At 70.4% G+C, this 57671-nt stretch carries 46 protein-coding genes and 1 pseudogene (1 of these 47 running past the window's edge); 30 read left to right on the forward strand and 17 right to left on the reverse strand.

What is annotated here, in order from left to right:
* Positions 1-40: 40 nt before the first annotated feature.
* Positions 41-2794, reverse strand: coding sequence for a SpoIIE family protein phosphatase (locus ACFWWR_RS18230; RefSeq protein ID WP_383876602.1), 2754 nt, complete (start codon positions 2792-2794; stop codon positions 41-43).
* Between the two features lie 380 nt (positions 2795-3174).
* Here ACFWWR_RS18230 and ACFWWR_RS18235 point away from each other — a divergent pair, with 380 nt between their 5' ends.
* The 9 genes from ACFWWR_RS18235 (at position 3175) to ACFWWR_RS18275 (ending at position 17671) form a co-directional block, all read left to right on the forward strand.
* Positions 3175-8664: a HAMP domain-containing protein gene (locus tag ACFWWR_RS18235; RefSeq protein WP_383876600.1), complete on the forward strand. Its 5490-nt coding sequence runs from the start codon at positions 3175-3177 to the stop codon at positions 8662-8664.
* 318 nt (positions 8665-8982) lie between these two features.
* Complete coding sequence (locus ACFWWR_RS18240; protein WP_057613322.1) at positions 8983-9666, forward strand: two-component system response regulator; 684 nt, start codon at positions 8983-8985, stop codon at positions 9664-9666.
* 124 nt (positions 9667-9790) lie between these two features.
* Positions 9791-12499, forward strand: coding sequence for a DNA translocase FtsK (locus ACFWWR_RS18245; protein WP_383876598.1), 2709 nt, complete (start codon positions 9791-9793; stop codon positions 12497-12499).
* Between the two features lie 234 nt (positions 12500-12733).
* Positions 12734-13573 carry a helix-turn-helix domain-containing protein gene (locus ACFWWR_RS18250; protein ID WP_384304228.1) on the forward strand — a complete coding sequence of 280 codons (840 nt, stop codon included), beginning with the start codon at positions 12734-12736 and terminating at the stop codon, positions 13571-13573.
* A gap of 85 nt (positions 13574-13658) precedes the next feature.
* Positions 13659-15131, forward strand: a complete 1473-nt coding sequence (gene rimO, locus ACFWWR_RS18255) for a 30S ribosomal protein S12 methylthiotransferase RimO (RefSeq protein WP_383876594.1) — start codon at positions 13659-13661, stop codon at positions 15129-15131.
* Entirely contained in the window at positions 15128-15934 is an 807-nt protein-coding gene (pgsA, locus tag ACFWWR_RS18260) for a CDP-diacylglycerol--glycerol-3-phosphate 3-phosphatidyltransferase (RefSeq protein ID WP_383876592.1), read from the forward strand. The genes rimO and pgsA overlap by 4 nt, the downstream gene beginning before the upstream one ends.
* Entirely contained in the window at positions 15931-16488 is a 558-nt protein-coding gene (locus ACFWWR_RS18265) for a CinA family protein (RefSeq protein WP_384304229.1), read from the forward strand. The genes pgsA and ACFWWR_RS18265 overlap by 4 nt, the downstream gene beginning before the upstream one ends.
* 109 nt (positions 16489-16597) lie before the next feature.
* Positions 16598-16978, forward strand: a complete 381-nt coding sequence (locus ACFWWR_RS18270; protein ID WP_030044087.1) for a helix-turn-helix domain-containing protein — start codon at positions 16598-16600, stop codon at positions 16976-16978.
* 414 nt (positions 16979-17392) lie between these two features.
* Positions 17393-17671 carry a hypothetical protein gene (locus ACFWWR_RS18275; protein ID WP_383876586.1) on the forward strand — a complete coding sequence of 93 codons (279 nt, stop codon included), beginning with the start codon at positions 17393-17395 and terminating at the stop codon, positions 17669-17671.
* On the opposite strand, the gene ACFWWR_RS18280 is transcribed toward ACFWWR_RS18275, so the two are convergent.
* From ACFWWR_RS18280 to ACFWWR_RS18290, 3 genes are all read right to left on the reverse strand, one after another.
* A complete protein-coding gene (locus tag ACFWWR_RS18280) occupies positions 17619-18383 on the reverse strand; it encodes an SDR family NAD(P)-dependent oxidoreductase (RefSeq protein ID WP_383876584.1) in 765 nt (254 codons plus the stop codon). The genes ACFWWR_RS18275 and ACFWWR_RS18280 overlap by 53 nt on opposite strands.
* Before the next feature lie 33 nt (positions 18384-18416).
* Positions 18417-19253: an Fpg/Nei family DNA glycosylase gene (locus ACFWWR_RS18285; protein ID WP_383876583.1), complete on the reverse strand. Its 837-nt coding sequence runs from the start codon at positions 19251-19253 to the stop codon at positions 18417-18419.
* Positions 19254-19452: 199 nt separating this feature from the next.
* A complete protein-coding gene (locus tag ACFWWR_RS18290) occupies positions 19453-24417 on the reverse strand; it encodes an ATP-dependent helicase (RefSeq protein WP_384304232.1) in 4965 nt (1654 codons plus the stop codon).
* 360 nt (positions 24418-24777) lie between these two features.
* On the opposite strand from ACFWWR_RS18290, the pseudogene ACFWWR_RS18295 reads away from it, so the two are divergent.
* From ACFWWR_RS18295 to ACFWWR_RS18305, 3 genes and pseudogenes are all read left to right on the forward strand, one after another.
* Positions 24778-25653, forward strand: a pseudogene (locus ACFWWR_RS18295) (AraC family transcriptional regulator); the annotation flags it as partial.
* A complete protein-coding gene (locus ACFWWR_RS18300; RefSeq protein WP_383866376.1) occupies positions 25641-26399 on the forward strand; it encodes an AzlC family ABC transporter permease in 759 nt (252 codons plus the stop codon). The pseudogene ACFWWR_RS18295 and the gene ACFWWR_RS18300, both read left to right, overlap by 13 nt.
* On the forward strand, positions 26396-26704 hold the full coding sequence (locus ACFWWR_RS18305) for an AzlD domain-containing protein (RefSeq protein WP_383866378.1): 309 nt from the start codon (positions 26396-26398) through the stop codon (positions 26702-26704). The genes ACFWWR_RS18300 and ACFWWR_RS18305 overlap by 4 nt, the downstream gene beginning before the upstream one ends.
* A 122-nt stretch (positions 26705-26826) precedes the next feature.
* Here the strand turns inward: ACFWWR_RS18305 and ACFWWR_RS18310 are convergent, their stop codons facing one another.
* Positions 26827-27771 carry a hypothetical protein gene (locus ACFWWR_RS18310; protein WP_383866380.1) on the reverse strand — a complete coding sequence of 315 codons (945 nt, stop codon included), beginning with the start codon at positions 27769-27771 and terminating at the stop codon, positions 26827-26829.
* A gap of 80 nt (positions 27772-27851) precedes the next feature.
* Here ACFWWR_RS18310 and ACFWWR_RS18315 point away from each other — a divergent pair, with 80 nt between their 5' ends.
* The 5 genes from ACFWWR_RS18315 (at position 27852) to ACFWWR_RS18335 (ending at position 32101) form a co-directional block, all read left to right on the forward strand.
* The gene (locus tag ACFWWR_RS18315) at positions 27852-28046 is read left to right on the forward strand and encodes a DUF3046 domain-containing protein (RefSeq protein ID WP_217237332.1); all 195 of its coding nucleotides are present in this window, start codon (positions 27852-27854) and stop codon (positions 28044-28046) included.
* 60 nt (positions 28047-28106) lie between these two features.
* The gene (locus ACFWWR_RS18320; protein WP_383866382.1) at positions 28107-29360 is read left to right on the forward strand and encodes an AI-2E family transporter; all 1254 of its coding nucleotides are present in this window, start codon (positions 28107-28109) and stop codon (positions 29358-29360) included.
* A 405-nt stretch (positions 29361-29765) separates the two neighbouring features.
* A complete protein-coding gene (gene recA / locus ACFWWR_RS18325) occupies positions 29766-30893 on the forward strand; it encodes a recombinase RecA (protein ID WP_383866384.1) in 1128 nt (375 codons plus the stop codon).
* Positions 30894-30896: 3 nt separating this feature from the next.
* Entirely contained in the window at positions 30897-31793 is an 897-nt protein-coding gene (recX, locus tag ACFWWR_RS18330; protein WP_383866386.1) for a recombination regulator RecX, read from the forward strand.
* Positions 31794-31978: 185 nt separating this feature from the next.
* The gene (locus ACFWWR_RS18335; protein WP_383866388.1) at positions 31979-32101 is read left to right on the forward strand and encodes a hypothetical protein; all 123 of its coding nucleotides are present in this window, start codon (positions 31979-31981) and stop codon (positions 32099-32101) included.
* A gap of 170 nt (positions 32102-32271) precedes the next feature.
* On the opposite strand, the gene ACFWWR_RS18340 is transcribed toward ACFWWR_RS18335, so the two are convergent.
* The 7 genes from ACFWWR_RS18340 to ACFWWR_RS18370 all read right to left on the reverse strand — a co-directional run bounded on the left by ACFWWR_RS18340 (position 32272) and on the right by ACFWWR_RS18370 (position 38265).
* Positions 32272-32823 carry a cysteine dioxygenase gene (locus tag ACFWWR_RS18340; protein WP_383866389.1) on the reverse strand — a complete coding sequence of 184 codons (552 nt, stop codon included), beginning with the start codon at positions 32821-32823 and terminating at the stop codon, positions 32272-32274.
* A gap of 80 nt (positions 32824-32903) precedes the next feature.
* Positions 32904-33065 (reverse strand): putative leader peptide, encoded by a 162-nt coding sequence (locus ACFWWR_RS18345; protein ID WP_383866391.1) that lies wholly within the window; start codon positions 33063-33065, stop codon positions 32904-32906.
* 6 nt (positions 33066-33071) lie between these two features.
* Positions 33072-34700 (reverse strand): FAD-dependent monooxygenase, encoded by a 1629-nt coding sequence (locus ACFWWR_RS18350; RefSeq protein ID WP_384304234.1) that lies wholly within the window; start codon positions 34698-34700, stop codon positions 33072-33074.
* A gap of 176 nt (positions 34701-34876) precedes the next feature.
* A complete protein-coding gene (locus ACFWWR_RS18355; RefSeq protein ID WP_384304237.1) occupies positions 34877-35785 on the reverse strand; it encodes an amino acid ABC transporter permease in 909 nt (302 codons plus the stop codon).
* On the reverse strand, positions 35782-36456 hold the full coding sequence (locus ACFWWR_RS18360; RefSeq protein ID WP_384304239.1) for an amino acid ABC transporter permease: 675 nt from the start codon (positions 36454-36456) through the stop codon (positions 35782-35784). Before ACFWWR_RS18360 ends, ACFWWR_RS18355 begins: the two co-directional genes overlap by 4 nt.
* 97 nt (positions 36457-36553) lie before the next feature.
* Positions 36554-37399, reverse strand: coding sequence for a glutamate ABC transporter substrate-binding protein (locus ACFWWR_RS18365; RefSeq protein ID WP_384304242.1), 846 nt, complete (start codon positions 37397-37399; stop codon positions 36554-36556).
* An 89-nt stretch (positions 37400-37488) separates the two neighbouring features.
* Entirely contained in the window at positions 37489-38265 is a 777-nt protein-coding gene (locus ACFWWR_RS18370) for an amino acid ABC transporter ATP-binding protein (protein ID WP_384304244.1), read from the reverse strand.
* Positions 38266-38551: 286 nt separating this feature from the next.
* On the opposite strand from ACFWWR_RS18370, the gene ACFWWR_RS18375 reads away from it, so the two are divergent.
* Together ACFWWR_RS18375 and ACFWWR_RS18380 are read left to right on the forward strand one after the other, a co-directional pair.
* The gene (locus tag ACFWWR_RS18375) at positions 38552-39238 is read left to right on the forward strand and encodes a response regulator transcription factor (RefSeq protein WP_383866401.1); all 687 of its coding nucleotides are present in this window, start codon (positions 38552-38554) and stop codon (positions 39236-39238) included.
* 9 nt (positions 39239-39247) lie between these two features.
* On the forward strand, positions 39248-40639 hold the full coding sequence (locus ACFWWR_RS18380) for an ATP-binding protein (protein ID WP_383866403.1): 1392 nt from the start codon (positions 39248-39250) through the stop codon (positions 40637-40639).
* 160 nt (positions 40640-40799) lie between these two features.
* On the opposite strand, the gene ACFWWR_RS18385 is transcribed toward ACFWWR_RS18380, so the two are convergent.
* Complete coding sequence (locus tag ACFWWR_RS18385) at positions 40800-41789, reverse strand: TAXI family TRAP transporter solute-binding subunit (protein WP_383866405.1); 990 nt, start codon at positions 41787-41789, stop codon at positions 40800-40802.
* A 176-nt stretch (positions 41790-41965) separates the two neighbouring features.
* Between ACFWWR_RS18385 and ACFWWR_RS18390 the strand changes: the two genes are divergently transcribed.
* The gene (locus ACFWWR_RS18390) at positions 41966-42373 is read left to right on the forward strand and encodes a MazG nucleotide pyrophosphohydrolase domain-containing protein (protein WP_384304246.1); all 408 of its coding nucleotides are present in this window, start codon (positions 41966-41968) and stop codon (positions 42371-42373) included.
* 94 nt (positions 42374-42467) lie between these two features.
* Here the strand turns inward: ACFWWR_RS18390 and ACFWWR_RS18395 are convergent, their stop codons facing one another.
* On the reverse strand, positions 42468-43697 hold the full coding sequence (locus ACFWWR_RS18395; RefSeq protein WP_383866407.1) for a cation:proton antiporter: 1230 nt from the start codon (positions 43695-43697) through the stop codon (positions 42468-42470).
* 4 nt (positions 43698-43701) lie between these two features.
* Positions 43702-44187, reverse strand: a complete 486-nt coding sequence (locus ACFWWR_RS18400; protein ID WP_383866409.1) for a cation:proton antiporter regulatory subunit — start codon at positions 44185-44187, stop codon at positions 43702-43704.
* Positions 44188-44385: 198 nt separating this feature from the next.
* On the opposite strand from ACFWWR_RS18400, the gene ACFWWR_RS18405 reads away from it, so the two are divergent.
* The 4 genes from ACFWWR_RS18405 to ACFWWR_RS18420 all read left to right on the forward strand — a co-directional run bounded on the left by ACFWWR_RS18405 (position 44386) and on the right by ACFWWR_RS18420 (position 48716).
* The gene (locus tag ACFWWR_RS18405; RefSeq protein ID WP_384304248.1) at positions 44386-45336 is read left to right on the forward strand and encodes a sensor histidine kinase; all 951 of its coding nucleotides are present in this window, start codon (positions 44386-44388) and stop codon (positions 45334-45336) included.
* 34 nt (positions 45337-45370) lie between these two features.
* Positions 45371-46042, forward strand: a complete 672-nt coding sequence (locus ACFWWR_RS18410) for a response regulator (RefSeq protein WP_383866413.1) — start codon at positions 45371-45373, stop codon at positions 46040-46042.
* 227 nt (positions 46043-46269) lie between these two features.
* Positions 46270-47787 carry a tRNA (N6-isopentenyl adenosine(37)-C2)-methylthiotransferase MiaB gene (gene miaB, locus ACFWWR_RS18415; RefSeq protein ID WP_383866415.1) on the forward strand — a complete coding sequence of 506 codons (1518 nt, stop codon included), beginning with the start codon at positions 46270-46272 and terminating at the stop codon, positions 47785-47787.
* A gap of 215 nt (positions 47788-48002) precedes the next feature.
* On the forward strand, positions 48003-48716 hold the full coding sequence (locus ACFWWR_RS18420; RefSeq protein ID WP_384304250.1) for a class III extradiol dioxygenase subunit B-like domain-containing protein: 714 nt from the start codon (positions 48003-48005) through the stop codon (positions 48714-48716).
* A 171-nt stretch (positions 48717-48887) separates the two neighbouring features.
* On the opposite strand, the gene ACFWWR_RS18425 is transcribed toward ACFWWR_RS18420, so the two are convergent.
* A complete protein-coding gene (locus ACFWWR_RS18425) occupies positions 48888-49157 on the reverse strand; it encodes an antitoxin (RefSeq protein WP_384304253.1) in 270 nt (89 codons plus the stop codon).
* Positions 49158-49182: 25 nt separating this feature from the next.
* On the reverse strand, positions 49183-49524 hold the full coding sequence (locus ACFWWR_RS18430) for a hypothetical protein (protein ID WP_384304256.1): 342 nt from the start codon (positions 49522-49524) through the stop codon (positions 49183-49185).
* Positions 49525-49707: 183 nt separating this feature from the next.
* Between ACFWWR_RS18430 and miaA the strand changes: the two genes are divergently transcribed.
* The 6 genes from miaA to hflX form a co-directional block, all read left to right on the forward strand.
* Entirely contained in the window at positions 49708-50646 is a 939-nt protein-coding gene (gene miaA / locus ACFWWR_RS18435) for a tRNA (adenosine(37)-N6)-dimethylallyltransferase MiaA (protein WP_383866423.1), read from the forward strand.
* 108 nt (positions 50647-50754) lie between these two features.
* The gene (locus tag ACFWWR_RS18440; protein ID WP_384304310.1) at positions 50755-51258 is read left to right on the forward strand and encodes a hypothetical protein; all 504 of its coding nucleotides are present in this window, start codon (positions 50755-50757) and stop codon (positions 51256-51258) included.
* A 75-nt stretch (positions 51259-51333) separates the two neighbouring features.
* Positions 51334-52203 (forward strand): diaminopimelate epimerase, encoded by an 870-nt coding sequence (gene dapF / locus ACFWWR_RS18445; protein WP_383866425.1) that lies wholly within the window; start codon positions 51334-51336, stop codon positions 52201-52203.
* 208 nt (positions 52204-52411) lie between these two features.
* Positions 52412-54598: a RelA/SpoT family protein gene (locus ACFWWR_RS18450; protein WP_383866427.1), complete on the forward strand. Its 2187-nt coding sequence runs from the start codon at positions 52412-52414 to the stop codon at positions 54596-54598.
* A gap of 123 nt (positions 54599-54721) precedes the next feature.
* Positions 54722-56218, forward strand: a complete 1497-nt coding sequence (locus tag ACFWWR_RS18455; protein ID WP_383866429.1) for a M1 family metallopeptidase — start codon at positions 54722-54724, stop codon at positions 56216-56218.
* Between the two features lie 173 nt (positions 56219-56391).
* Positions 56392-57671: the 5' portion of a GTPase HflX gene (gene hflX / locus ACFWWR_RS18460; RefSeq protein WP_383866431.1), read on the forward strand. It continues 214 nt past the right edge of the window; only the first 1280 of its 1494 coding nucleotides appear in the window; its start codon is at positions 56392-56394; its stop codon lies off the right edge, out of view.

The following is a 57671-nucleotide window of genomic DNA, read 5'->3' on the forward strand; positions in this document are numbered from 1 at the left end:
CTTCCGGGCGGGGGCCTTTTCTTATGCCCTCTTCGGTCTCTCAGTCCTTGTGGAGGCCGGGAACTCGCATTGCGAGGATGGCCATGTCGTCGGACGGGGCGTCCTGTGCGAAGCGTTCGACCGCGCGCATGATGCGGGCGGCGACCGCGCCGGCGGTGAGCCCCGTGCACGTGGTGAGGACGTCGGCGAGGCCGTCGTCGCCCAGCATGCGGGTGCCTTCACGGCGTTCCGTGACGCCGTCGGTGACACAGAGGAGGACGTCGCCCGGGTCGAGCGTGACCGACTGCTCGTAGAGCTCCAGGTCCTCCATGACGCCGAGGAGCGGCTGGGGTTCGGCGGCCGGTTCGACCGTGCCGTCCTGGCGCAGGCGGAGCGGGAGAGGGTGGCCGGCGCAGACCACCTTCAGCTGGGCGCTGCCGTCCTCCTGTGGCCACAACTCGCCGTAGAGGAGGGTGAGGAAGCGGCTGCGGGCGCCCTCGTCGAGGATCGCGGAGTTCAGGCGCTCCAGGACCGCGGGGCCGCTGAGCCCTTCGCGTGCCAGGAGCCGGAGGGCGTGTCGGGCCAGGCCCGTGACCGCCGCCGCGTTCGGGCCCGTGCCGCAGACGTCGCCGATGGCGAAGCCGTACGCGCCGTCCCGGATCGGGAAGACGTCGTAGAAGTCGCCGCCGACCTCGTTGCCCTCGCCGGCCGCGCGATAGATGACCTCGACCTCGACGCCGTCGATCTCGGGGAGTTCGGGCGGCAGGAGGCTGCGCTGGAGGGACTGGCTGATGGCCGTGCGCTCGGAGTAGAGACGGGCGTTGTCGAGGGCGAGGGCGGCTCGGCGGGACAAGTCCTCGGCCAGTTCGAGGATTTCCTGGCGGAAGTGTTCGTCCGTGGGCTTGCCGAGGGTGAGCATGCCGATGACTCGGTTGCGGGCCACCAGGGGGAGGACCACGGTTTCGCCGCCGACGGCCGAGGCCGTGGCGAGGGTGGGGCCGATGCCGGACGTGACCTGCTGCGGCGGGCCGCCGCTCATGCCGAGGCTGCGCATGGAGCTACGCAGGGCCGCCTGGTGGGCCGCCGCGCCCGGGGCCGACCAGACGCGGGCGCCGGGGGTCGGGACCGGGTCGGGCGGGGAGATCTTCGACAACAAGGACTTGATGCCGTCGATCAGTTCCTCGTCCTCGTGCAGAACGTACGACAGATAGGGCTCGGAGGCCTGGTCGGCGATCGTGTAGACAGCGCACCAGGTGGCCAGTGTCGGCACCGTCATCTGGGCCATCAGGGCCAGCGTCTGGTCGCGGTCCAGGGTGCCTGCGAGGAGGTCGGAGGCCTCGACGAGGAAGCTCAGGGAGCCTCGGCGCAGGCGTTCGAGTTCACCGAGGCGGGCGGACTCGACCGCCAACGCGATGCGGTCGGCTGCGAATTGGAGGCGAAGCGCCTCTTCGTTCGAGTATCTGCCGGGGGACTCGGCGGCTACGCCGAGTGAACCGGTGAGGCGACCCTCGACCTTCAGGGGGACCGTGACGACCGAGCGCATGCCGGTGCCGCTCAGCAGCGGTACGGCGCCCGGTACGGCCGTGAGGTCGTCGTGGACGGCCGGCATGCGGGCCGAGCCGTAGCGGCCGGGGCCCGCCTCGACGGGGACGCGGGCGAAGCGCTGGCGGGCGGAGGGCAGGCCGGTGGAGGCGCGTACCTCCAACTCCGTCTCGTCGTCGGTCGCGAGGAGCAGGAAGGCGGAGTCGCCGTCGAGCATGTCGCGGGCGCGTTCGACCGTGCGCTGGAGGAGGCCGTCGAGGTCGTCCGGGGCCGGGGAGCCGATGAACACCTCGAAGGGATCGGTGCTCTGGCCGTCGGAGGCGGATCCGGTGTCGGAGGCGGGGACGCGCAACGGCGTCTGCAGGACGGCCCGTTCGTGGTCACGGACCAACAGGCAGACCGTGGAGGGCTCGCCGCCCGTGTCGCGGACGCGGAGGTGGGAGGCGTACACCGAGCTGACGCGGCCGTTGGCGGCCCTGATGCCGTAACTGCCCTCCCAGCGCGAGAGCTGGAGGGCCTCCGCGATGCCGGTGCCGGTGCCCGGGGTGTGCGGCCAGGCGGCGAGGTCGGTCAGTGGTTTGCCGATGACCTGTTCGGCGGCGTAGCCGAAGAGTTCCTCGGCGTCCTCGTTCCAGGACGTGAGGGCGCCCGTGCGGTCGATCTGGACGACGGCGACGCGGACGCGGCCGTCGGCGAGCGGGAGGAGGTCGACGGGGAGGGCCGGGCCCGCTGCCCGGGCGCCCACCGGGCGTTCGGGGAGGTCGAGTCGGAACCAGACCTGCTTGTGCGTGGGCGTGTACTCCACGCCCCAACGGCCGGACAGTGCCGCGCACAGCTGGAGGCCGCGGCCGCCCTCGCTGTCGGGGCTGCCCATGTTGACGGCCTGGCCCTGGAGGGGGATCTCGCGCTCCGGATAGCGGTCGGCGACCTCGATCCGTACGCCATCGTCGCTTCGCAGACACAGCACGTCCGCGGAGGTGCCCGCGTGCACGACGGCGTTGGTCACCAGTTCGCTGGTGAGGACCACGGCGTCGTCGACGATGTCGGCGAAGCCCCAGCCCTGGAGGGTGTCGCGGACGAAGGCGCGGGCGCTCGCGACCGATCGCCCGACGGGATCGAAGCTGGCGGCCGCGCGCGCGGTGATCACAGAACTCCTCGACCGGTTCTCGACGTGCAGGGCTCCCGGGCCGGCAAGCTCGTGCCGCTGAGGCGGCAGGCCACTGGTCGGCCGGGGGTCCGGGGGCTGTCCCCCAGGGATCAGTCCGGTGGTCATGTGTGCGGCCGCCCCTCCGATGCCCGCTCGTTCTCGTGCCACCGCCCAGGCCGGACGGACCGGCGTGGCTGGACAGCCGCATGCAAGGTTACTTACCTTCCCCGTCCAAGCGGATGCCGGTCTGCAGTGTTTCCGTCCGGAGGGTGTGCGGACGATGTGCGAAGCTGCCGAACTGTTATGGCCTGGTTCGGCCAGGGTGAAACACTGGGCAAGCTTCTGGTGAAGGTACCGGGTGGCCGAGTGTGGTGTGCACATCGTGGGCAGCAGCCCGGGTGCGACCTGACAGAGCGGGCATGGATACGCAGCAGTAGCCGGTAAACCGAGCAGTAGTACCTGAGCACAGCACAGCAGTAACGGTCGACCCCTGCGGGAGGGACACAGTGGAGTCTGGCGCAGCGACGCGGGGCACTAAGACGCGCGCGAAAGGCGGACAGTCCCCGAGCAACCAGCGCAAACCGCGCAACGGGACCACCGCGGTGGACACGGCCGCCCTGAACAGGCTGATGACGGCTCTCGTGTCGATGCGCGACGGGAACTTCCGCAAGCGGCTCACCGTGTCCGGTGACGGCGTGATGTCGGAGATCGCGGCGGTCTTCAACGAGGTGGCCGACCGGAATCTCCATTTGACGGGTGAATTGTCTCGCGTCCGGCGCATGGTGGGACGTGAGGGAAAGCTCACGGAAAGGCTGGAAACAGGCGCCTGTGAGGGGTCCTGGGCGGCCGCCATCGACGCTTCGAACGCGCTGGTCGACGATCTCGTACGGCCGGTCTCCGAGGTCAGCCGAGTGCTGTCCGCGGTGGCGGAGGGTGATCTGTCGCCGCGTATGGAGCTGCGGACGCAGGCGCCGGACGGGGCCGGGCATCCGCTGCGCGGGGAGTTCCTGAAGGTCGGGCGGACCGTCAACAACCTGGTCGACCAGCTGTCGACGTTCACCGACGAGGTCACGCGAGTGGCCAGCGAGGTGGGTACCGAGGGCAAGCTGGGCGGGCAGGCCCGGGTGCGTGGGATGTCGGGTTCGTGGAAGGACCTGACCGAGTCCGTCAACACGATGGCGTACCGGCTCACGGCCCAGGTACGGGACATCGCGCTGGTGACGACGGCGGTCGCCAAGGGCGACTTGTCCCGGAAGGTCACGGTTCATGTCGCCGGCGAGATGCTGGAGCTCAAGAACACCGTCAACACGATGGTGGATCAGCTGTCGTCCTTCTCCTCCGAGGTGACGCGAGTCGCGCGCGAGGTGGGTGTCGAGGGTGAGCTGGGCGGGCAGGCGCAGGTGCCCGGTGTGGCCGGTGTGTGGAAGGACCTCACCGATTCGGTGAACCTGATGGCCGGGAACCTGACGGCCCAGGTGCGAGGCATCTCCCAGGTGACGACCGCCGTCGCCAGTGGTGACCTGTCGCAGAAGGTGACGGTCTCGGCGCGCGGCGAGGTCGCGCAGCTCGCGGACACGATCAACCAGATGACCGAGACGCTGCGGATCTTCGCGGACGAGGTCACACGCGTGGCCAACGAGGTCGGCGCCGAGGGACAGCTCGGCGGTCAGGCGAACGTGCCGGGTGCGGCGGGGACGTGGAAGGACCTCACCGATTCGGTGAACACGGTCTTCAGGAACCTCACCACGCAGGTGCGGGACATCGCCGCCGTGACGACGGCCGTGGCCAACGGTGACCTGTCGCAGAAGGTCACCGTCGACGTGGCCGGCGAGATGCTGGAGCTGAAGAACACCGTCAACGGGATGGTGGACCAGCTGTCCGCGTTCGGTGCCGAAGTCACGCGGGTGGCGCGCGAGGTCGGAGTCGAGGGTGAGCTGGGAGGTCAGGCACAGGTGCCGGGGGCGGCCGGCACGTGGAAGGACCTGACCGACTCCGTCAACACGGCGTTCCGGAATCTCACCGGACAGGTGAGGAACATCGCCCAGGTGACCACGGCCGTGGCCAACGGTGACCTGTCGCAGAAGGTCACCGTGGACGTCTCCGGCGAGATGCTCCAGCTGAAGAACACCGTGAACACGATGGTGGACCAGCTGTCGGCCTTCGCGGACCAGGTGACGCGGATGGCGCGGGACGTGGGCACCGAGGGACGGCTGGGCGGTCAGGCCGTGGTGCCCGGCGTGTCCGGTACGTGGAAGGAGCTCACCGACTCCGTCAACTTCATGGGCGGGAACCTCACCTCGCAGGTGCGGCAGATCGCCCAGGTGACGACCGCGGTGGCCCGGGGTGACCTGTCGCAGAAGATCGACGTGGACGCGCGCGGCGAGATCCTGGAGCTGAAGAACACCATCAACACGATGGTCGACCAGCTGTCCGCCTTCGCCGACCAGGTGACCAGGGTCGCCCGCGAGGTGGGTACGGAGGGCCGCCTCGGCGGCCAGGCGCAGGTGCCCGGCGTCGCCGGTGTGTGGCGTGACCTGACCGACTCCGTGAACGGCATGGCGGGCAACCTCACCGCCCAGGTGCGCAACATCGCGCAGGTCGCGACGGCGGTGGCCCGGGGTGACCTGTCGCAGAAGATCGACGTGGACGCGCGCGGCGAGATCCTGGAGCTGAAGAACACCCTCAACACGATGGTCGACCAGCTGTCGAGCTTCGCCGACCAGGTGACGCGGGTGGCGCGCGAGGTGGGCACGGAGGGCATCCTCGGTGGTCAGGCCGAGGTGCAAGGTGTCTCCGGCACCTGGAAGGACCTCACGCAGTCCGTGAACTTCATGGCGAACAACCTGACCATCCAGGTGCGCAACATCGCCGAGGTCACCACCGCGGTCGCCAAGGGCGACCTGTCGAAGAAGATCACCGTCGACGCGAAGGGCGAGATTCTCGAACTCGTCAGCACCGTCAACACGATGGTGGACCAGCTGTCCTCCTTCGCGGAGCAGGTGACGCGGGTGGCGCGCGAGGTGGGCACGGAGGGCATCCTCGGCGGTCAGGCCCACGCGTCGGGTGTCACGGGCATCTGGAAGGACCTCACCGACAACGTCAACCTGATGGCCAACAACCTGACCATGCAGGTGCGCAACATCTCCCAGGTCGCGTCGGCGGTCGCCAACGGTGACCTGACACGGACGGTGACGATCGAGGCGCGCGGCGAGGTCGCGCAGCTCGCGGACACCTTCAACACGATGGTGAAGACGCTGAGTTCGTTCGCCGACCAGGTCACCAAGGTGGCCCGTGAGGTGGGCACGGACGGCATCCTGGGCGGTCAGGCGCGGGTGCCCGGTGTGGCCGGTACGTGGAAGGACCTCACCGAGTCGGTGAACCAGATGGCGTCCAACCTCACCGGTCAGGTGCGGAACATCGCCATGGTGACCACGGCCATCGCCAAGGGCGACCTGACCAAGAAGATCGACATCGACGCGCGTGGCGAGATCCTCGAGCTCAAGACGACGATCAACACCATGGTCGATCAGCTGTCGTCGTTCGCCGAGGAGGTCACCCGAGTCGCCCGCGAGGTGGGCACGGAAGGACAGCTCGGCGGCCAGGCACGCGTGCGTGACGTCGACGGAACATGGCGCGACCTCACCGAGTCGGTGAACGAGATGGCCGGGAACCTGACCCGGCAGGTGCGTGCCATTGCGCGCGTGGCGACCGCGGTGACCCGTGGTGACCTGAACCTGAAGATCGACGTGGACGCGTCCGGTGAGATCCAGGAACTCCAGGACTACATCAACAAGATGATCGCCAACCTGCGCGACACCACGATCGCCAACAAGGAGCAGGACTGGCTCAAGGGCAACCTCGCCCGCATCTCCGCGCTGATGCAGGGCCGCCGCGACCTGGCCGACGTGGCCTCGCTGATCATGAGCGAGCTGACGCCGGTGGTGACCGCGCAGCACGGCGCGTTCTTCGTCGCCATGCCGCTCCTGGACGGCAAGGACCTGAGCGCCGAGGCGGAGGACCAGTACGAGCTGCGGATGCTGGGGTCGTACGGCTACTCGATGGGCTCCATGCCGACGTCGTTCAGGCCGGGTGAGGCGCTGATCGGGACGGCCGCCGAGGAGAAGCGCACGATCCTCGTGGAGAACGCGCCCAGCGGCTATCTGAAGATCTCCTCCGGCCTCGGAGAGGCGCCGCCCGCGCAAGTGATCGTCCTCCCGGTCCTGTTCGAGGGCAAGGTGCTCGGTGTCATCGAGCTGGCCTCCTTCACTCCCTTTACGCAGATTCAGAAGGACTTCCTCAACCAGATCGCCGAGATGATCGCGACCAGCGTCAACACCATCTCCGTCAACACCAAGACCGAGGTGCTGCTGAAGCAGTCGCAGGAGCTGACCGAGCAACTGCGCGAGCGGTCGGCCGAGTTGGAGAACCGGCAGAAGGCACTTCAGGCGTCGAACGCCGAGCTCGAGGAGAAGGCGGAGCTGCTGGCCCAGCAGAACCGCGACATCGAGGTGAAGAACACCGAGATCGAGGAGGCGCGGCAGGTCCTGGAGGAGCGCGCCGAGCAGCTCGCCGTGTCGATGCGCTACAAGAGCGAGTTCCTCGCCAACATGTCGCACGAGCTGCGGACGCCGCTCAACTCGCTGCTGATCCTGGCCAAGCTGCTCGCCGACAACGCGGAGGGCAACCTCTCGCCGAAGCAGGTCGAGTTCGCCGAGACGATCCACGGGGCCGGTTCCGACCTGCTTCAGCTGATCAACGACATCCTCGACCTGTCGAAGGTCGAGGCGGGCAAGATGGACGTCTCCCCGACGCGCATCGCGCTCGTCCAGCTCGTCGACTACGTGGAGGCCACCTTCCGGCCGCTGACCGCGGAGAAGGGCCTGGACCTGTCCGTACGGGTGTCGCCGGAGCTGCCGGCCACGCTGCACACCGACGAGCAGCGGCTCCTTCAGGTGCTGCGCAACCTGCTGTCCAACGCGGTGAAGTTCACCGACTCCGGGGCTGTCGAGCTGGTCATCCGGCCGGCCGGCCGGGATGTGCCCATGGCGATCCGTGAGCAGCTCTTGGAGGCGGGTTCGCTGCGTGACGCGGAAGCCGATCTGATCGCGTTCTCCGTGACGGACACCGGGATCGGGATCGCGGCCAGCAAGATGCGGGTGATCTTCGAGGCGTTCAAGCAGGCGGACGGTACGACGAGCCGCAAGTACGGCGGTACGGGCCTCGGACTGTCGATCTCGCGGGAGATCGCACAACTGCTGGGCGGTGAGATCCACGCGCAGAGCGAGCCCGGGCGCGGATCGACCTTCACCTTGTATTTGCCGCTGCATCCGAGCGAACTGCCGCCGCAGGGCTATCAGCAGCTCGCGCCGCCCGCCCTGGAGGCCGGCGGCCTGATGGCGTCCTCCTCGGGGCGGCACGAGCCGACCGAGCTGTCCGACGCGGAGGTCGAGACGCCGGCCGAGGTGAGGTCGTACCGGGAGACGCAGAACGGAGCCGCGGCGCTCTTCAGGCGCCGCAGGCGGCCCGTGCCGGAGATCGAGCAGCGTCTCGCGCAGCAGGAGCAGTGGCCGGTGGCGGCGGAGCCGCAGACGGTCCCGAAGTCGCGCCGCGGCATCCGGTTCGGCGGGGAGAAGGTGCTGATCGTCGACGACGACATCCGCAATGTCTTCGCGCTGACCAGCGTCCTCGAACAGCACGGACTGTCCGTGCTGTACGCCGAGAACGGCCGCGAGGGCATCGAGGTCCTGGAGCAGCACGAAGACGTGGCGGTCGTCCTGATGGACATCATGATGCCCGAGATGGACGGTTATGCGACGACGACGGCGATCCGCAGGATGCCGCAGTTCGCCGGGTTGCCGATCATCGCGCTGACCGCGAAGGCGATGAAGGGCGACCGGGAGAAGGCGATCGAGTCGGGCGCCTCCGACTACGTCACCAAGCCGGTCGACCCCGATCACCTGCTGACGGTGATGGACCAGTGGATGCGTGGCGAGTGACGGGAACGGTCGGGCATTGCGTGGGCTTCGTGCGGATGTGGCGGGAAGCTTCCATGTGGACGCGGAGTTGCTGACTCTGGGTGGCCGAAGCCGTGTAGAAGTACGGGATTCGGGGAACCTTCTGGTCTCCCGCTGCGTTTCTGCTACGTGCACAGTGACATCACGGTGACAGGGTGTGGCGACGGGCGGGGTGCGGCTACGATGACCGGCACAAGGACGGGCGGCGCAAGGGAGTCGTCCCCTGGGGCGGCGCCGGTCGGCGTCACCCCAAGTCCTGCGGACAGGGGAGGCCCCACGCCGGGGCGAGGAGGGCGGGCCATGGTGCAGAAGGCCAAGATCCTCCTGGTCGATGACCGGCCGGAGAATCTGCTCGCGCTGGAGGCCATCCTCTCCGCGCTCGATCAGACACTGGTGCGGGCATCGTCCGGGGAGGAAGCGCTCAAGGCGCTGCTGACGGACGACTTCGCGGTCATTCTGCTGGACGTCCAGATGCCGGGCATGGACGGTTTCGAAACGGCCGCGCACATCAAGCGGCGAGAACGGACCCGGGACATCCCGATCATCTTCCTCACCGCGATCAACCACGGACCGCACCACACCTTCCGCGGGTACGCGGCGGGCGCGGTCGACTACATCTCCAAGCCGTTCGACCCCTGGGTGCTGCGCGCCAAGGTCTCCGTCTTCGTCGAGCTGTACATGAAGAACTGCCAACTGAGGGAGCAGGCGGCGCTGCTGCGGCTCCAGTTGGAGGGCGGCGGCGGCAAGGCGGCGGCGGGGGACGCAAAGGAACCTGCCGGGCTGCTCGCCGAGCTGTCGGCGCGACTGGCGGCGGTGGAGGAGCAGGCCGAGGCGCTGTCGAAGCAGTTGGACGACGAGTCCGCGGACGCTGCGGCCGTGGCCACCGCGGCTCATCTCGAACGCAAACTCACGGGTTTGCGGCGGGCGCTGGACGCGCTGGAGCCGGGCACGGGGAGTTCTCCCTCGGTGCCCTCGCAGAACTGACGCGTGCCGCAGGCACCGTTGCGCGTGAGCCTGCGTCAGTTCAGCGCCTTTTCCAGGGCGACACGAACGGGTGAAGCATCGGGCACACGTGTCCACTGCCGTCTCCACCGGTAACCTCACACCCATGGCCTCACGTCCCTCCGCAGCCAAGAAGCCCGCCAAGAAGGCGGCCGCTCCGGCGAAGGCTCCGGTGAAGAAGGCCGCTGCGAAAAGGGCCCCTGCCAAGAAGGCGCCCGCCAAGAAGGCCGCGGCGAAGAAAGCCGCGCCGCCGAAGCCGGCGCCCAGCCCCACGGGGGGCATCTACCGGCTCGTGCGCGCCCTCTGGCTCGGCGTCGCGCACGCCGTCGGTGCGGTGTTCCGCGGAATAGGACAGGGTGCGAAGAACCTCGACCCGGCCCACCGCAAGGACGGCGTCGGGTTGCTGCTGCTCGGCCTCGGGCTGATCGTCGCCGCCGGTACCTGGTCGAACCTGCGCGGTCCGGTCGGCGACCTCGTCGAGATGCTGGTGACCGGCGCCTTCGGCCGGCTCGACCTGCTCGTGCCGATACTGCTCGCGGTCATCGCCGTACGGTTCATCCGGCATCCCGAGCAGCCCGAGGCCAACGGCCGCATCGTGATCGGTCTGTCCGCACTCGTCATCGGCGTGCTCGGCCAGGTCCACATCGCCTGCGGCTCGCCCGCCCGCGGCGACGGCATGCAGGCGATAAGGGACGCCGGCGGCCTCATCGGCTGGGGAGCGGCGACCCCGCTGACGTACACCATGGGCGACGTCCTCGCCGTACCGCTGCTCGTGCTGCTGACGGTCTTCGGACTGCTGGTGGTCACGGCCACCCCCGTCAACGCCATCCCGCAGCGGCTGCGGCTGCTCGGGGTGCGGCTCGGAATCGTGCACGACCCCGCCGCGGACGAGTTCGGCGAGGACGACGAACGCTACGACGACCAGTGGCGCGAGGCGCTGCCCGCGCGGCCCCGTAGGCGCGGCCCGGCCCCCGCGGCGTACGACCCCGACGGGGCGGAGCATGAGGCCCTGTCACGGCGTCGCGGCCGCCCCCGGCGCTCCGCGGTGCCGCAGCCCGATCCGGACCGCCCCTTGGACGCCGTGGACGTCGCGGCGGCGGCCGCTGCCGCGCTCGACGGTGCCGTGATGCACGGCATGCCGCCCTCGCCGATCGTCGCCGACCTCACCCACGGTGTGAGCGTGGGGGAGCGCGAGGAGGCGACACCGACGCCGACTCCCGTACCGGCGCCGGCCGCGCGGCCCAAGCAGGAGAAGCTCGACACGGGGGTCGCGGACCTCACCAAGTCCGCGCCCGAGGTGCCCCGCGAGCTCCCGGCGCGCGCCGAGCAGCTGCAACTGTCGGGGGACATCACCTACGCGCTGCCCTCGCTCGACCTCCTCACGCGCGGAGGGCCCGGCAAAACCCGCAGCGCCGCGAACGACGCGGTCGTCGCCTCGCTCACGACCGTGTTCTCCGAGTTCAAGGTCGACGCCGCGGTCACCGGCTTCACACGCGGGCCGACCGTCACGCGCTACGAGGTGGAGCTCGGCCCCGCCGTGAAGGTCGAGCGGATCACCGCGCTGACCAAGAACATCGCGTACGCCGTCGCCAGTCCGGACGTACGGATCATCAGCCCGATCCCCGGCAAGTCGGCGGTCGGCATCGAGATCCCGAACACCGACCGGGAGATGGTCAACCTCGGTGACGTGCTCCGTCTGGCGGCGGCGGCCGAGGACGACCACCCGATGCTGGTGGCGCTCGGCAAGGACGTCGAGGGCGGCTATGTGATGGCCAACCTCGCGAAGATGCCGCACGTGCTGGTCGCCGGAGCGACCGGTTCCGGTAAGTCGTCGTGCATCAACTGCCTGATCACGTCGGTCATGGTCCGGGCGACCCCCGAGGACGTCCGCATGGTCCTCGTCGACCCCAAGCGTGTCGAGCTGACCGCCTACGAGGGCATCCCGCACCTGATCACGCCCATCATCACCAACCCGAAGCGGGCCGCCGAGGCGCTGCAGTGGGTCGTACGGGAGATGGATCTCCGGTACGACGACCTGGCGGCGTACGGCTACCGGCACATCGACGACTTCAACGAAGCCGTGCGCAACGGCAAGGCGAAGTCGCCGGAGGGCAGTGAGCGCGAGCTCCAGCCGTATCCGTATCTGCTGGTGATCGTGGACGAGCTCGCCGACCTGATGATGGTCGCCCCGCGCGACGTCGAGGACTCGATCGTGCGGATCACGCAGCTCGCGCGCGCGGCCGGCATCCATCTGGTGCTCGCCACACAGCGTCCGTCGGTCGACGTCGTCACCGGTCTGATCAAGGCGAACGTGCCCTCGAGGCTCGCGTTCGCCACCTCCTCGCTGGCCGACTCGCGGGTCATCCTCGACCAGCCCGGCGCCGAGAAGCTCATCGGCAAGGGTGACGGGCTGTTCCTGCCGATGGGGGCGAACAAGCCCACCCGTATGCAGGGCGCCTTCGTGACCGAGGAAGAGGTTTCGGCGGTCGTCCAGCACTGCAAGGACCAGATGGCGCCGGTCTTCCGGGACGACGTCACCGTGGGCACCAAGCAGAAGAAGGAGATCGACGAGGAGATCGGCGACGACCTCGACCTGCTGTGTCAGGCGGCGGAGCTGGTCGTCTCCACGCAGTTCGGGTCGACCTCCATGCTGCAGCGGAAGCTGCGCGTCGGCTTCGCGAAGGCGGGGCGGCTCATGGACCTCATGGAGTCCCGGGGGATCGTCGGGCCGAGCGAAGGCTCGAAGGCACGTGATGTTCTTGTGAAGGCTGACGAGCTGGACGGAGTGCTCGCGGTGATCCGCGGGGAGGCTTAAAGGGAGTCCCAAGGCCGCTGGTCGATCGTGACTCACTCGTAAGGGATCATTGAGCAACCGTTTCCCTTCGACGTACGTCAAGTTGAGGTAAGCGAAAAGCTGCTGCCTCGCCGTCGGCGTGTCGGGCCATTCCGATGGCGTACAAAGTGCCACCGCCCGGTTGCCCCACCCTTTCTTACCCCCCATAGACTGAACCTCCAGCACAGGCGGCTAAAACGCTCGAAAGGCGCCCCCGTGTCCCTCGGCAACTCCCCTGAAGACGAGCGTCCGTTCGAAGACGACCGTGAGGAAGCCCGCCCCTCGATCGGTCGTGCCCTCCAGCAGGCGCGTATCGCGGCCGGGCTGACCGTCGACGACGTCAGTTCCGCCACCCGTGTCCGCCTCCCCATCGTGCACGCCATCGAGGCGGACGACTTCGGTCCCTGTGGCGGCGACGTCTACGCCCGCGGGCACATCCGGACCCTGGCCAAGGCCGTCCACCTCGATCCCGCCCCGCTGCTCGCCCAGTACGACGACGATCACGGCGGGCGTCCGGCGCCGACCCCGGCGGCCCCGCTGTTCGAGGCGGAACGCATCCGTCCCGAGCGACGCGGGCCCAACTGGACCGCGGCCATGGTCGCCGCGATCGTCGCGGTGGTCGGCTTCGTCGGGTTCACCGCGTTCCAGGGCGGCGACGACGGGGGCGCGACCGCGCAGGTCGCCGAGGGCTCCAAGCCGGCGACCAGCAAGACCGCCTCGCCCACGCCGAAGAACGACAAGTCCGAGGACCCGAAGCCGGAACCCTCGGACAGCGCCATCGCCGCCGCGCCCCAGGACAAGGTCACCGTCCAGGTCAGCGCCGCGGACGGAAAGAGCTGGATCCTGGCCAAGGACCACAACGGGCGGACCCTGTTCGACGGACTGCTCAAACAGGGCGAGTCCAAGACCTTCCAGGACAGCGAGAAGGTCAACCTCGTCCTCGGTGACGCCGGGGCGATCCAGCTCTATGTGAACGGCAAGAAGATCGACGACGACTGGCAGCCGGGGGCCGTGGAGCGCCTCACGTATACGAAGGGTGACCCCCAGGTCGGTTAGGACCGGACGGGTACGGACGGGGTTGGCCAAGATCGGCCAACCCCGTCGACGTGGGGTGTCAGTGGGACGAAGTAGTCTTGAGCCCATGCCTGAACGCCGTACCGTCGCACTCGTCACTCTTGGCTGCGCCCGTAACGAGGTGGACTCGGAGGAGCTCGCAGGCCGCTTGGAGGCGGACGGCTGGGCCCTCGTGGAGGACGCCTCGGACGCCGACGTCGCCGTCGTCAACACGTGCGGCTTCGTCGACGCCGCCAAGAAGGACTCCGTCGACGCCCTCCTGGAGGCCAACGACCTCAAGGGTCACGGCAGAACCCAGGCCGTCGTGGCGGTGGGCTGCATGGCCGAGCGGTACGGCAAGGACCTCGCCGAGGCTCTTCCCGAGGCCGACGGCGTGCTCGGCTTCGACGACTATGCCGACATCTCCGACCGGCTGCAGACCATCCTGAACGGCGGAATCCACGCCTCCCACACCCCGCGCGACCGGCGCAAGCTGCTGCCGATCAGCCCTGCCGAGCGGCAGTCGGTCTCCGACGTCGCGCTGCCCGGGCACGGCGCCGCGTCCGACCTGCCGGAGGGCCTCGCTCCGGCCTCCGGCCCCCGGGCGCCCCTGCGCCGCCGCCTCGACGGCTCTCCGGTCGCCTCCGTGAAGCTCGCCTCCGGCTGCGACCGGCGCTGCTCCTTCTGCGCCATCCCGTCCTTCCGCGGCTCCTTCATCTCGCGCCGTCCCAGCGACGTGCTGAACGAGACGCGGTGGCTGGGCGAGCAGGGCGTCAAGGAGATCATGCTGGTCTCCGAGAACAACACGTCGTACGGCAAGGACCTGGGCGACATCCGCCTCCTCGAGTCCCTGCTGCCCGAGCTCGCCGAGGTCGACGGCATCGAGCGGGTGCGCGTCAGCTACCTCCAGCCGGCCGAGATGCGCCCCGGGCTCATCGACGTGCTGACCTCCACGCCCAAGGTCGTGCCCTACTTCGACCTGTCCTTCCAGCACTCCGCGCCCGACGTGCTGCGCGCGATGCGCCGCTTCGGCGACACCGACCGCTTCCTGGAACTGCTCGACACCATCCGGAGCAAGGCACCCCAGGCGGGCGTGCGCTCGAACTTCATCGTGGGCTTCCCGGGCGAGACCGAGGCCGACCTCGCCGAGCTGGAGCGCTTCCTGAACGGCGCGAGGCTGGACGCCATCGGCGTCTTCGGGTACTCCGACGAGGAGGGCACCGAAGCGGCGACGTACGAGAACAAGCTCGACGTGGACGTCGTCGCCGAGCGACTTGCCCGGGTGTCCCGGCTGGCGGAGGAACTCGTCTCGCAGCGAGCCGAGGAGCGGGTGGGCGAGACCGTGCAGGTGCTCGTGGAGTCCGTGGACTCCGTCGAGGGTGTGTACGGCCGTGGGGAGCACCAGGCGCCCGAGACCGACGGCCAAGTGCTGCTCACGAGCGGCGAAGGGCTGAGCGTCGGTCGTATCGTCGAGGCGAAGGTGATCGGCACGGAAGGTGTCGACCTGGTGGCCGAGCCGCTGCAGGGCTCGCTCGCATGTAGTGAGGAGGCGGCCAGATGACCGGAGTCCCGGCGTCCGCTGCGGGTGGCTCCGCCGCCGCGAAGGGCGCGGCCGCGGGCACGGCGGCTTCGGGTGCCGCTTCCGCGCCTGGTGCCGTCTCCGGCGCCTCTGCTGCTTCTGCCGCCGCGTCTGCCGCGTCGGCCCCGTCTGCCTCGGGTGCTGATTCCGGTTCGAAGACCGCGCGTGGCGGGAAGCTGGCGGCCGCCGCCGTCAACCAGGCCAGTGTCTGGAACATCGCCAATCTGCTGACCATGCTCCGGCTGCTCCTCGTCCCCGGTTTCGTGGCGCTGATGCTGGCCGACGGCGGTTACGACCCGGCATGGCGTTCGTTCGCATGGGCGGCCTTCGCCGTCGCCATGATCACCGACCTGTTCGACGGGCATCTGGCCCGCACGTACAACCTCGTCACCGACTTCGGAAAGATCGCCGACCCCATCGCCGACAAGGCGATCATGGGGGCGGCGCTGATCTGTCTGTCGGCCCTCGGCGATCTGCCGTGGTGGGTGACGGCTGTCATCCTCGGCCGGGAACTCGGGATCACACTGCTGCGTTTTCTGGTCATCCGGTACGGCGTCATTCCCGCGAGCCGCGGCGGCAAGCTGAAGACCCTCACGCAGGGCGTGGCGGTGGGGATGTACGTCCTGGCACTGACGGGATGGCTGGCCACTCTGAGGTTCTGGGTGATGGCGGCCGCGGTCGTGCTGACCGTCGTGACCGGGCTCGACTATGTGAGACAGGCCATTGTGCTGCGCCGGCAGGGAATCGCCGAGCGCAAGGCGGCGTTGGAGGAGACGGAAGCGTGAGTTCCCCGGCCGCGGACGTGGCCGTAGAAGTGGTACGACTACTCACGGTGAAGGGTGAGACGCTCGCCGTCGCCGAGTCGCTCACCGGCGGACTGGTAGCGGCGGAAATCACAGCGGTCCCCGGGGCGTCCAAGGTGTTCCGAGGGTCGGTGACCGCCTACGCCACCGAGCTGAAGCATGAACTGCTGGGCGTCGACGCCGCTCTGCTGGCGGCGCACGGAGCGGTGGATCCGCAGGTCGCGGGTCTGATGGCGGTCGGAGTGCGCAAGGCGCTCGGCGCCCACTGGGGTATCGCGACCACCGGTGTCGCCGGTCCGGAACCGCAGGACGGCAAATCCGTCGGGACGGTGTTCGTGGCCGTCGACGGGCCTTTCGCGGCGTCGTCCGGCGCCATTGATGGCGGGAAAGTGACCGCACTGCGGTTGAACGGCGACCGTGCGGAAATTCGTATGGAGAGTGTACGGAGCGTACTCGCACTGCTCCTGGAGGGGCTTGCGAGCCAACAGACCGGGAATGAACGGGCACAGGATACGGAACGGAACGGGGGGTTTTGATGTTTGCAGCCCTGAGTGAACACGACATCGCTCCCCGCACGGCCGCGGCGCAAGGCGGTACGGTGGGGCGAGAAGGATGCGGCTACGCGGTCCGAGGAGGGAGCCACCGATGATTCTGCTCCGTCGCCTGCTGGGTGACGTGCTGCGTCGGCAGCGCCAGCGCCAGGGCCGTACTCTGCGCGAAGTCTCCTCGTCCGCCCGAGTCTCACTCGGCTATCTCTCCGAGGTGGAGCGGGGGCAGAAGGAGGCTTCCTCCGAGCTGCTCTCCGCCATCTGCGACGCGTTGGACGTACGGATGTCCGAGCTCATGCGGGAAGTGAGCGACGAGCTCGCTCTCGCCGAGCTGGCCCAGTCTGCTGCGGCCACCCCCAGCGAACCTGTGCCGACGCCGGTTCGCCCGATGCTGGGTTCCGTCTCGGTGGCCGGTGTGCCACCGGAACGGGTGACGATCAAGGCGCCCGCCGAAGCGGTGGACGTGGTCGCCGCGTGACGCTCACGCGGGTGTGCTTGTGCTGACGTGCGCTGACTGCGTGCGACTGCGCTGAGGAAATGTGTGAGGCCCCGGCCGGGGCTTCTCCGGGGAGACCTGGAGGAGAGCGGTCGGGGTTTTTCGCGTCGTGGTGCGGGTGTTCGGCGTTGGGGGTGGCAGGCGGTCGGGGGCTTCTTGTGATTCGGGTACCGGCCTCCCCGGCGGTCGCCCTCGTCCGGTTCAGCCTCTCGTCCGGTTCGGGATCCGCTGCCGCCGGTCCGTTTGCCGGTGGGGGCCGTGGCGGTCATGGTGGAGCTGGGTTGTGCCTGACCGGGATCGAGCGACGGGCGGTGCTCCTGTGTGCCGCCGGTGCGCCCTCCCCGTGGGTGAGACGCCGGCCTAGCGTCGGGACTGGTCGGGCTGGAGGTGACGTCCATGGCGGGGCCGATAGTGCGCTGGGGGGCGCTTCTCGGGCTCGGGGTGCTGTGGTGGTGGGCCGTGCTGCGGCTCGCGCTGGCGCCGGACGCGGGGGTGCTGGAGGGGGCGGTCGCGGCCGGGGGATGGGGGCTGAGCCTGTTGCCGGTGCACTGTGTGCCCAAGGACCGGGCCGTGGGGGCCGTGGCTTCGGGACGGTGGGCGGCGGCCTGGCGGGTGGCGCGGTCTACCACGGCATTGCCACACCGCCGTTCGGACGCAGGATCTGGCCCGTCGTGAAGGACGAGGCGTCGGAGGCCAGGTAGAGCACCGCCTGGGCGACGTCCTCCGGTTCGCCAACCCGGCCCAGTGGTGACATCCGGGCCATGAGCGACTCGGTGCGTGCCTGGGCTTCGGTGTCGCGCCGGTCGGTCATGGGGGTGCGGATCCAGCCCGGCGCCACCGCGTTGACCCGGATGCCGTGCCGGCCGACCTCGGTCGCGAGCGTCTTCGTCAGCTGGACGACGGCCGCCTTGGCCGCGCCGTAGCAGAGCAGGCCGGGGCCGCCGGTGTCCACGGCGCCCGAGGCCATCGTGACGATGCTGCCCCTGGTGTGCCGGGCGAGCATCAGGCGGGCCGCCTCCTGGCACGCGTACAGGACGCCCTTGAAGTTGACGTTCAGCACCCGGTCGAGGTCCTCGTCGCGGGTCTCCAGGACCGGGCTGCTGTGCATGATGCCGGCGACGGCGGCCATCACGTCCAGACGCTCGCAGGAGGCGACGGCCTCGTGGAGCTGTTCGCGGTCGGTGACGTCGAGGGGGTGGATGTGGGCCGTGCCGCCGGTGCCCTTGACGGCTCTCGCGGTCTCGTCGAGGCCCGGTGCGTCCAGGTCCGCGCAGTGCACGGTGGCGCCGGCCGCGGCGAGCAACAGGGCCGAGGCGCGGCCTATGCCGCTGGCGGCGCCGGTGACGAATGCGGTGCGCCCGGTGAGGTCGTACGCCTTGAGGGGCATGAAAGGGACGGTACGAGGGGATCTGACGGATCGTCAATTGGTCGTACGGCGCTGTGTTCTGCGGCGCGGGGTGGTGGTCGGGGCCGGTCCTGGCTGGCAGGTCGGGCACCAGTACGTGGGGCGCTCGCGGGAGCCGTCGCCCTGGTCCGCCACCCGGACGGGGGTGTGGCAACGCAGACAGGGGCGGGGTGCGCGGCCGTACACGAACAGATCCTGGCCTCTGCGGCCCGTCGTGGTGCGGATCGGGCGGTCGCGGTTGGCTTCCAGGAACCTCTTGGCCAGTGCCGGCAGTTGTGCGGCGCGGGCGGCGGGGAGGGCGCCGACGGGCAGCCAGGGTGTGACGCCGAGGAGGAAGCAGAGCTCGCTCTTGTAGACATTGCCGATGCCGGCGAGGTTGCGCTGGTCGAGCAGGGCCTCACCGAGGGGGCGGGCGGGGTCGGCGAGAAGGTTGGCCAGGGCCTGGTCCGGGTTCCAGTCACGGCCCAGGAGGTCGGGGCCGAGGTGGCCGACGGCGCGGTGTTCGTCGGTGGTGCGCAGGAGCTCGAGGACGGGGAGGCGGTAGCCGACGGCCGTGCGGTCGGCGGTACCCAGGATCGCCCGGATCTGGTGCGTCGGGCCGCCGGTCCAGCGCTGGTCGTTGGCGTACACCTTCCAGGAGCCGTCCATGCGCAGGTGCGAGTGGAGGGTGAGGCCGCCCTCGATACGAGTCAGGAGGTGTTTTCCGCGCGGAGTGACCTCCAGGACGGTGCGGCCCGTGAGATCGGCCGTGGCGAATTTCGGCACGCGGAGGTCGCTACGGGTCAGCACCTCGCCGGCGAGGGCGCCGTGCAGCCGTCTCGCGGCTTGCCAGACCGTGTCTCCTTCGGGCATGGGTCAAGGGTGGCACGGGGTGGGGTCGGGGGTGCGTCGTGCGGAATGGGGTGAGTGGTGCGGGGGTGGGGGAGTGTGATGCGGGGGAGTGGGGGTGCCGGAGTGGGCTGCGTGATGCGGGGGAGTGGGGGTGCCGGAGTGGGCTGCGTGATGCGGGGGAGAGGGGATGCGGGAGTGGGCTGTGATGGCTTTGCCCGGTTCATGCGCGCAGTCGCAGGCCGCGTGGCGTGGCGATGAAGCCCGCTCCTTCCAGGAGGGTGCCGATGGGGGACGTCAGGGCCGAGGCTCCGTTGACGCGCTCGACGGTGACGGTGCCCAGGGAGCCTGCCTTGGCGGCGCCGGCGAGGGCTTGTGCCGCCTCCTGGAGGCGCGGGTCGTCCGTCGCCGCGCCGGCCGGGTCGGAGGGCCAGGCCAGCAGGGTCTTGCCGCCCCGCTCCATGTAGAGCGTCAGCTCACCGTCGACGAGGACCACCAGGGAGCCCGCCTTTCGGCCCGGCTTGTGGCCGGCGTCGGTCGGGGGATCCGGCCAGGGGAGAGCCGCGCCGTATGCGTTCGCGGGGTCGGCGGCGGCGAGAACGACGGCTCGGGAGTCGGGGGTGCGGCGGGGTGCGGAGGGGGAGGCGTACGGGCCGTAGGCGGGGCCGGTCGGTGGGGGGAAGTCGCGGGGGGAGGTCCACTCGCTCCGCGAGGTCGAGGCGGGGAAGGGCTGCCAGTCGTCGGGGAGGCCGGGATCGAAGGCGGGAGGACTTTGGTCTGGGTGGCCGTCGGCCGGGTTCGGGCTGTCGGTGGTGTGGGGGGCGGACGCGAAGGGGTCGGAAGCGAAGTCGGTGGGGGAGTCGAAGGCGGTTGGTGCGAAGGGAGTGTGCGGGCCGAAGCCGTCTTGAGCGCCGTCGGGCCGAGCCGGGGGCGGCAGGGCTTCGCCCCGGTCGCGGGCGTTGGCCACCGCGCGGAGGCGGTCGACCGCGCCGTCCATGGCGAACTGTGCGGCGCCGAGTCCCTCCACCACGTAGCCACGTCGTGCCTGGCCGCTGTCCTCGAAGGCGGACAGGATGCGGTACACCGCGGAGAAGCCGCCCTCGACGCCTTCCGCGGAGACGGCTCCGCGGGTCACCACGCCGTGCCGGTCGAGAAGGACACGGGCCAGGGCGTGGGCGCGCACGGTGAGGTCGGCCTCGCGGTCCGGGAGCAGGGACCAGCGGCCGGCGACGGTCGGCGGGCCGGTGCGGGACGCGGGGCGGGCGGCGGCGGTCAAGGAGCCGTAGCGCCCGCGCGGGACGGTCCGCTTGGCGCGGTGGGCCGTGGAACCGGCGGTGCGGCCCGAGCCCAGGAGGGAGCGCATTGGGGTGAGCGTGTCGTTCGTGAGCCGTCCGGACCAGGCCAGGTCCCAGACGACATCGGCCAGTTGGGGATCGGTGGCCTCTGGGTGGCTGGTGGCGCGGACCTGGTCGGCGATCTGCCGGAAGAACAGGCCGTAGCCTCCGGAGAGGGCGTCCAGGACGGACTGGTGAAGCGCCGTCAGCTCCAGGGGGTGGGGCGGCGGGAGGAGCAGGGGGGCCGCGTCCGCCACGTACAGGGAGACCCAGCCGTCCTTGCCGGGGAGGGCTCCCGCGCCGGCCCAGACGATCTCTCCGGCCGCGGTGAGCTCGTCGAGCATCGCGGGGGTGTAGTTCGCGACGCGGGACGGGAGGACGAGCTTCTCCAGGGCGGACGCGGGCACGGACGCGCCCTGCAACTGCTCGACGGCACGCACCAGTCCGTCGATGCCGCGCAGGCCGTGGCCCTTGCCGATGTGCTGCCACTGGGGGAGGAACTGGGCGAGCGCGGGTGGCGGTACCGGTTCCAGCTCGTGGCGCAGGGCGGCGAGGGAGCGGCGGCGGAGGCGGCGCAGGACGGTGGCGTCACACCATTCCTGGCCGATCCCGGCCGGGTGGAACTCGCCCTGCACGACCCTGCCCGTCGCCGCGAGCCGCTGCAGAGCGCCCTCGGTGACCGCCACGCCCAGGCCGAAGCGGGCCGCCGCGGTGGCCGAGGTGAACGGGCCGTGGGTGCGGGCATAGCGCGCGAGCAGGTCGCCCAGTGGGTCCTTGACGGGCTCCATGAAGGCTTCCGGGACGCCTACCGGCAGTGCCGTGCCGAGCGCGTCGCGCAGGCGGCCCGCGTCCTCGATCGCCGCCCAGTGGTCGGCGCCGGCGACGCGGACCCGGATCGCGCGACGGGCGCCGGCCAGCTCCTGGGCCCACTGCGGCTCGGCGCCCCGCGCGGTCAGCTCGGCCTCCTTGAGCGGGCCGAGCAGCCGCAGCAGGTCGGCGACGCCCTCGGCGTCCTTGACGCGGCGGTCCTCGGTGAGCCACTGGAGTTCTTGTTCCAGCTCGGTCAGCACCTCGGCGTCGAGCAGTTCGCGCAGTTCCGCCTGGCCGAGGAGTTCGGCCAGCAGGCGTGAGTCCAGGGAGAGGGCGGCGGCGCGGCGCTCGGCGAGCGGTGAGTCTCCCTCGTACAGGAACTGGGCGACGTACCCGAAGAGGAGGGAGCGGGCGAAGGGGGAGGGCTCGGGGGTGGTGACCTCGACGAGGCGCACCTTCCGGGACTCCAGGTCGCCCATCAGCTCGACCAGGCCGGGGACGTCGAAGACGTCCTGCAGGCATTCGCGGACCGCTTCCAGGACGATCGGGAACGACCCGAACTCGCTCGCCACCTGGAGCAGTTGGGAGGCACGCTGGCGCTGCTGCCACAGCGGGGTGCGCTTGCCCGGGTTGCGGCGCGGCAGCAGCAGGGCGCGGGCGGCGCACTCGCGGAAGCGGGCCGCGAAGAGAGCCGAGCTGCCCACCTGGTCGGTCACGACCTGGTCGACTTCGCCCTTGTCGAAGACAACGTCCGCCGCCCCGACGGGCGCCTGCTCGGCGTCGTATTCCGTGCCCGCCCTCATGGGCTCCTGGTCGAGCAGGTCCAGGCCCATCAGGTCGGCGTCCGGCAACCGTAGGACGATGCCGTCGTCGGCGTGCATGACCTGGGCGTCCATCCCGTACCGCTCGGAGAGCTTGGCGCCGAGCGCGAGGGCCCACGGGGCGTGTACCTGGGCACCGAAGGGGGAGTGCACGACGACCCGCCAGTCCCCGAGCTCGTCACGGAAGCGCTCCACGACGATCGTGCGGTCGTCCGGGATGTGCCCGCATGCCTCGCGCTGCTCCTTCAGATAGGACAACACGTTCTCCGCGGCCCAGGCGTCCAGGCCCGCGGCGAGGAGACGGAGGCGGGCGTCCTCCGTGGGCAGCGAACCGACCTCGCGCAGGAACGCCCCTACCGCGCGGCCCAGTTCGAGTGGGCGGCCCAGCTGATCGCCCTTCCAGAAGGGAAGCCGACCCGGGACGCCCGGGGCGGGGGAGACCAGGACGCGGTCCCGGGTGATGTCCTCGATGCGCCAGGAACTGGTGCCGAGCGTGAAGACGTCGCCGACCCGGGACTCGTAGACCATCTCCTCGTCGAGCTCGCCGACCCGGCCGCCGCCCTTCTTGGGATCGGAACCGGCGAGGAAGACCCCGAAGAGGCCGCGGTCGGGGATCGTGCCGCCGGAGGTGACGGCCAGGCGCTGGGCGCCGGGGCGGCCGGTGATCGTGCCGGCGACGCGGTCCCAGACCACGCGCGGGCGCAATTCCGCGAAGGCGTCGGACGGGTAGCGGCCGGCGAGCATGTCGAGGACGGCCGTGAACGCCGATTCGGGGAGTGCGGCGAAGGGGGCGGCACGGCGGACGATCGTGAGCAGGTCGTCGAGCTGCCAGGTGTCCATCGCCGTCATGGCGACGAGCTGCTGGGCCAGGACGTCCAGCGGGTTGGCGGGCACCCTCAGGGACTCGATGGAGCCGGTGCGCATGCGTTCGGTGACGACTGCTGCCTGGACCAGGTCACCGCGGTACTTCGGGAAGACGACACCGGTGGAGACCGCGCCCACCTGGTGACCGGCGCGACCGACCCGCTGGAGGCCGGAGGCCACCGAGGGCGGAGACTCCACCTGGATCACGAGGTCCACGGCCCCCATGTCGATGCCCAGTTCGAGGCTGGAGGTCGCCACCACGGCGGGGAGGCGGCCGGCCTTGAGGTCCTCCTCGACGAGGGCGCGCTGTTCCTTGGAGACCGAGCCGTGGTGGGCGCGGGCGATGACGGGCGGGGCGCCCTGGGCCGCTCCGGAACCGCCCATGAGTTCGGCGGGGGCGTGGTGTTCGTCCAGGGGTTCGCCGGTGGCTCGCTCGTAGGCGATCTCGTTGAGCCTGTTGCACAGGCGTTCCGCCAGGCGGCGGGAGTTGGCGAACACGATCGTCGAGCGGTGGGCCTGGACGAGGTCGGCGATGCGCTCCTCGACGTGCGGCCAGATCGACGGGCGTTCCGCGCCCTCGGAGCCGTCGGCGACCGGAGAGCCGCCAAGTTCGCCCAGGTCCTCGACCGGGACGACGACCGAGAGGTCGAACTCCTTGCCGGACTTCGGCTGGACGATCTCCACCTTGCGGCGGGGGGAGAGGTAGCGGGCGACCTCGTCGACCGGGCGGACCGTGGCCGAGAGGCCGATGCGACGGGCCGGCCTGGGCAGGAGTTCGTCCAGGCGCTCCAGGGAGAGGGCGAGGTGGGCGCCGCGCTTGGTGCCGGCGACCGCGTGCACCTCGTCCAGGATCACCGTCTCGATGCCGGTCAGCGCGTCGCGCGTGGCCGACGTCAGCATCAGGAACAAGGACTCCGGGGTGGTGATCAGGATGTCCGGGGGGCGGGTGGACAGGGCGCGGCGCTCGGCGGCGGGCGTGTCGCCGGAGCGGATGCCGACCTTGACCTCCGGTTCGGGCAGACCCAGGCGGACGGACTCCTGGCGGATGCCGGTCAGGGGGCTGCGGAGGTTGCGCTCCACGTCCACAGCGAGAGCCTTGAGCGGGGAGACGTACAGGACCCGGCAGCGCTTCTTGGGGTCGGCGGGTGGAGGTGTGGAGGCGAGCTGGTCCAGTGCGGCGAGAAAGGCGGCCAGGGTCTTGCCTGAACCGGTGGGGGCGACGACCAGCACGTCCGAGCCCTCTGCGATGGCCTGCCACGCGCCTGCCTGTGCGGCGGTGGGCGCGTCGAAGGCGCCCGTGAACCAGCCGCGGGTCGCGGGGGAGAAGGCTTTGAGGGCCTGGTGTGCGGAGCTGACCATGTGTCCATCCTGCACCCGGGGACTGACAATGCGGCTGACCTGGGCGGATGGTGGGTTGGGCTTCGCTGCCGTGCCTGCGGGGGCGTTGCGCCCGGTTTGGGTTGCCAAGCCTGCGCCGGCCTGTGCGGGTGCCTGCGGCGCCGGTGCGGGTGCGTTGTGGGTCGGGGCCGTGTCGGGGGGTGTCCGTCCTCGGAACGGCGCGGAATCGGTTGCCTTTCGAGGTGCTCGTGTTGACGCGCCAACCGCTGCGGGCGGACACCCCCCGACACGGCCCCTTCCGGCCGTACTCGGGTGCGGTGCGGGTACCGGTGCCCGCACCGCTGGGTCGGGGTGGTGGCCGGCGTGTCGGAAGATGGAGTCATGGCGGGTTCGAGTGAGAGGGCGCGGCACTGGCGGTACGCCGAGCTGCCCGGGGTCGATCTGCTGCGGGCTCGGTATGTCCGGAAGACGTTCGTGCGCCATACGCACGAACACTTCGTCATCGCCGCCATCGCTGACGGGGTCGAGATCTTCCATCATCGGGGGGCCGATCAGTACGCGGGGGCGGGGACGCTGGCCCTGGTCAATCCGGATACGGTCCATACGGGGCGAGCCGGGGTTCCCGACGGGTGGCGGTACGGGGCCGTGTATCCGTCGCCGGAGGTGGTGGCGGAGATCGCTGCCGAGACCACCCTGATCCGGGGGACGCCGGGGTTCCTCCGGCCGGTGCTGGACGATCCGTATGCCGTGGGGCTGGTGCATCAGGTGCTGCGAGCCGCGGAGGAGGGGAACGCGCTGGCCGCCGACACGTTGCTGCGGGTTGCCGTGACACGGCTGCTCCGGTTGAACGGCGGGGCGCTGCCGCAGCGGGACGTACGGACAGCAGGTGCCCGGGTCGCGGAACGCGCGCGTGCCGTGCTCGAGGAGCGGATGGCCGAGCCGCCGACCCTGGAAGGGCTGGCCGGTGAGCTGGGGACCAGCCCGTTCGCGTTGTTGCGGGCGTTTCGGGATGCCTACGGGATGCCGCCGCATGCCTGGCTGACCGATGCGCGGGTGCGCCGGGCGCGGCGGCTGCTGGATGTCGGTACGACTCCGGCCGAGGTGGCCGCCGCGGTGGGGTTCACGGATCAGCCCCATCTGAATCGGCATTTCACGCGGATCGTGGGTGTGCCTCCGGGGGCGTACCGGCGTGAGCGCAAGAACGTCCAAGACGAGCGGGGGCGGCTGGTTCTACCGTGCGAGGGGTGGCAGAGCAGATAGGTCTCACGGACGCACGTGGTGGTGGAGCGAAGCCCGATTCCGCCGTGGTGAGGGACGCGCTGGGAGTCGGGGTGGCCGTCGGGCTGTCCGGGTTCGCCTTCGGAGTGACCTCGGCAGGGAGCGGGCTCACGGTGTTGCAGAGCTGCGCGCTCAGCCTGCTGGTCTTCACGGGGGCGTCGCAGTTCGCGTTGGTCGGGGCGCTCGCGGCGGGCGGCAACCCGCTGACGGCGGCCGCGGGGGCGTTCTTCCTGGGGGTGCGCAACGCGTTCTACGGCTTGCGGCTGTCGCAGTTGCTTGCCCTCCCGCGCGCGGTGCGTCCGTTCGCCGCGCAGTGGGTCATCGACGAGACGGCGGCCGTGGCGCTGGCGCAGCCCACGCGGCGCGGCGTGCGGATCGGGTTCGCCGTGACGGGGCTCAGCCTGTACGTGCTGTGGAACCTCACCACACTGCTGGGCGCGCTGGGGGCCGAGGCCATCGGTGACACCGACGCCTGGGGGCTGGACGCGGCAGGGCCCGCGGTCTTCCTGGCGTTGCTGGCGCCCATGCTGAAGACCGCCGTCGAGCGGGCCGTCGCCGGTCTCGCGGTGCTGCTGGGACTCGGGCTGCTGCCGGTGCTGCCCGCCGGCGTGCCCGTTCTGGTGGCCGCGCTCGCGGCGCCGGTCGTGCTGTGGGCGGAGGGCCGTCGTAGAGGCGCCGGCCCTGACGGCGTACAGCGTGATGGCATGGAGGGGGAAGATCGTTGAACACCTGGATCGCGATCGGCGCGACCGCCCTCGGGTGCTACGCCGTCAAGCTCGCGGGGCTTCTCGTGCCCGCCGGTGCCCTTGAGCGGCCTCTCGTCAGGCGTCTTGCCGCCCTGTTGCCCGTGGCCCTCCTGGCTGCGCTCACGGCCCAGCAGACCTTCGGCGACGGGCAGGCTCTGGTGCTGGACGCGCGGGCCGCGGGACTCGCCGCGGCTGCCGGGGCGCTGGTTCTGCGCGCTCCCTTCCTGGTCGTCGTCGCGGCCGCTGTGCTGGTGACCGCCGGGGTGCGGGCGATGAGTGGGTGATCTGCCGGTCGCGTGTCCCGGGGGAGCGGTGCCGATCGAAGTCGGCGGGCTCATCCGACGCGCGCGTGGGTCATGACACCGGGACTGGTTCCGCTGATGGGATGCGAGGGGCAGCCGCTGTCTCAGCCCAGGGGACGGCCGTACGCCCGCAGGGTGCGCAGCGCGTCGAGCGTCACCATGGGGCGGGCTTCCACGGCTGTGCTCGGAGCCCACTGGCGCCAGCGGATCGGCCAGCCGCCGTCCTCCCGCTGCTCGGCCGCGAGGAAGTCCAGGGAGCGGGCCATCTCGTCGTCCGTGAACCACCCGCGCGCCAGGGAGGCGGGCGTCTTCGCGTAGTCGTGCGGGAAGTGGTGCTCCCCGGGGGCGTAGCCCGGCGCGACCGGGTACGCGTCGAGTCGGTCGGGGTCCAATGCCACGAGCCGGTGTTCGCGCACCAGACGGCCGAGGCGATCGGCGACCGCCTCCGCGCGCGGGCGGTCGGGAGCGGAATCCAGGAAGGCGACGGCGGCTTGGATCTCGTACGGGTGGGACTGCTCCAGGGACTGGACCGCCTGCCAGCAGAATTCCGTGGCCCGGAAGAGCCAGGCGTGCCACACCTCATTGCGGTGCAGGAGGCCCACCACCGGTCCGGTGGCGAGGAGTTCGCTCGGCGGATCATCCAGGATCGGGATGAAAGGGGCCGCCGGGTAGCCGCCCTGGCTGGGATGGACCGCCGGCAGTGCGCCGTCCGGCGTGGTCACGGAGGTCAGATAGCGGCACACGCGCTCCACGCGCTGTCCGCCGCAGCGCCCGATGGCGTCCAGGACCCGCAGGGCGTGCCCGGTGTGCAGCGGCTGGCTGACCGGGCCCCGCAGATCGGGTTCCAGCGCGTGGCCGTACCCGCCGTCCTCGTTGCGGTAGGCGTCCAGCGCCGTCTCCACCGGGTCGGCGCTTCCTTTCAGGAAGTGGTACGCGAAGAGGCGCTGCTCCAGCACCCGTGCGGTGAGCCAGACGAAGTGCTCGGCGCGCGTGAGTGGGGAGTGCGCCGGGGGCGTCGGGGGGAGTGGGGAAGCTCCTGTTTCGGCCATGCGTCAGACCGTAGGGCGGAAAGCGGTCTCGGCAAGCGGTCCCGGCTCAGGCCCACCCTCAGGGGCGGGATACTGAAGTCATGCGGTTGACGGTTTTCTGGGAGCGGATGACGGATCACTTCGGGCCGGGCTACGCCGACACCTTCGCGCGCGATCACGTGATGGCGGAGCTCGGCGGGCGCACGGTGAACGAGGCGCTGGACGCCGGCTGGGACGCCAAGGACGTGTGGCGTGTGGTCTGCACCGTCATGAACGTTCCGTGGGAGAAGCACTGATCGGTCACGAAGATCGCAGGACGGTAACCGATTGTCAGTCACGTGGGCGAGACTTGCACCGTGGCACCAACTGACGAGACCGACCAGGTCACCGAGCAGGCATCCCCGTTCGGCACGACGCCGCCCAACCGGCCCCCGGCCGCAGGCGCCGCCGGGCCGAACGCCCGTATGCCGCGTTGGCTTCCCCGCGCCATGGTGCTCGCGCTCGCCCTCATCGCCGTGTTCCAGCTGGGCAGTTGGGCCTTCCACCAGCTCACCAGCCTGCTGATCAACATCCTCATCGCGTTCTTCCTGGCCCTGGCCATCGAGCCCGCGGTGAGCTGGATGGCCTCGCGCGGGCTGCGCCGGGGACTGGCGACTGCCCTCGTCTTCCTCGGCGTGATGATCGTGGCGGCCGGTTTCGTCACGCTGCTCGGCTCCATGCTGGCGGGCCAGATCATCAAGATCGTCGAGGACTTCCCGGCATACCTCGACTCCGTCATCAACTGGATCAACACGCATTTCAACACCGAGCTGAAGCGCGTGGACGTCCAGGAGGGCCTGCTCAGGTCCGACTGGCTGCGCAACTACGTGCAGAACAGCGCCACCGGCGTCCTGGACGTGTCCGCCCAGGTCCTCGGCGGGCTGTTCCAGCTGTTGACGATCACGCTGTTCTCGTTCTACTTCGCCGCCGACGGTCCCCGGCTGCGCCGCGCGCTCTGCTCCGTCCTGCCTCCCGCCAAGCAGGCCGAGGTCCTGCGCGCGTGGGAGATCGCCGTGAACAAGACCGGCGGTTACATCTACTCGCGCGGGCTGATGGCCCTCATCTCCGGCGTCGCGCACTACATCCTGCTCGAGGCGCTGAGCGTGCCGTACGCGCCCGTGCTCGCCGTGTGGGTGGGGGCGGTCTCGCAGTTCATCCCCACGATCGGTACGTATCTCGCGGGCGCCCTTCCCATGCTGATCGCCTTCACGGTCAACCCCTGGTACGCGCTGTGGGTGCTGATCTTCGTCGTGGTCTACCAGCAGTTCGAGAACTACGTGCTGCAGCCCAAGCTGACCTCGAAGACCGTCGACATCCACCCCGCGGTCGCCTTCGGTTCCGTCATCGCCGGCACCGCCCTCCTCGGCGCGGTCGGCGCGCTGATCGCCATCCCGGCGATCGCCACACTGCAGGCCTTCCTCGGGGCGTACGTGAAGCGGTACGCCGTCACGGACGACCCCCGGGTCCACGGGCACCGGAGACGTGGGGCGGGTGACAGCCCGTTCAGGCGCCTGCGTGCGTTGTGGACGCGGCGACCGGGGGCGGAGGACCCCGGCGACGGCTCCTCCTGATCGAGGGGCCAGGAGCGGCGTACAGGTCGGAGGGCCGGCCAGGCTCAGGCCCCCTTCAGGTCACGGACCGCTTCTCCGCCCAGTGCCAGGGGGAGCGGCGCCGGTGTGGTCCCGCCCGGCTGGACAACGACGACACCCCAAACCACCGCCCACCGGCGGTCGGCAGCCCCGCAACAGCCACCGGGACGTAGCCTCGGAGGTGCCGCGTGGTGCGCTTGACACAAAAATCGAACATCCATTCTTATGGGAGCTCCGGCGAGACTCTCGGCGGGGCTTTCGACCCGGTTTTGGTGGAGAAGTGCCCGAGTTATCCACAGGCCGGACGGGCGTCGAGGCGCATTGTCAGTGGCAGGCGTTAGCGTCTTTGACGTGAAGCGATCGACTCAAGCAAACCGGGTGGAACCCATGGCAGGAACCGACCGCGAGAAGGCGCTCGACGCCGCACTCGCACAGATTGAACGGCAATTCGGCAAGGGCGCAGTCATGCGCCTGGGCGAGCGGCCGAACGAGCCCATCGAGGTCATCCCCACAGGGTCGACCGCACTCGACGTCGCCCTCGGCGTCGGTGGCCTGCCGCGCGGCCGTGTCGTGGAGGTGTACGGGCCGGAGTCCTCCGGCAAGACGACCCTGACTCTGCACGCCGTGGCCAACGCTCAGAAGGCCGGCGGCCAGGTCGCGTTCGTGGACGCGGAGCACGCCCTCGACCCCGAGTACGCGAAGAAGCTCGGCGTCGACATCGACAACCTGATCCTGTCCCAGCCCGACAACGGCGAGCAGGCCCTGGAGATCGTGGACATGCTGGTCCGCTCCGGCGCCCTCGACCTGATCGTGATCGACTCCGTCGCCGCACTCGTCCCGCGCGCGGAGATCGAGGGCGAGATGGGTGACAGTCACGTCGGTCTGCAGGCCCGCCTGATGAGCCAGGCCCTGCGGAAGATCACCAGTGCGCTCAACCAGTCCAAGACCACCGCGATCTTCATCAACCAGCTCCGCGAGAAGATCGGCGTGATGTTCGGCTCGCCGGAGACCACGACCGGTGGCCGGGCGCTGAAGTTCTACGCCTCGGTGCGGCTCGACATCCGACGCATCGAGACGCTGAAGGACGGCACCGACGCGGTCGGTAACCGCACCCGCGTCAAGGTCGTCAAGAACAAGTGCGCTCCGCCCTTCAAGCAGGCCGAGTTCGACATCCTCTACGGGCAGGGCATCAGCCGCGAGGGCGGCCTGATCGACATGGGCGTGGAGAACGGCTTCGTCCGCAAGGCGGGCGCCTGGTACACGTACGAGGGCGACCAACTCGGCCAGGGCAAGGAGAACGCGCGCAACTTCCTGAAGGACAACCCCGACCTGGCCAACGAGATCGAGAAGAAGATCAAGGACAAGCTGGGCGTCGGCGTCCGGCCCCAGGAACCGGCCGCCGAGCCGAGCGCGGACGCGGTGGTCTCCACCGCCACGGACGACGCCGGGAAGACGGTGCCCGCTCCGGCGGTGGCCAAGGCAGCAAAGACCAAGGCCGCGGCGGCCAAGAGCTGATCCGTGACACGGCGAACCGACTGGACCGAGTACGCCGCCCATCCGGGCGCTCCGCGTGAGCGGGGTGGCGAAGGCGACGGGGGCTTCGCCGGTATGAGCGGCGGCGACACGGTCCATGACATGCAGGGGGACTATGCCCGCACGGCGTCGTACGGCACGAGGGGGTCGTACGACGACGAGCCGGGCGTTGGACAGTGGTCTGACGGGGCTCACGGGGACGGGGCGGACGGCGGCTCCTCGGCGTTCGGTGGGGGTTCGCCCGTGGGCGGTTCGCGCCGGAGCGGCGGGGCACGGGGCGCGGGTGGCTCACGGGGGCGTCGTCGGCGCGGCCGCGCGGAGTCGCCCGGAGAGGACGGCGGCGCCTCCTTCTCGTCGAAGGACGCGAAAGAAGAGCCTCCGAAAGATCCGGTGGAGCAGGCACGGGCGATCTGTCTGCGCCTGCTCACCGGGACCCCGCGCACGCGGAAACAGCTCGCGGACGCCCTGCGCAAGCGGGAGATTCCGGATGATGCCGCCGAGGAGGTGCTGTCGAGGTTCGAGGAGGTCGGGCTGATCAACGACAGCGCGTTCGCGGAGGCCTGGGTGGAGTCCCGGCACCACGGACGAGGGCTCGCCAGGCGGGCGCTCGCACAGGAACTGCGGACCAAGGGCGTCGACTCCACGTTGATCGACGAGGCCGTCGCACAGCTCGACTCCGAGCAGGAGGAGGCGACCGCGTATGACCTCGTCGCCCGCAAGCTGCGTTCCACCCGCGGCCTCGACCGCGACAAGCGCCTGCGTCGCCTCGCCGGCATGCTCGCCCGCAAGGGCTATCCCCAGGGCATGGCCCTGCGGGTGGTCCGGCAGGCGCTGGAGGAGGAGGGCGAGGACACGGAGTTCCTCGGGGACGAGGGGTTCTGAGGGCTGGCCTCATCCCGGACACGTGGACGCGCGGGGAACACCCACGCGTTCGGGAGCGAGCCAGGCTGCTGCAGGCCCGTAGGCCCGTAGGCCCACCAGGCGTCACTGCCCATCGGATCCATTACCTGACAGCTCACCGGTCTCGTCCCCGCTGCCGTCGTCCGAGTGATACGGGCCCGGATGGTGTGCGCCGCTTCCGGCAAGGAGTAGCGCCGCCGGAGGAGTGGGCCGCCGAGGGGATCAAGGCACACCCCGGTCCGGACTACGCCTTCGTGTCCAACGAGCAGATGGCGTTCGCCGCCCGCTAGGCGTTCGATGCGGGCGGCGGCCAGGACGTCAAGATCGTGCCGGTCAACCCACGGACGAGGGCCTGGCAGCACTCAAGGACGGCCGCTTCGCGGCCACCCTGTCCAACTCGACGGCGGACACCCGCGACTTGGCTGTGACCAACACCCTCGCTCTGTTGAGGGACGAGACCTCACTGCCAGTCCTCCGGACGCTCCACGTGCTCCAGGCGCAGGATCGGTCCGCTGCGGCTGTAGCGGCGGATCTGCGGCAGGGGCGGGTAGTAGGCGTGAACGGAGATCGCGTGGTGCTCGGTGGACTCGTTGAGAACCTCGTGGACGTGGTGGCGGCCGAAGGCGCGGCCCTGCCCCGCGGTCAGTAGGCGCTCCCGGTCCACGCCCTCGCTGAGTTCCAGCGTCTTCCACCCGTCGGCGGGCAGCCGGGCGGCGAGCGAGTGCTCCTTGAGCTCACCGGACGCGGTCAGGAAGGCACCGACCGACTCGGCGTGGTCGTGCCAGCCGGTGCCGCTGCCGGGCGGCCAGCCGATCAGCCAGGCCTCGCTGCCGCCCGGCCCTTCCAGCCGCACCCAGGTGCGGCCCTCCGGGTCGAGGGGGAGCGAGGCGATCAGCTCGGCGTCGGCGGCCGTACGCCGTACGAATGCGAGGAGATCCGCCTGCGTGGGCACGGAGACAGCGGAACCGGAGCCGACAAGGGAAGCGGAGGAGACAGCAGGGGAGACAGACACGGGCACCGTCCTGAAGAGCGTTCGCGTGGAGCGCGCGTCAACGCAGAAGCGGCGCGCGCAAAGTGAAGAGGAATGCGAATTCAGCAGGACGGGCGACACATGCAGCCCGCGTAGCGGACGAGGTCCACATGGACCTTCCGCCACAGGTGCACACAGGTGTCAGTCACGATCCGGAGTACACCACGACGGTGCAGACCGGTCAACTCACTGTCACTATGTGGACGCACGGTGACAAAGAGCACCAGTAGTCACCGTGCGGCGGCCCCCGCCTTGGCTTCGGCGCCCGCCCGCGCAGGCCCGCCCAGCGCCGCCTCGGCCGCCGCGTACAGATCGGCCGGCCGGACCCCGGTCAGTGCCGTGACGAGGTGACCGTCGGGTCGTACGAGAAGGACGGTGTGCGGGGCAGCGCCCGGGTACTCCTCGGCGACCAGCAGTTCGGCGGTGTGTGGCAGCGCGCTCACCGCCGCCGCCAGCCGGGGCATGATCCCGGCGGTCACCCAGTGCTTGCGCTCCCACACGCCGGTGCCCGGCGCGATCAGTACGACGAGCAGCGCGCCGCGGCCGAGGCGGTCCCGCAGTCGTACGAAGGAGCCGTCCTCCGCCGTCACCCGCACGTCGGTGACCGGAGCACCGGGCTCCGTGGCGACGAGGGCCTCCCCTTCGAGGTGCCGGGGCGCGAGCGGCGAATCGGCGTACGCCCCCGGCGCACCGAGCGCGCCGCGCCCCAAGTGGCCGTCCGTGAGCAGCGCGTCGTGGCCGCGGGCCGAGCCGGGGACGTAGGCGCGCAGATTGCCGGCGCCGCGCAGCAGCGGCAGGGCCTGGTCGGCGGCGCGCAGCCGGGCGGCGACGACCGCGCGCCGCTCCGCCTGGTAGCTGTCGAGCAGCGCCTCGTGCGGCCCGTGGTGCCAGGCCAGCGCCAGCTTCCAGGCGAGGTTGTCGGCGTCCTCGAGCCCCTCGTCGAGGCCCTGCGTGCCGAGCGCGCCGAGGAGGTGTGCGGCGTCCCCGGCGAGGAAGACCCGACCGGCGCGCCAGCGGCGGGCCAGGCGGTGATGGACCGTGTGGACGCCGGTGTCCAGGAGTTCGTACGGCGGTGTCGAGCCGCCGGTCCAGCCCGCCAGGGTCTCCCGGACGCGGGTCACCAGCAGTTCGGGCGTGACTAGGTCCTTGCCCGGCGGCAGCAGCCAGTCGAGACGCCAGACCCCGTCCGGCAGGGGGCGCCCGGTGACCTCGGCGGCCGAGGGGCCGGTCGTGCGCCACGGCGGCATCCGGTGGAGCAAGGCCTGGTCGGGCCAGGGGAGTTCCGTGCGCAGTGCCGCCACGGCGTGTCGTTCGACCGCCGTACGACCCGGGAAGCGGATGTCCTGGAGCTTGCGCACCGTGGAGCGGGTGCCGTCGCAGCCGACCAGGTAACTGCCGCGCCACCAGGTGCCTTTGGGACCACGGGTGTGAGCCGTGACGCCCGAGGGCTCCTGCTCGACGGCGTCGAGGCGGCTGTCCACGGCGATCTTGACGAGGCGCTCGCCGGCGAGGGCGGCGCGCAGGGCGCCGGTCAGCACGTGCTGGGCGATGTGCAGGGGGGCCGGACCGGCATCGTCCTCGGCATCGGTGTCGCCCCCGAACGTGACCTCGCGCATCACCTGCTTGCGCCGCATCGACCGCCATCCGGCCCAGTGGACGCCGGCCTCGGCGAGCGGCACGCCGGTCAGCCGCTCCATGAGGGCGGCGGTGTCCTCGCGCAGTACGACGGTGCGCGCGAGGCGCGGTTCGTCCTTGCCCGGACCCTCGTCGAGGACGACGGACGGCACTTCCTGACGGGCCAGAGCCAGGGCCAGCGTGAGCCCGACGGGCCCCGCGCCGACGATGATCACCGGGTCCACGGCGCGGCGCCCCCTGCCCGCAGCGGTGTTCCGAGAGACGTGGGTGAACAGGAAGTTTGAGCAGGGTGCACGATCACAGAACGTATGCAACCCATTGCCGGTGCTTGCGTCAAGTGACGGAGGCAGTGGCGATCACGCCACTGCCTCCGTGCACACTCATGCCACTTGACTGATCATCAGATGCCGCCGCCGGCACCGGTTCCGAAGGTGCCACCCACCTCGGCGGCGTTGAGCTCCTCCACGTCGTCCTTGCCCAGGACGGCGCCCGTGCTCTTCTTGCTGCGCCGCAGCCTGCGCTCCAGCCAGCCCGCGAAGCTGGTGAGGATGAAGTTGAGCACGATGTAGATGACTGCCACCACGACGAAGCTCTGGACGACGTTGGCGTAGTTGGCCGCGAGTGTGCCGCGCGTGTTGAGCAGCTCGGTGAAGCCGATCATCACGCCGCCCAGCGCGGTGTCCTTCACGATGACCACGAGTTGGCTGACGATGGCCGGCAGCATCGCGGTGACGGCCTGCGGCAGCAGAACGTTGGCCATCGTCTGGCCCTTGCGCAGACCGACCGCCATCGCGGCCTCCGACTGACCCCTCGGCAGGGAGAGGATGCCGGCCCGTACGATCTCGGCGAGAACGGACGCGTTGTAGAGCACGAGGCCGGTGACGACCGCGTAAAGGGGTCGGTCCTCAGTGCTGACGCCCGTGGAGCGGGCGAAGAACTCGTTGGCGAACAGCATCAGCAGCAGCACCGGGATGGCCCGGAAGAACTCGACCACCGCACCGGCCGGAACCCTCACCCAACGATGGTCGGAGAGGCGGGCGATGCCGAAGACCGCGCCCAGCGGAAGGGCGATCACCATGGCGAGCGCCGCTGCCTTCAGCGTGTCGGCGAGCCCCGGCAGCAGATACGTCGTCCAGGCCTCCGACTCGGTGAACGGCTTCCACAGGGCCCACCGCAGCTGGTTCTTGTCGTCCATGGTCTGCCAGATCCACCACAGGAGCAGAGCCAGCAGGACGAAGAAGACCACCGAGAAGAAGACGTTGCGCCGCTTGGCGCGGGGTCCAGGAGTGTCGTAGAGGACGGAGCTCATCGCTTCACCGCCAGTCGCTTGCTCAGCCAGCCCAGGATGAGGCCGGTCGGGAGGGTCAGTACCACGAACCCGAACGCGAAGACGGCGCCGATGAGCAGCGTCTGGGCCTCGTTCTCGATCATTTCCTTCATCAGGAAGGCGGCCTCGGCCACTCCGATCGCGGCGGCCACGGTGGTGTTCTTGGTCAACGCGATCAGCACGTTGGCCAGCGGGCCGATGACCGAGCGGAAGGCCTGCGGCAGGATGATCAGCGACAGGGTCTGGCTGAAGCTCAGGCCGATGGCGCGTGCCGCCTCGGCCTGTCCGAGCGGCACGGTGTTGATGCCGGAACGGATCGCCTCGCAGACGAACGCCGCGGTGTAGGCGACGAGGCCGAGCACGGCCAGCCGGAAGCCCTGGACCTTGAAGTCGGAGGCACCCATCGTCATGCCGAAGGTGTCGGCGAGACCGAGCGAGGTGAAGAGAATGATGACCGTCAGGGGGATGTTCCGGACGATGTTGACGTAGGCGGTGCCGAACCCGCGCATGAGCGGGACCGGGCTGACCCGCATCGCGGCCAGGAGGGTGCCCCAGACCAGGGAGCCGACGCCGGAGAGGGCGGTGAGCTTCACCGTCATCCAGAAGGCGCCCCAAATGCTCGGGTCGTCATAGTCTGAAAGAAAGTCGAACACGATCTCCCGCGCTTCCGGGGTGGGTGGCGTACGTGGACAGCGCGGCGTGCCGCCGCCTTGATCGCAATCGGCGACGGCACGCCGGGGAACACTCGTGCTACTTGACGATGTTGCCGATCTTCGGCGCCGGCTCGTTCTTGTAGTTGGCCGGACCGAAGTTGTCCGTGACCGCCTTCTCCCACGCGCCGTCGCTGACCATCTTCTCGAGAGCGGCGTTGATCTTGTCCACGGTCGCGGTGTCGCCCTTCTTCACACCGATGCCGTAGTTCTCGTTGCTGAGCTTGAGGCCGGCGAGCTTGAACTGGCCCTTGTACTGCTCCTGTGCGGCGAAGCCCGCGAGGATCGAGTCGTCCGTGGTCAGCGCGTCCACGGAGCCGGCCTGCAGGCCGGAGATGCACTCCGAGTAGCCGCCCAGCTGCTTCAGGTTGGCATCCGGGGCGATCTCGTCCCTGACGTTCTGCGCCGAAGTGGAGCCGGTCACCGAGCACAGGTTCTTGCCGTTGAGGTCGGTGCCCTTGGTGATGTCCGAGTCGGCCTTGACCAGCAGGTCCTGGTGAGCCAGCAGGTACGGGCCGGCGAAGTCGACCTTCTTGGCGCGCTCGTCGTTGATCGAGTAGGTGGCCGCGATGAACTTCACGTCGCCGCGGGCGAGAGCGTTCTCGCGGTCGGCGCTCTTGGTCTCGACGAACTCGATCTGGTCGGGCTTGTAGCCGAGTTCCTTGGCCACGTACGTCGCCACGTCGACGTCGAAGCCGGAGAAGGAGCCGTCGGGCTCCTTCAGGCCCAGACCGGGCTGGTCGTACTTGATGCCGATCTTGATCTTGTCGCCGCCACTGGAGCCCGAGCCGCTGTCGCTGTCGCCGTCGTCGCTGCCACAGGCGGTGGCGGTCAGGGCGAGGACGAGCGCGGTGGCCGCCGCGGCGGAGACCTTGCGGAGCTTCATGGTGAACATCCTTTGTGTGGTGAGGAGAATGCCGTCGTTGCGGGTGGCGCGGGCCGTCGGTGGCGCGGTCGCGGCAGGGTACGGATTCGTCAGTGGTGCAGGATCTTCGACAGGAAGTCCTTGGCGCGGTCGCTGCGCGGGTTGCTGAAGAACTGGTCCGGCACAGCTTCTTCGACGATCCGACCGTCCGCCATGAACACCACCCGGTTGGCGGCCGAACGGGCGAAGCCCATCTCATGGGTGACGACGATCATGGTCATGCCGTCGCGGGCGAGCTGCTGCATGACCTCCAGCACCTCGTTGATCATCTCAGGGTCGAGCGCCGAAGTGGGCTCGTCGAACAGCATGACCTTGGGGCCCATGGCCAGGGCACGCGCGATGGCGACGCGCTGCTGCTGGCCACCGGACAGCTGTGCGGGGTACTTGTCCGCCTGGTTGGCGACACCCACTCGGTCGAGCAGCGAGCGGGCCTTCTCCTCGGCCACCTTCTTGTCGGTCCTGCGGACCTTGATCTGGCCCAGCATCACGTTCTCGAGCACGGTCTTGTGCGCGAACAGGTTGAAGGACTGGAAGACCATTCCCACGTCGGCACGCAACCGGGCCAGAGCCTTGCCCTCCTGGGGCAGCGGCTTGCCGTCGATGGCGATCGTGCCGGAGTCGATCGTCTCCAGGCGGTTGATGGCGCGGCACAGGGTGGACTTTCCGGACCCGGAGGGTCCGATGACCACGACAACCTCGCCGCGGGCGATCGTCAGATCGATGTCCTGGAGAACGTGCAACGCGCCGAAATGCTTGTTGACGCTCTTCAGGACGACCAGATCTCCGGTCGCGGCCACATCTTCCTTGGCCACCGATACTTCGGTCATCGCTCTAAGGCTCCGTCCTCCTCGGTTTCGGAGGACAGTAGTAACCACTCGCGACCAGCGTCATTACATCTGAGGGGAATCTGAGCATCACGATCCGATAGCAATCGGACACGTGTCGTAGCACTTGCGAGCTGGGCGCGTATCGGGCGGGTAACGGAAGTCGCGCGCAACCGGAACCCTCTTGACGTCGTCCTCATCCATCAGCGTGACTGCCATGTGCACGCGCGCGCGTGCCCACGTTTCTACACATCCTGATCGTACGTCCGATGAACCGAAGGGAGCCCGGATGAGACTGCTCCTCGTCGAGGACGACAACCATGTGGCAGCCGCCCTGTCCGCGGTCCTGGCGAGGCACGGTTTCGACGTCACCCACGCCCGCAGTGGCGAGGAGGCCCTGCAGGCCCTTGTCTCGGAAGGCGACGGCTTCGGAGTCGTCCTCCTCGACCTGGGCCTGCCCGACCAGGACGGCTACGAGGTCTGCGGCAAGATCCGCAAGCGCACCAGCATCCCGGTGATCATGGTGACCGCGCGCTCCGACGTCCGCTCCCGCATCCACGGCCTCAACCTCGGCGCCGACGACTACGTCGTGAAGCCGTACGACACCGGGGAACTGCTGGCCCGCATCCACGCCGTCGCCCGGCGCACCGCCCACGACGACGCCCCGGGGGCGAGCGAGACCGGCCTGCGTCTCGGCCCGGTGCACATCGAACTGCCCACCCGCCAGGTCAGCGTGGACGGCTCCGTCGTCCAGCTGACCCGCAAGGAGTTCGACCTCCTCGCCCTGCTGGCCCAGCGGCCCGGCGTGGTCTTCCGCCGGGAGCAGATCATCAGCGAGGTGTGGCGGACCAGCTGGGAGGGGACCGGGCGCACCCTGGAGGTGCACGTGGCGTCCCTGCGCGCCAAGCTGCGGATGCCGGCGCTCATCGAGACCGTACGCGGCGTGGGCTACCGGCTCGTCGCCCCGGGCGCGTAGCGGGGCCGGGTGCGCACACGTCTGCTCCCGCTGCTCATCGTCCTGATGGCGGCCGTGCTGCTCGCTCTCGGTGTCCCGCTCGCCATCAGTGTGGCCGCGGCCCAGCAGCAGAACGTGATCGTGGACCGGATCGACGACACGGCACGCTTCGCGGCCCTCGCCCAGTACGTCACCGACCCGCCCGGCGAGACGAACGAGCGCAAGGACACGCTGGGCATCGAACTCGCCAGCTACTACGACGTCTACGGCATCCGGGCGGGCGTCTTCTACCGCAACGCGACCCCCATGGCCAAGGCGCCCTCCACCTTCGTCCTCCCCAAGGAGGGAGAGGTCCGCGAGGCGTTCGGCGAGGCGCTGCTCAGCCGCCGCAGCCACGATCCGAAGCAGGTGTGGCCCTGGCAGCGCCACCGTCTGGTCGTCGCCTCGCCGGTCATCCGGGACGGCGACGTGGTCGCGGTCGTCGTCACCGACTCGCCCACCGGACAGATGCGTTCGCGGATCCTGCAGGGCTGGCTGGTCATCGTGGCGGGTGAGAGCGCCGCGATGCTGCTGGCCGTGGGCGCCGCGCTACGGCTGACCGGCTGGGTCCTCCGGCCCGTACGCGTCCTGGACGCCACCACCCACGCGATCACGAGCGGGGCCATGAAGTCGCGCGTCGCGGTCGCCGGCGGACCGCCGGAACTCAGGCGCCTGGCCCGGTCGTTCAACGAGATGGCGGACAACGTCGAGGACGTGCTCGAGCAACAGCGCGCCTTCGTCGCCGACGCCTCGCACCAGCTGCGCAACCCCCTCGCGGCGCTGCTGCTGCGCATCGAACTGCTCGCCTTCGAACTCCCGGAGGGCAACCAGGAGATCGCCTCCGTCCAGGCCGAGGGCAAGCGTCTGGCACAGGTTCTGGACGACCTGCTCGACCTGGCCCTGGCCGAACACACCGACGCGGATCTCAGGGTCACCGACATCGGTGCCCTCACCACCGAGCGCGTCGCCGCCTGGACACCGACCGCCCAGGCCAAGGGCGTAGGGCTGGTGGGCACCTGCCCGCCCACCACCGCGTGGGCCGACCCGGTCACCCTCTCCAGTGCCCTGGACGCGGTGATCGACAACGCGGTGAAGTTCACGCCGAAGGACGAGACCGTCGAGGTCACGGTCGCCTCCGACGGCAACACCTCCACCGTCGTGGTCACCGACAACGGCCCCGGTCTGACCGACGACGAACTCGCCCGCGTCGGCGACCGCTTCTGGCGCAGCGGCCGCCACCAGAACGTCAAGGGCTCCGGGCTCGGCCTGTCCATCTCCCGCGCTTTGCTCGCCGCGGGCGGCGGCTCGATCACGTACGACCACCACGAGCCGCACGGGCTGACGGTGACGGTACGGGTGCCCCGGTCGGGCCCGACTGCGTGAGGTTCGGTACGGCGGGCTACGGCGGATGACTGAGGCGCACCGCGTTCCTTGCGGTGCGCGCCGGACCGCGCGGTGAGGCTTCCTGCGACAGCCGACGAGACGTCCGTACGGCGCGTGCGCGGCATCTCCTACGACGCGCGCGTGGCGTTGTCCGCGGCGTCTACGGCTTGACCGAGCGGTAATAGCGCCGCGCACCCTCGTGCAGGGCCAACGGGTCCGTGTAGATCGCCGTGCGTACGTCGACCAACTGGGCGGAGTGGACGCGGTCGCCGATGCCGTCCCTGCTCCTGAGCACGGTCCGGGTCAGCCACTCGGTGAGCCTCGGGTCCACGTCCTTGCGTGTCATCAGCAGGTTGGACACCGCGAGCGTCGCCACCGTGGCCCCCTTCTGGATCGGGGGATAGGCCGACTCCGGCATGTTCGTGGCGCGGTAGTAGCGGGACGCACCGCCTTGTTGGTGCAGCTTGGCGACGAGGTCGGTGCCGATCGGCACGAACCGGAAGGCGTAGGTGGCGGACAGGTTCCTCAGACCCTCGGTCGGCAACCCGCTCGACCAGAAGAACGCGTCGATCTCGCCCCGCTTGAGCCGGGCCGGACCGGTGTCGATCCCGTCGGACAGCGGTGTGATGTCCTTCTTCGCGTCGATGCCCGCCGCCTTGAGCACCCGGTTGGCGATCAGCCGCACGCCCGAGTGGGGCAGTCCTATGGCGACCCGCTTGCCCTTCAGGTCCGCGATCGACCGGACGTTCGAGTCGCTCGGTACGACGAGCTGTACGTAGTCGTCGTACAGGCGGGCGACACCGCGCAGCCCGTCGGCGCCGGCGCCGGTGTACGTCTCCACGGCGTCGGCCGCCGCGATGGTGAAGTCGGCCTGGCCGGTCGCCACGCGCGCGACGTTCTCCTGCGAGCCGTCACTGGTCAGCAGCCGCACCTTGAGATTCGGCATGTCCTTGTCGAGCTCGTTGCGCAGCCGCCACCCGTACTCCTGGTAGACGCCGGCCTTGGTCCCCGTGCTGAACGTGATCGTCCCGCTCGGAGGTGCCTCGCCCAGAGGCAGCAGCCACCACAGCAGCAGCCCGAGCGCGACGAATCCGGCGGTCGCGCCCTGCAGGGCCCGGCGCCTGCCGATACGGGGGAGCACTCTGGACATGCGGGCGATCCTGCCAGCCGGGGCACGGTGCTGACCAGGGGCGGCGTCACAGCGGGCGGGGCGAAGGGGTCCGGCTCGGGTCCTGGGGGAGTGCCTGTGCGGGTCCTGGAGCAGGGGTGGCCGGCGCTGCCGTATTAGCCGACGGCGTTGTCGGTGGCGGTCGCTAGAGTCGCCGTATGAGCTCCTCGCCCGTCGACCTGGTCCGTGAGTTCCACCTCGCCGTCGGGCTCGCCGCCCGCAGTACGCCCACCGAGGTCTCGCCCGAACTGGCCGCCCATCGCGGTGAGCTGCTCGCCGAGGAGGCCGCGGAGGTCGCCGAGGTCTGCGTCACCGGCCCGCTGGACCGGCTCGCGCACGAGCTGGCCGACGTCGTCTACGTCGCCTACGGGACGGCCCTCGTCCACGGCATCGACCTCGACGCGGTGATCGCCGAGATCCACCGCTCCAACATGACCAAGCGGGGTCCCGACGGCCGCGTCGCCCGCCGCGCCGACGGCAAGGTCCTCAAGGGCGACCACTACGAGGCACCGGACGTGTCGGGAGTGCTGCGCAGGCAGGGGTGGGTGCCGCGGGCGGGGGATTGACCGGGCGTGGCGGCGCCCGTGGATCGGACGCAGCCGACGGACATCGCCTCGCCTCTCTGCCGCCGTGACCCACAAGGGCGGCGCGGCCCTTCCCTCAGTCGCCGCCCACCGACGCTCCCGCCTCGGCCGCTGGCCGCGACGAGGTTTCCCGGGTCTCCCTGCGGTCCTCGGCGCGGCGGGTCCACCAGGATGCCAGCGGCTCCGTGTAGCGCGCGGTGAGCGGGCCGAGGACGACCAGAATCAGGACGTACGCCGTCGCCAGGGGGCCGAGGGACGGTTCGATGCCGGCGCTCACGGCGAGCCCCGCGATGACGATCGAGAACTCGCCGCGTGCCACCAGCGCGCCGCCCGTGCGCCAGCGGCCCTTGACGGAGATCCCGGCGCGCCGGGCCGCCCAGTAGCCGGTGGCGATCTTCGTCGCGGCGGTGAGGACCGCCAGCGCGAGGGCGGGCAGCAGCACGGGCGGGATGCTGGCCGGGTCCGTGTGCAGCCCGAAGAAGACGAAGAAGACGGCGGCGAACAGGTCCCGCAGGGGGCTCAGCAGTGTGTGCGCGCCTTCGGCGACCTCCCCGGACAGCGCGATGCCGACCAGGAACGCGCCGACCGCTGCGGACACCTGGAGTTGCTGGGCGACACCCGCCACCAGGATCGTCAGCCCCAGCACGACCAGCAGCAGCTTCTCCGGGTCGTCGCTGGAGACGAACCGGGAGATCAGCCGGCCGTAACGCACCGCCACGAACAGCACGAGACCCGCCGCCCCCAGCGCGATCGCCAGGGTCACGCTCCCGGCCAGCAGGCCGGCGCCGGCCACCAGAGCCGTGACGATGGGCAGGTACACCGCCATCGCCAGGTCCTCCAGGACGAGGACGCTGAGGATCACCGGAGTCTCCCGGTTGCCCACCCGGCCCAGGTCGCCGAGCACCTTCGCGATCACGCCGGACGAGGAGATCCAGGTGACGCCGGCCAGCACGACCGCGGCCACCGGCCCCCAGCCCAGCAGCAGCGCCGCCGCCGCGCCCGGCAGGGCGTTGAGCGCGCAGTCCACGAGACCGGACGGGTAGTGGGACTTGAGGTTGGTGATCAGGTCACCGGCCGAGTACTCCAGGCCGAGCATCAACAGCAGCAGAATGACGCCGATCTCGGCGCCGGTCGCGACGAACTCCTCGCTCGCCCCGAGCGGCAGCAGCCCGCCCTCGCCGAAGGCCAGTCCGGCGAGCAGGTACAGCGGAATGGGGGAGAGCCGGAAACGGGCGGCGAACCGGCCGAGCAGGCCGAGGCCGAGGATGATGGAACCGAACTCGATCAGCAGGACCGCGGAGTGCACCGGATCACTCCCGCCCGAGTATCGCGGCGGCGGCGTCGACGCCCTCACGGGTGCCGATCACGATGAGGGTGTCCCCGCCGACGAGCCTGAAGTCCGGCGCCGGCGACGGAATCGCCTCGGCCCGACGCAGCACCGCGACGACGGACGCGCCCGTGTCGGTCCGCATCCGGGTCTCGCCCAGTACCCGGCCGTTCCACCGGGAACCCGCGGCGACCTCGACGCGCTCGGCGACCAGCCCCAGGTCCGTGGTGTAGAGCAGGCTCGCACTGTGGTGGGACGGCTTCAGCGCGTCGATCAGCGCACCCGCCTCGGAACCGGTCAGCCGCAGCGACTGGGCGCAGGAGTCGGGATCGTCGGCCCGGTACACGCTCACCGTGCGGGCGCCGTCGCGGTGTGCCACCACGGACAGATGGCGGTCTTCCCGGGTGACGAGGTCGTACTGGACCCCGATTCCCGGTAGCGGCGTCGCCCTCAGGCGTGGAGCAGACACGTTTCTTCCCCTTGCTTCTCGGTGATTCGGTGGTCGCGGTTGCCAAGTCCGCATGCTGCCATTGCCCCGTACGGTGACGACATGGGTGTCGTCACGGATATACGAGGCCGAAGGCGCGCGGCGAGGCTGGCTGCGACGGTGCCGAACGCGGGTACCCACGGGCCGGACACAAGGACGGGAAGAGGCGAGAGCAGAACCGTGTCGTTGTTCTGGCGGATCTTCTCGCTCAACGCCGTCGGCCTGGTCGCGGCAGCCGCCCTGCTGCTGGGCCCGGTCACCGTGTCCACCCCCGTCCTGCCGGGCGAGGCACTGGCCGTCGTGGCGGGCCTCGCCGCACTGCTCGCCGCCAACGCGCTTGTGCTGCGCATCGGCCTCGCCCCGCTCCAGCGGCTGGGCCGGGCCATGGCGACGGCCGACCTGCTGCGCCCCGGGGCCCGTGCCGCCGTCGCCGGCCCCGCGGAGACGGCCGCGCTGATCACGACGTACAACACGATGCTCGACCGGCTGGAGGCCGAACGCGCCACCGGCGCCGCCCGCGCCCTCTCCGCCCAGGAACGCGAACGCCACCGCATCGCCCGCGAACTCCACGACGAGGTCGGTCAGACCCTGACCGCGGTCCTCCTCCAGCTCAAGCGCGTCGCCGACCGGGTGCCCGACGAACTGCGCGAGGAGGTGAGCCAGGCGCAGGAGGCCACCCGCGCCGGCCTCGACGAGATCCGCCGCATCGCCCGCCGACTGCGGCCCGGCGTCCTGGACGAGCTCGGGCTGCCGAGCGCCCTGCGCTCCCTGGCGGCCGAGTTCACCACGCACGGACTGACCGTGCGCCATCACGTCCCCGGCGATCTGCCCCGGCTGACCGAGGAGTCCGAACTCGTGGTCTACCGCGTCGCCCAGGAGGGGCTGACCAACACCGCGCGGCACGCCGCCGCCGACCGTGCGGAAGTCCGGCTGCGGCCGGTCACGGACGGCGTCGAACTCCTCGTACGTGACAACGGCAAGGGCCTCGGCGGCGCCCCGGACGGCTCGGGGATCAGCGGTATGCGCGAGCGGGCCCTCCTCATAGGAGCCGCCCTCTCCCTGGAACCCGCCCCGGGGCGGGGCACGGACATACGGTTGCGCGTTCCGACGGTGACCGGGACGCACCGGTGATGCGCCTTCCGGCGGCGACCGGGACACACCGGTGATGGCGCCCCGACCGCCGCTGAAGACCCCGATCCGCGTCCTGCTCGCCGACGACCACACACTCGTACGCAGAGGCGTGCGCCTCATCCTCGAGAATGAGCCGGACCTCACCGTCGTGGCCGAGGCCGGCGACGGGGCGGAGGCGGTCGAACTGGCACGCGCGCGTGACGTCGATCTGGCGGTCCTCGACGTCGCGATGCCTCGGATGACCGGCCTCCAGGCGGCCCGCGAACTCTCCCGCCGCCTGCCGGACCTGCGCATCCTCATCCTCACGATGTACGACAACGAGCAGTACTTCTTCGAGGCCCTGAAGGCCGGCGCCGGAGGCTTCGTCCTGAAGTCCGTCGCCGACCGCGACCTCGTCCAGGCGTGCCGGGCGGTCGTACGCGACGAGCCGTTCATCTACCCGGGGGCGGAACGGGCCCTCGTCCGCTCGTACCTCGAACGACTCCACCGGGGCGACGGTCTGCCCGAGCGGGCCATCACCGAGCGCGAGGAGGAGATCCTCAAGCTCGTCGCCGAGGGCCACACCTCGAAGGAGATCGGCGAACTCCTCTTCATCAGCGCCAAGACGGTCGAACGCCACCGCGCGAACCTCCTCCAGAAGCTGGGCATGCGCGACCGCCTGGAACTGACCCGGTATGCCATCCGGGCGGGCCTCATCGACCCGTGAGTCGATCGAACGGGCCGGTGGTCACTTCCGGCGATGCCGTGAAGGGGCTGGTGCCGCCCGGACCGTCCGGGCGACCGGAGGAGGCGCCGCGTGACTGACCGACAGTCGGACCACCTCGCGTAATCGGGCGTGACAGGGCGTGTGTCAGGTGAGTGCGGCGCCCACCGGAGCATGCCGGGGGACTGTCGGCGGCAGGAGGTCCTTCGGGCACCGCCTACCCTTGTCACATGAGCAGCAGCGACCGGAGCCTGGCAGTGGGCGTGAAGACATACGAGGTGCGCACCTACGGGTGCCAGATGAACGTCCACGATTCCGAGCGATTGTCCGGGCTGCTCGAGGACGCCGGGTACGTGCGCGCGCCCGAGGGGTCGGACGGGGACGCGGACGTCGTCGTCTTCAACACCTGCGCGGTGCGCGAGAACGCCGACAACCGGCTGTACGGCAACCTCGGCCGCCTCGCCCCGAGGAAGGCGAGCCGCCCCGGGATGCAGATCGCGGTCGGCGGGTGCCTCGCGCAGAAGGACCGCGACACCATCGTGAAGAAGGCGCCCTGGGTGGACGTCGTCTTCGGCACGCACAACATCGGCAAGCTGCCCGTCCTCCTGGAGCGCGCCCGCGTCCAGGAAGAGGCGCAGGTCGAGATCGCCGAGTCGCTCGAAGCCTTCCCCTCCACGCTGCCGACGCGGCGCGAGAGCGCGTACGCGGCCTGGGTCTCCATCTCCGTCGGCTGCAACAACACGTGCACCTTCTGCATCGTCCCGGCCCTGCGCGGCAAGGAGAAGGACCGCAGGACCGGCGACATCCTGGCCGAGATCGAGGCACTGGTCGCCGAGGGCGTCTCCGAGATCACCCTGCTCGGCCAGAACGTCAACGCGTACGGCTCCGACATCGGCGACCGCGAGGCGTTCAGCAAGCTGCTGCGGGCCTGCGGCGCCATCGAGGGCCTGGAGCGCGTCCGCTTCACCTCCCCGCACCCGCGCGACTTCACCGACGACGTGATCGCGGCCATGGCCGAGACGCCGAACGTGATGCCGCAGCTGCACATGCCCCTGCAGTCCGGCTCGGACACGGTCCTCAAGGCGATGCGCCGCTCCTACCGCCAGGAGCGCTACCTCGGGATCATCGAGAAGGTCCGCGCCGCCATCCCGCACGCGGCGATCACCACCGACATCATCGTGGGCTTCCCCGGCGAGACCGAGGAGGACTTCGAGGAGACGCTGCACGCCGTCCGCGAGGCCCGGTTCGCGCAGGCCTTCACCTTCCAGTACTCCAAGCGACCCGGCACCCCGGCCGCGACCATGGAGAACCAGATACCGAAGGAGGTCGTCCAGGCGCGCTACGAGCGTCTCGTCGCCCTCCAGGAGGAGATCTCCTGGGAGGAGAACAAGAAGCAGGTCGGCCGCACGCTCGACCTCATGGTCGCCGAGGGCGAGGGCCGCAAGGACGGCGCCACCCACCGCCTCTCCGGCCGCGCCCCCGACAACCGCCTCGTCCACTTCACCAAGCCGGAGCAGCAGGTCCGCCCCGGCGACGTGGTGACCGTCGAGATCACGTACGCCGCCCCGCACCACCTCCTCGCCGAGGGCCCCACCCTCGCCGTGCGCCCCACGCGCGCGGGCGACGCCTGGGAGAAGCGCAACGCCGAGAAGGCCGCCGCGCCGGTCGGCGTCATGCTCGGCCTCCCGAAGATCGGCGCCCCCGAGCCGCTCCCGGCCGCGACGGGCAGCGGCTGCGGCTGCGACTGACGCCGTGCGCGGGTGAGTCTGCGGCTTGCGGGCTTGCGGGCTTGCGGTGTGAGTTTGCGGCGGCGCGCTGCGGGTGACCTCTGCGGTGGGTGGCCCACCACTCGCCTGTGCGCGCCGCGGAGAGGCAAGGAGACGAGGGAAGCCGAAGGGGGCGTACGGCCGTTCCGCCGTGCTCGGCTCTCGTCGCGCCGCCCGCCAGGGTTACCCTGCCGATCATGCTTGTCGCCGCCGCAGTCTGCCCCTGCCCGCCCCTGCTCGTGCCTCAGGTCGCCGCGGGCGCCGCACCCGAGCTGGACGTCGCGCGCGCCGCGTGCACGGACGCGCTCGGTGTCCTCGCCGCCGCCCGGCCCGACCGGCTCGTGGTCGTCGGGCCGGCCGAGCAGAGCGGTCGCGGGACGCATCCGGAGGGCACCCGGGGCTCGTTCCGCGGGTTCGGTGTGGACCTCGACGTAAGCCTGGGCGCCGACCGGGGCACAGGGGCCGAGCGCCTGCTCCCGCCCTCGCTGTCGGTGGCCGCGTGGCTGCTGGAGCGTGCCGGGTGGGCGGATGCCCCGATCGAGGGACTCGGTGTGGGGGAACCTCTCGCGGCCGAGCGGTGTATCGAAGTCGGAGGAGAAATCGCCGCCCGGGCCGAGCGGGTGGCGCTGCTGGTGATGGGCGACGCCAGTGCGTGCCGCACGCTCAAGGCGCCCGGCTATCTCGACGACCGAGCCGCACCCTTCGACGCGGAGGTCACGCGTGCGCTGGGCGCGGCGGACGCGGGGGCTCTCAAGGCGCTGGACGCAGACCTGGCGTACGAGCTGAAGGCATCAGGCCGGGCCCCCTGGCAGGTGCTGGCCGGCGCGGCGGAGGGCACGGACCTCGGCGGCACGCTGCTGTACGAGGGCGCGCCGTACGGGGTGGGTTACGTGGTCGCCACCTGGTCCTAGCCGCCTCGTCGTACCGCGGAAGCAGACGGCAACGACGGAAACGGCACAACCACGAAGAACGCCCCCACGTAAACGGCGCAAAACGAAACGGCACAAACGAGGGAGCCGACGGAAACGACGGACGGCCGGGAGCGTCGTGCTCCGCGGCCGTCCGTCGGTGTGCCGTGTCGTTCAGGAAGCCGGCGGCGGAGCGGTCGGCGGCGTGCCGGTGTCGCCGCCCGTGTCCGTGCCGTCCTTGTGCGCGATCCGGTCCATGGCTCCCTTGGCCTTGCCCGTCCCCGACTGGATCCTGCCGCTGTACTTGCCCTTGGTCTTCTCGTCGACGACCTTGGCGGCCTTGTCAAGGCCGTGCTCGACCTTGTCCCCGTGCTGCTGTGCGAAGCCGGAGACCTTGTCCTTGGCAGGGTTGAGCTTGGCCTTCAAATTGTCCAGGAGACCCATGGTCCACCTTCCCTCGCGGGGGCAGTTACGTGCGAGCGCCTTCGCCGGCCTCGCTGTCGGCAGCCTCTTCTGCGGACTGCTGCTTGGGGATCTCGACGCCTTCGCCGGAGCCGGAGGCGTCCTCGGCGGCCGGTACAGCCGCCTCCTCCGCCGCATCGCCGACCTTGGCCTCTGCCTTCGCATCGGCCGGCGTCTCGGACGTCGTACCGGCCTCGGCCTCAGCCTCGGAATTGGCCGCGACCGACCCCTTCGCCTCTGCCGCCTCCTCAGCCGCGGGTTCGGCCGTCGGCGTATCGGCCTGCGCCTCGGCGGTTGACGCCTCCTCTGTGGTCTTTGACCTTCGGAGAAGTCGTGCGAAAACGCCCATATCCACTCCATACGTTACTCGTGCGGGCGAAATCCCGCGTCGTCCGGTGCGTCCGTTTGCTCCGCCCGGGTCGCCACCCCTGCGATCAGGCGGCGGAAAACCTCGCAACTGGCAACGACCCCGCGCGCGTACCGTCACGTAACTCGTTCGAGGCGCGGTCGCGAGGTTTGCGAGACTGGGGCGGTGAGTAGCGCACCCCCCGCCCCCCGAGTCATCGCCGTCGTCGGACCGACCGCGGCCGGTAAGTCCGATCTGGGCGTCTTCCTGGCCCAGCGTCTCGGCGGCGAGGTCGTCAACGCCGACTCCATGCAGCTCTACCGAGGGATGGACATCGGCACCGCCAAGCTGACGCGCGAGGAACGCGACGGCGTCCCGCACCACCTCCTGGACATTTGGGACGTCACAGTCACCGCCTCCGTCGCCGAGTACCAGAAACTGGCCCGCGCCAGGATCGACACCCTGCTCGCCGAGGGCCGCTGGCCGATTCTGGTGGGTGGATCAGGCCTGTACGTCCGCGGGGCCGTGGACAACCTGGAGTTCCCCGGCACCGACCCCGAGGTCAGGGCGCGGCTGGAGGAGGAGCTCACCCTGCGCGGCTCGGGGGCGCTGCACGCACGCCTGGCCGCCGCCGACCCCGAGGCCGGGCACGCGATCCTGCCCAGCAACGGCCGTCGTATCGTCCGGGCCCTCGAAGTGATCGAGATCACCGGCAGGCCTTTCACCGCCAACCTCCCCGGCCACGACTCCGTCTACGACACCGTGCAGATCGGCGTCGACGTGGCGCGGCCCGAGCTCGACGAGCGCATCGCGCGCCGGGTCGACCGGATGTGGGACGCCGGACTGGTGGAGGAAGTGCGCGCACTGGAGGCGCAGGGGTTGCGCGAGGGGCGTACGGCCTCGCGCGCGCTCGGCTACCAGCAGGTGCTCGCGGCGCTCGCCGGGGAGTGCACCGACGAAGAGGCGCGGGCCGAGACCGTACGAGCCACCAAGCGCTTCGCGCGCCGTCAGGATTCGTGGTTCAGGCGCGACCCGCGGGTGCATTGGTTGAGTGGGGCTGCGGCGGATGTCACAGAACTTCCGCAGCTCGCACTGGCATTGGTCGAACGACCGGTCACAGCCTGATCACGTCATTGCATCGGGACGCTCCGGCCGTCATCGCGGCCTTCGGCACCGTGCCATCATCGAGCTTCGATCGACCAAGTGAAGTCCGAGTTGGGAGGGCGCGTGGCGATGGAGGCCGGCCCTCGCGACACCGCACAAGGTACCGAGCCCCTCACCGCTGAAAGCGGTGAAGCGGAGCAGGACGGCGACCGTCTGAGCCCCGACGGGCCCGACGAGACGCCGGACGGCGTGACCGCCGACGGCCCGGAGCCCGAGGAGATGTTCGCGGGCGGCCCGGAGGTCGAGGTCGAGCTGCGCCCGCAGCGCCGGATGCGCATCTGGCAGCTCGCTCCCATCGTGAGCCTGGCCGCGGTCGGCTCCCTGATGTTCGCGTTCCCGCTGGCCTTCGACTTCGGCGACAGCGGGGCCGTGATCGCCATGCTGGGTCTGCTGATCTGCTCCTGCGCGGCCGGCTGGGGCATGATGGCCGCTCGTCGCGTTGGTTACACGTGGCCCGGGCTGCCGCAGCGGGGCTCCGGGCGCCGTCCGGACTGGCGGGTCGTGATCGCGTACGTCGTGATGGTCGCCGCGGTGGTCGTGCTGGCCGTGTGGCGCGTGGCCCGGCTGCGCTGAGCAGCACGGGGCCGGTCGGCTGCGCGGGTCTCCACGCCCGCGTGGGTTGTCGTACCCACCCCGTACGATCGAGGAATGAGCACGCGGATCGCCTTCCTCAAGGGACACGGCACCGAGAACGACTTCGTGATCGTCCCGGACCCCGATAACACCATCGACCTGCCCCCGGCCGCCGTCGCCGCCCTCTGCGACCGCCGCGCCGGCATCGGCGGTGACGGCCTGCTGCACGTGGTGCGGTCCGCGGCGCACCCCGAGGCCAAGGACATGGCGGCCGAGGCGGAGTGGTTCATGGACTACCGCAATGGCGACGGTTCGGTCGCGGAGATGTGCGGCAACGGCGTGCGCGTGTTCGCGCACTACCTCCAGCGCGCCGGATACGCCGACAAGGGCGACCTCGCGATCGCCACGCGCGGGGGCGTGAAGACTGTGCACCTCTCCAAGGACGGTGACATCACCGTCGGCATGGGCAAGGCGCTGCTCCCCGAAGGGGACGTCACGGTGAGCGTCGGCGAGCGCAGCTGGCCCGCGCGGAACGTGAACATGGGCAACCCGCACGCCGTCGCCTTCGTGGACGACCTCGCGCACGCGGGCGACCTGCACTCCCCCCCGCCCTTCAGCCCGGCCGCCGCCTATCCCGACGGTGTGAACGTCGAGTTCGTGGTCGACCGCGGCCCCCGGCACGTCGCCCTGCGCGTCCACGAGCGCGGCTCCGGCGAGACCCGCTCGTGCGGCACGGGCGCGTGCGCTGTCGCCGTGGCCGCTGCCCGCCGGGACGGCGCCGACCCGACCGCCACCGGAAGCCCGGTGACGTACACCGTCGACGTGCCCGGCGGCACCCTGGTCATCACCGAGCGACCCGACGGCGAGATCGAGATGACCGGACCAGCGGTGATCGTCGCCGAGGGAGACATCGACGCGGAGTGGCTGGAACGCTCCGTTCGCTGACCGGTGGCACGTCACAGGAAGCGAACCGTAAACCTGCAACCCATCGCTCGAATGGGTGATCCTTTTCACGCTCGGCGAGAGGCGGTCAGGCGCACGTGATGGGCTCGGTAGCATCAAGCACCGGCCCGGACGGGGGACAGATGCCATCCCCCGAGCCGTGTCCGCCCTGGGGCACCCCGTCCGCCGGTCCACGCAGCCGGAGGTGCCCATGAGTGCGGAGGCCACGAATCCCGCGAGCCCAGGCCCGGTCACAGCAGGCCCGGTCCTGCCGACAGTGCCGCGCAGGAAGGCCCGCCCCCGGATCGACCTGCGCCGCCTCGGCCGGGCCGCGCTGCTCGGTCCCACCGCCCGGGACCGGCTGCCCGACGCCATCGGCCACGTGGTCGAGGCCCACCGCGCCCACCACCCCGACGCCGACCTCGAGCCGCTGCGCCGCGCCTACGTCCTGGCCGAGTCCTCGCATCGCGGTCAGATGCGCAAGAGCGGTGAGCCGTACATCACACACCCGCTCGCGGTGACCCTGATCCTCGCCGAACTGGGCGCCGAGACAACGACTCTGACGGCGTCTCTGCTCCACGACACCGTCGAGGACACCGACGTGACGCTCGATCAGGTCCGTGAGCAGTTCGGCGAGGAGGTGCGCTTCCTCGTCGACGGCGTCACAAAACTGGAGAAGGTCGACTACGGGGCAGCCGCCGAGCCCGAGACCTTCCGCAAGATGCTCGTCGCCACCGGCAACGACGTCCGCGTCATGTCGATCAAACTCGCCGACCGGCTGCACAACATGCGCACCCTCGGCGTGATGCGTCCCGAGAAACAGGCCCGCATCGCCAAGGTCACCCGGGACGTCCTCATCCCCCTGGCGGAACGGCTCGGCGTCCAAGCGCTCAAGACCGAACTGGAGGACATGGTCTTCGCGATCCTCCACCCCGAGGAGTACGAGCACACCCGGGAGCTGATCTCCGACAACGCCTCCCGCGCGGACGACCCGCTCGCCGAGATGGCCGACGAGATGCGCACGGTCCTGCGGGACGCCGACATCCCGGCCGAAGTCCTCATCCGGCCCCGGCACTTCGTCTCCGTGCACCGCGTCGCCCGCAAACGCGGCCGGCTGCGCGGCGCCGACTTCGGCCGTCTGCTGGTGCTGGTGAACGAGGACGCCGACTGTTACGCCGTACTGGGTGAACTGCACACCTGTATGACGCCCGTCGTCTCCGAGTTCAAGGACTTCATCGCCGTCCCCAAGTTCAATCTGTACCAGTCGCTGCACACCGCAGTGGCCCGCGAGGACGGCCAGGTCACCGAGGTCCTCATCCGCACCCACCAGATGCACAAGGTCGCGGAGGCCGGCGTCGTCGCGCTGGGCAATCCCTACGCTCCTCCGTCGGAGGAGCAGACCGCTTCGAGGGACGGCGAACGCGCCGACCCGACCCGCCCCGGCTGGCTGTCCCGCCTCCTCGACTGGCAGGAGGCCGCGTCCGACTCCGACATGTTCTGGTCCACCCTGCGCGAGGACCTCGCCCAGGATCGCGAGATCACCGTCTTCCGGCCCGACGGCGGCAGGCTGGGCCTGCCCGCGGGAGCGACCTGTGTGGACGCCGCGTACGCGCAGTACGGCGAGGACGCGCACGCGTGCATCGGCGCCCGCGTCAACGGCCGCCTGGCGACCCTCAGCACAGTCCTGAAGGACGGCGACACGGTCCAGCTCCTCATGGGCCAGGACCCCGCATCCGAGCCCTCCAGAGAGTGGCTGGAGCACGCCCACACGCCCACCGCCCGGATCGCCATCCAGCGCTGGCTCACGACGCATCCGGCGTCCGCCGAGGCACAGGAGGCGGGACCGGTCCCGACCCTCCAGGCCGGCGAGGCATCGCTACGGCCGCCCGCCGCCGGGAACCCTGCGGCTGCCGCCGAAGGCCTCGCCTCCCCGCCTGCCGACCGTCCCGCCACCGCGAACGCCGTCGTCGACCAGCCCGGGGCGAGCGTACGGATGGCCGGTTGCTGTACGCCCGTACCGCCGGACGAGGTGATCGGCTTCGCCGTTCGTGGCGGAGCGGTGACCGTCCATCGCGTGGAGTGCGCCGCAGTGGCGCGCATGAAGAGCGCGGGGCGCGCGGAGGTCGGTGTGCGCTGGGGGGACACCAGTGGATGCCGGGTCACCCTGTTCGCTGAATCGTTCGGCCGCCCGCATCTGCTCGCGGACCTCACCGAAGCGATGGCTTCGGAGGGGGCCGAGATCGTCTCCGCGACCGTGGAGCCCCCCAGCCAGCAACGGGTACGCCACACCTACACGGTCCAACTTCCCGACGCGGCACACCTGCCCGCCCTGATGCGGGCGATGCGGAATGTGCCAGGGGTGTACGACGTGAGCCGGGCGCAGACGCCGGGGGCCTGAGGAAGCCTGGCGGCCGCTCCACGCGCGCGTGGAGCGGACCCGTCGTCCCGCTGCTCTACCCGTTCGAGTGGGCCGATCGCGCGCCGCCGCCGTACCGAACGCGCTCGCTGATAGCCGTGAGGCATGCTGCTCACCCCCCGCACTCCGGCTCCCCGAGCCCGCATCACGCCTTCTCGGCGCCGAAAGGCCGCCGCCCTCCTCGCTTCGGCCGTCTCTGTCTGCCTCCTCGCCGCGAGCGCGCCGGCAGCCCCGCTGGGCGTCGGCGACCGCCTCTTTCCGTACCTGGGCAACCCGGGGTACGACGTGGCGGCCTACGACCTCTCCTTCACCTATCCGGGCACCAACACCAAGCCGCTCCAGGCGGTCACCACGATCGACGCCTGGACGACGGCCTCGCTGGACCGCGTGAACCTCGACTTCGCGCACGGCAAGGTCGACTCGGTCGAGATCGACGGCGAGCCCGCGACGTTCGCGAGCGCCGGCGAGGACCTGGTGGTCACGCCCGGGAATCCGCTGCCCGAGGGCAACTGGATGCGGATCACCGTGCGGCACACCAGCGACCCGGTGTCCGCCGAGGACCGGCAGGGCGGCTGGGTGCGGACCGCGGACGGTCTCGCCATGGCCAACCAGGCCGACGTCGCCCACCTGGTGTTTCCCTGCAACGACCACCCCTCCGACAAGGCGATGTTCACCATCAGGGTCACGGCACCCGAGGGCTACACGGCCGTCGCCAACGGTCTGCCGACCGGCGTGGATCGTGCGGGACGGGCGAAGACCTGGACGTACCGGACCCAGCACCCCATGGCCACCGAGCTCGCCCAGGTGTCCATCGGCCGCTCCACCGTGCTGCGTCGCAGCGGTCCGCACGGACTGCCCCTGCGGGACGTCGTGCCCACAAAGGACCGCGAGCGGCTGGAGCCGTGGCTGAAGAAGACCCCCGACCAGATCGCCTGGATGGAGGGGAAGGTCGGGCCGTACCCCTTTGAGACGTACGGCCTGCTCCTGGCCGAGGCGGACACCGGTTTCGAGCTGGAGACGCAGACTCTGTCCCTCTTCGAGAGAGATCTGTTCACCGAGCCCGGCTACCCGAAGTGGTACGTCGAGTCGATCATGGTGCACGAGCTCGCCCACCAGTGGTTCGGCGACAGCGTCAGTCCGCGTACCTGGTCCGATCTGTGGCTGAACGAGGGGCACGCCACCTGGTACGAAGCCCTGTACGCGGAGGAGAAGGCGGACCGACCCCTGAAGGCGCGGATGAAGGCGGCGTACGGCGCCTCCGACCGCTGGCGCGCGGTCGGCGGACCGCCCGCCGCTCCCAAGGCGCCCGACCCCGGCCAGAAGATCAGCATCTTCCGGCCGAACGTCTACGACGGCGCCGCGCTGGCCCTGTACGCGCTGCGCCAGAAGATCGGTCGCCCCTCCTTCGAACGCCTGGAACGGGCCTGGGTAACCCGTCACCAGGACGGCGTCGCCACGACCGCGGACTTCGTCGGGCTCGCCGAGAGGATCTCCGGCCGAGAGCTGGGCGGCTTCTTCGAGGGCTGGCTCTACGGCGCGAAGACCCCGCCGATGCCCGGACACCCGGACTGGAAGTCGGCCGCACCCAGCAGGCGGCCGTGAAATAAGACGGTGACGAGACGGGCCGTGCCGTGCGACCATCCTCAGGTCGGCGCGGCACGGGACACGGGAATCTCCCGCGGCGCTCGTGCGTTGTGAGCAGTGACGGCCGGTTCAGAAGCACGGCTTCGGCTCTGTCGCCGCTTTATCGGAATCCTCATCGACGTAAGGACCCAATGACCTCCTCTTCATCTTCTTCCCAGGACACTGAGCGCTTCGCGCATGCCTACCCCGAAGGTCTTCGGGCCGATGCCCTGATGGAAGAGGACGTCGCCTGGAGCCACGAGATCGACGGAGACCGGGACGGCGACCAGTTCGACCGCTCCGAGCGAGCGGCCCTGCGCCGCGTCGCGGGCCTCTCCACCGAGCTCGAGGACGTCACCGAGGTCGAGTACCGCCAGCTCCGCCTGGAGCGGGTCGTACTCGTCGGCGTCTGGACCTCGGGGACCGCGCAGGACGCGGACAACTCCCTCGCGGAGCTCGCCGCCCTCGCGGAGACCGCGGGCGCGCTCGTGCTCGACGGCGTGATCCAGCGCCGCGACAAGCCCGACGCGGCCACCTACATCGGTTCCGGCAAGGCCGAGGAGCTGCGCGACATCGTGCTCGAGACGGGCGCGGACACCGTCATCTGCGACGGTGAGCTCAGCCCGGGCCAACTCATCCATCTCGAAGACGTCGTCAAGGTCAAGGTCATCGACCGTACGGCCCTGATCCTCGACATCTTCGCCCAGCACGCCAAGTCCCGAGAGGGCAAGGCACAGGTAGCGCTCGCGCAGATGCAGTACATGCTGCCGAGGCTGCGCGGCTGGGGCCAGTCGCTGTCCCGTCAGATGGGCGGCGGCAAGGGCGGCGGCCTCGCCACCCGTGGTCCCGGTGAGACCAAGATCGAGACGGACCGGCGTCGGATCCGCGAGAAGATGGCGAAGATGCGCCGGGAGATCGCGGACATGAAGACCGGTCGCGAGATCAAGCGCCAGGAACGCAAGCGTCACAAGGTGCCGTCGGTCGCCATCGCCGGCTACACCAACGCCGGCAAGTCCTCGCTGCTGAACCGCCTCACGGGCGCGGGAGTGCTGGTCGAGAACGCCCTGTTCGCGACCCTCGACCCGACCGTGCGCCGGGCCGAGACGCCCAGCGGCCGTCTGTACACGCTCGCGGACACCGTCGGCTTCGTCCGGCACCTGCCGCACCACCTGGTCGAGGCGTTCCGTTCCACCATGGAGGAGGTCGGCGAGTCCGACCTGATCCTGCACGTGGTGGACGGCTCGCACCCGAACCCGGAGGAGCAGCTGGCCGCCGTACGCGAGGTGATCAGGGACGTCGGCGCCACCGGCGTACCCGAGATCGTGGTGATCAACAAGGCGGACGCGGCCGATCCGCTGACGCTCCAGCGGCTCATGCGGATCGAGAAGCGTTCGATCCCGGTGTCGGCCCGTACCGGCCAGGGCATCGAGGA

It is taken from the genome of Streptomyces sp. NPDC058678, from assembly GCF_042714835.1.
Taxonomy (GTDB): domain Bacteria; phylum Actinomycetota; class Actinomycetes; order Streptomycetales; family Streptomycetaceae; genus Streptomyces.

Excerpts from the sequence above, each read along its gene's own strand:
- ACFWWR_RS18230 (WP_383876602.1), bottom strand. The coding sequence starts at position 2,794 with ATGACCACCGGACTGATCCCTGGGGGACAGCCCCCGGACCCCCGGCCG.
- ACFWWR_RS18240 (WP_057613322.1), top strand. The coding sequence starts at position 8,983 with ATGGTGCAGAAGGCCAAGATCCTCCTGGTCGATGACCGGCCGGAGAAT.
- ACFWWR_RS18245 (WP_383876598.1), top strand. The coding sequence starts at position 9,791 with ATGGCCTCACGTCCCTCCGCAGCCAAGAAGCCCGCCAAGAAGGCGGCC.
- rimO (WP_383876594.1), top strand. The coding sequence starts at position 13,659 with ATGCCTGAACGCCGTACCGTCGCACTCGTCACTCTTGGCTGCGCCCGT.
- pgsA (WP_383876592.1), top strand. The coding sequence starts at position 15,128 with ATGACCGGAGTCCCGGCGTCCGCTGCGGGTGGCTCCGCCGCCGCGAAG.
- ACFWWR_RS18270 (WP_030044087.1), top strand. The coding sequence starts at position 16,598 with ATGATTCTGCTCCGTCGCCTGCTGGGTGACGTGCTGCGTCGGCAGCGC.
- ACFWWR_RS18275 (WP_383876586.1), top strand. The coding sequence starts at position 17,393 with ATGGCGGGGCCGATAGTGCGCTGGGGGGCGCTTCTCGGGCTCGGGGTG.
- ACFWWR_RS18280 (WP_383876584.1), bottom strand. The coding sequence starts at position 18,383 with ATGCCCCTCAAGGCGTACGACCTCACCGGGCGCACCGCATTCGTCACC.
- ACFWWR_RS18285 (WP_383876583.1), bottom strand. The coding sequence starts at position 19,253 with ATGCCCGAAGGAGACACGGTCTGGCAAGCCGCGAGACGGCTGCACGGC.
- ACFWWR_RS18290 (WP_384304232.1), bottom strand. The coding sequence starts at position 24,417 with ATGGTCAGCTCCGCACACCAGGCCCTCAAAGCCTTCTCCCCCGCGACC.
- ACFWWR_RS18310 (WP_383866380.1), bottom strand. The coding sequence starts at position 27,771 with ATGGCCGAAACAGGAGCTTCCCCACTCCCCCCGACGCCCCCGGCGCAC.
- ACFWWR_RS18315 (WP_217237332.1), top strand. The coding sequence starts at position 27,852 with ATGCGGTTGACGGTTTTCTGGGAGCGGATGACGGATCACTTCGGGCCG.
- recA (WP_383866384.1), top strand. The coding sequence starts at position 29,766 with ATGGCAGGAACCGACCGCGAGAAGGCGCTCGACGCCGCACTCGCACAG.
- ACFWWR_RS18355 (WP_384304237.1), bottom strand. The coding sequence starts at position 35,785 with ATGAGCTCCGTCCTCTACGACACTCCTGGACCCCGCGCCAAGCGGCGC.
- ACFWWR_RS18365 (WP_384304242.1), bottom strand. The coding sequence starts at position 37,399 with ATGAAGCTCCGCAAGGTCTCCGCCGCGGCGGCCACCGCGCTCGTCCTC.
- ACFWWR_RS18370 (WP_384304244.1), bottom strand. The coding sequence starts at position 38,265 with ATGACCGAAGTATCGGTGGCCAAGGAAGATGTGGCCGCGACCGGAGAT.
- ACFWWR_RS18375 (WP_383866401.1), top strand. The coding sequence starts at position 38,552 with ATGAGACTGCTCCTCGTCGAGGACGACAACCATGTGGCAGCCGCCCTG.
- ACFWWR_RS18385 (WP_383866405.1), bottom strand. The coding sequence starts at position 41,789 with ATGTCCAGAGTGCTCCCCCGTATCGGCAGGCGCCGGGCCCTGCAGGGC.
- ACFWWR_RS18390 (WP_384304246.1), top strand. The coding sequence starts at position 41,966 with ATGAGCTCCTCGCCCGTCGACCTGGTCCGTGAGTTCCACCTCGCCGTC.
- ACFWWR_RS18410 (WP_383866413.1), top strand. The coding sequence starts at position 45,371 with ATGGCGCCCCGACCGCCGCTGAAGACCCCGATCCGCGTCCTGCTCGCC.
- miaB (WP_383866415.1), top strand. The coding sequence starts at position 46,270 with ATGAGCAGCAGCGACCGGAGCCTGGCAGTGGGCGTGAAGACATACGAG.
- ACFWWR_RS18420 (WP_384304250.1), top strand. The coding sequence starts at position 48,003 with ATGCTTGTCGCCGCCGCAGTCTGCCCCTGCCCGCCCCTGCTCGTGCCT.
- ACFWWR_RS18425 (WP_384304253.1), bottom strand. The coding sequence starts at position 49,157 with ATGGGTCTCCTGGACAATTTGAAGGCCAAGCTCAACCCTGCCAAGGAC.
- ACFWWR_RS18430 (WP_384304256.1), bottom strand. The coding sequence starts at position 49,524 with ATGGGCGTTTTCGCACGACTTCTCCGAAGGTCAAAGACCACAGAGGAG.
- ACFWWR_RS18440 (WP_384304310.1), top strand. The coding sequence starts at position 50,755 with ATGGAGGCCGGCCCTCGCGACACCGCACAAGGTACCGAGCCCCTCACC.
- dapF (WP_383866425.1), top strand. The coding sequence starts at position 51,334 with ATGAGCACGCGGATCGCCTTCCTCAAGGGACACGGCACCGAGAACGAC.
- ACFWWR_RS18450 (WP_383866427.1), top strand. The coding sequence starts at position 52,412 with ATGAGTGCGGAGGCCACGAATCCCGCGAGCCCAGGCCCGGTCACAGCA.
- ACFWWR_RS18455 (WP_383866429.1), top strand. The coding sequence starts at position 54,722 with ATGCTGCTCACCCCCCGCACTCCGGCTCCCCGAGCCCGCATCACGCCT.